The sequence below is a fragment of the Candidatus Palauibacter australiensis genome (assembly GCA_026705295.1).
GTDB classification, from domain to species: Bacteria; Gemmatimonadota; Gemmatimonadetes; order Palauibacterales; family Palauibacteraceae; genus Palauibacter; species Palauibacter australiensis.
Window position 1 is genome coordinate 1 of record JAPPBA010000146.1, and the last position, 57,671, is coordinate 57,671.

Annotated in this window: 46 protein-coding genes and 1 pseudogene (1 of these 47 running past the window's edge); 24 read left to right on the plus strand and 23 right to left on the minus strand. The window is 68.8% G+C overall.

The features are described from left to right. The coding region (locus OXN85_11920) for a hypothetical protein (GenBank protein MCY3600663.1) at window positions 1-476 on the plus strand (476 nt) is incomplete at its 5' end. A gap of 47 nt (window positions 477-523) precedes the next feature. Here OXN85_11920 and OXN85_11925 read toward each other — a convergent pair. Continuing rightward, window positions 524-1,567 (minus strand): Rieske 2Fe-2S domain-containing protein, encoded by a 1,044-nt coding sequence (locus OXN85_11925; protein ID MCY3600664.1) that lies wholly within the window; start codon window positions 1,565-1,567, stop codon window positions 524-526. Between the two features lie 50 nt (window positions 1,568-1,617). On the opposite strand from OXN85_11925, the gene OXN85_11930 reads away from it, so the two are divergent. After that, entirely contained in the window at window positions 1,618-4,224 is a 2,607-nt protein-coding gene (locus tag OXN85_11930) for a GH116 family glycosyl hydrolase (GenBank protein MCY3600665.1), read from the plus strand. 18 nt (window positions 4,225-4,242) lie between these two features. Here the strand turns inward: OXN85_11930 and OXN85_11935 are convergent, their stop codons facing one another. The 9 genes from OXN85_11935 to OXN85_11975 are packed head-to-tail and all read right to left on the minus strand — an operon-like array spanning window position 4,243 to window position 14,560. Continuing rightward, window positions 4,243-5,397: an acetylornithine/succinylornithine family transaminase gene (locus OXN85_11935; GenBank protein ID MCY3600666.1), complete on the minus strand. Its 1,155-nt coding sequence runs from the start codon at window positions 5,395-5,397 to the stop codon at window positions 4,243-4,245. Between the two features lie 4 nt (window positions 5,398-5,401). After that, on the minus strand, window positions 5,402-6,238 hold the full coding sequence (locus OXN85_11940) for a [LysW]-aminoadipate kinase (GenBank protein ID MCY3600667.1): 837 nt from the start codon (window positions 6,236-6,238) through the stop codon (window positions 5,402-5,404). A gap of 3 nt (window positions 6,239-6,241) precedes the next feature. Next, entirely contained in the window at window positions 6,242-6,913 is a 672-nt protein-coding gene (locus tag OXN85_11945) for a class II glutamine amidotransferase (protein ID MCY3600668.1), read from the minus strand. Between the two features lie 22 nt (window positions 6,914-6,935). Further along, window positions 6,936-7,958 carry an N-acetyl-gamma-glutamyl-phosphate reductase gene (argC, locus tag OXN85_11950; protein ID MCY3600669.1) on the minus strand — a complete coding sequence of 341 codons (1,023 nt, stop codon included), beginning with the start codon at window positions 7,956-7,958 and terminating at the stop codon, window positions 6,936-6,938. Further along, window positions 7,955-8,803 (minus strand): lysine biosynthesis protein LysX, encoded by an 849-nt coding sequence (gene lysX / locus OXN85_11955; protein MCY3600670.1) that lies wholly within the window; start codon window positions 8,801-8,803, stop codon window positions 7,955-7,957. The genes argC and lysX overlap by 4 nt, the downstream gene beginning before the upstream one ends. Further along, window positions 8,800-8,964 carry a lysine biosynthesis protein LysW gene (gene lysW / locus OXN85_11960; protein MCY3600671.1) on the minus strand — a complete coding sequence of 55 codons (165 nt, stop codon included), beginning with the start codon at window positions 8,962-8,964 and terminating at the stop codon, window positions 8,800-8,802. The genes lysX and lysW overlap by 4 nt, the downstream gene beginning before the upstream one ends. Window positions 8,965-9,015: 51 nt before the next feature. Continuing rightward, window positions 9,016-9,720 (minus strand): TIGR02206 family membrane protein, encoded by a 705-nt coding sequence (locus OXN85_11965; protein ID MCY3600672.1) that lies wholly within the window; start codon window positions 9,718-9,720, stop codon window positions 9,016-9,018. A 44-nt stretch (window positions 9,721-9,764) separates the two neighbouring features. Further along, window positions 9,765-11,678 carry a glucosamine-6-phosphate deaminase gene (nagB, locus tag OXN85_11970; GenBank protein MCY3600673.1) on the minus strand — a complete coding sequence of 638 codons (1,914 nt, stop codon included), beginning with the start codon at window positions 11,676-11,678 and terminating at the stop codon, window positions 9,765-9,767. A gap of 44 nt (window positions 11,679-11,722) precedes the next feature. After that, the gene (locus tag OXN85_11975) at window positions 11,723-14,560 is read right to left on the minus strand and encodes an insulinase family protein (GenBank protein ID MCY3600674.1); all 2,838 of its coding nucleotides are present in this window, start codon (window positions 14,558-14,560) and stop codon (window positions 11,723-11,725) included. Between the two features lie 134 nt (window positions 14,561-14,694). Here OXN85_11975 and OXN85_11980 point away from each other — a divergent pair, with 134 nt between their 5' ends. Further along, entirely contained in the window at window positions 14,695-15,684 is a 990-nt protein-coding gene (locus OXN85_11980; GenBank protein ID MCY3600675.1) for a DUF1460 domain-containing protein, read from the plus strand. A gap of 40 nt (window positions 15,685-15,724) precedes the next feature. Here OXN85_11980 and OXN85_11985 read toward each other — a convergent pair whose 3' ends face one another. Together OXN85_11985 and OXN85_11990 are read right to left on the minus strand one after the other, a co-directional pair. Beyond that, on the minus strand, window positions 15,725-18,964 hold the full coding sequence (locus tag OXN85_11985) for a TonB-dependent receptor (GenBank protein MCY3600676.1): 3,240 nt from the start codon (window positions 18,962-18,964) through the stop codon (window positions 15,725-15,727). After that, window positions 18,961-20,571, minus strand: coding sequence for an amidase family protein (locus OXN85_11990; protein MCY3600677.1), 1,611 nt, complete (start codon window positions 20,569-20,571; stop codon window positions 18,961-18,963). The genes OXN85_11985 and OXN85_11990 overlap by 4 nt, the downstream gene beginning before the upstream one ends. An 87-nt stretch (window positions 20,572-20,658) precedes the next feature. On the opposite strand from OXN85_11990, the gene OXN85_11995 reads away from it, so the two are divergent. Together OXN85_11995 and OXN85_12000 are read left to right on the plus strand one after the other, a co-directional pair. Further along, complete coding sequence (locus OXN85_11995) at window positions 20,659-21,873, plus strand: sulfite oxidase (protein ID MCY3600678.1); 1,215 nt, start codon at window positions 20,659-20,661, stop codon at window positions 21,871-21,873. A 39-nt stretch (window positions 21,874-21,912) separates the two neighbouring features. Then, window positions 21,913-22,293, plus strand: coding sequence for a DUF2784 domain-containing protein (locus tag OXN85_12000; GenBank protein MCY3600679.1), 381 nt, complete (start codon window positions 21,913-21,915; stop codon window positions 22,291-22,293). 65 nt (window positions 22,294-22,358) lie between these two features. On the opposite strand, the gene OXN85_12005 is transcribed toward OXN85_12000, so the two are convergent. Continuing rightward, window positions 22,359-23,519, minus strand: a complete 1,161-nt coding sequence (locus OXN85_12005; GenBank protein MCY3600680.1) for a sulfite oxidase — start codon at window positions 23,517-23,519, stop codon at window positions 22,359-22,361. A 109-nt stretch (window positions 23,520-23,628) separates the two neighbouring features. Then, window positions 23,629-25,071 (minus strand): amidohydrolase family protein, encoded by a 1,443-nt coding sequence (locus OXN85_12010; protein MCY3600681.1) that lies wholly within the window; start codon window positions 25,069-25,071, stop codon window positions 23,629-23,631. A gap of 238 nt (window positions 25,072-25,309) precedes the next feature. Here OXN85_12010 and OXN85_12015 point away from each other — a divergent pair, with 238 nt between their 5' ends. From OXN85_12015 to OXN85_12030, 4 genes are all read left to right on the plus strand, one after another. Continuing rightward, window positions 25,310-26,470 (plus strand): MFS transporter, encoded by a 1,161-nt coding sequence (locus OXN85_12015; GenBank protein ID MCY3600682.1) that lies wholly within the window; start codon window positions 25,310-25,312, stop codon window positions 26,468-26,470. A gap of 6 nt (window positions 26,471-26,476) precedes the next feature. After that, complete coding sequence (locus OXN85_12020) at window positions 26,477-28,237, plus strand: amidohydrolase (protein MCY3600683.1); 1,761 nt, start codon at window positions 26,477-26,479, stop codon at window positions 28,235-28,237. A gap of 50 nt (window positions 28,238-28,287) precedes the next feature. Then, window positions 28,288-28,821, plus strand: coding sequence for an 8-oxo-dGTP diphosphatase (locus OXN85_12025; GenBank protein ID MCY3600684.1), 534 nt, complete (start codon window positions 28,288-28,290; stop codon window positions 28,819-28,821). Between the two features lie 136 nt (window positions 28,822-28,957). Next, window positions 28,958-30,715, plus strand: coding sequence for a carboxypeptidase regulatory-like domain-containing protein (locus tag OXN85_12030; protein ID MCY3600685.1), 1,758 nt, complete (start codon window positions 28,958-28,960; stop codon window positions 30,713-30,715). Window positions 30,716-30,769: 54 nt separating this feature from the next. Here the strand turns inward: OXN85_12030 and OXN85_12035 are convergent, their stop codons facing one another. The 4 genes from OXN85_12035 to OXN85_12050 form a co-directional block, all read right to left on the minus strand. Further along, the gene (locus OXN85_12035) at window positions 30,770-31,612 is read right to left on the minus strand and encodes a zinc metalloprotease HtpX (protein MCY3600686.1); all 843 of its coding nucleotides are present in this window, start codon (window positions 31,610-31,612) and stop codon (window positions 30,770-30,772) included. An 80-nt stretch (window positions 31,613-31,692) separates the two neighbouring features. Then, on the minus strand, window positions 31,693-32,364 hold the full coding sequence (locus OXN85_12040; GenBank protein MCY3600687.1) for an adenine nucleotide alpha hydrolase: 672 nt from the start codon (window positions 32,362-32,364) through the stop codon (window positions 31,693-31,695). Between the two features lie 19 nt (window positions 32,365-32,383). Beyond that, window positions 32,384-33,955, minus strand: coding sequence for a hypothetical protein (locus OXN85_12045; protein ID MCY3600688.1), 1,572 nt, complete (start codon window positions 33,953-33,955; stop codon window positions 32,384-32,386). After that, window positions 33,952-35,172, minus strand: coding sequence for a hypothetical protein (locus OXN85_12050; GenBank protein ID MCY3600689.1), 1,221 nt, complete (start codon window positions 35,170-35,172; stop codon window positions 33,952-33,954). The genes OXN85_12045 and OXN85_12050 overlap by 4 nt, the downstream gene beginning before the upstream one ends. Window positions 35,173-35,291: 119 nt before the next feature. Between OXN85_12050 and OXN85_12055 the strand changes: the two genes are divergently transcribed. The 4 genes from OXN85_12055 to OXN85_12070 are packed head-to-tail and all read left to right on the plus strand — an operon-like array spanning window position 35,292 to window position 41,317. Then, window positions 35,292-36,800: a serine hydrolase gene (locus OXN85_12055; protein ID MCY3600690.1), complete on the plus strand. Its 1,509-nt coding sequence runs from the start codon at window positions 35,292-35,294 to the stop codon at window positions 36,798-36,800. Then, window positions 36,797-38,650 (plus strand): DUF885 family protein, encoded by a 1,854-nt coding sequence (locus OXN85_12060; protein MCY3600691.1) that lies wholly within the window; start codon window positions 36,797-36,799, stop codon window positions 38,648-38,650. Before OXN85_12055 ends, OXN85_12060 begins: the two co-directional genes overlap by 4 nt. Window positions 38,651-38,699: 49 nt before the next feature. Beyond that, window positions 38,700-40,616 (plus strand): S9 family peptidase, encoded by a 1,917-nt coding sequence (locus OXN85_12065; protein MCY3600692.1) that lies wholly within the window; start codon window positions 38,700-38,702, stop codon window positions 40,614-40,616. A 41-nt stretch (window positions 40,617-40,657) separates the two neighbouring features. Continuing rightward, window positions 40,658-41,317, plus strand: a complete 660-nt coding sequence (locus OXN85_12070) for a peptidylprolyl isomerase (GenBank protein ID MCY3600693.1) — start codon at window positions 40,658-40,660, stop codon at window positions 41,315-41,317. 1,285 nt (window positions 41,318-42,602) lie between these two features. Here the strand turns inward: OXN85_12070 and rph are convergent. After that, a pseudogene (gene rph, locus OXN85_12075) lies at window positions 42,603-43,304 on the minus strand (ribonuclease PH). Window positions 43,305-43,343: 39 nt separating this feature from the next. On the opposite strand from rph, the gene OXN85_12080 reads away from it, so the two are divergent. From OXN85_12080 to OXN85_12120, 9 genes are all read left to right on the plus strand, one after another. After that, the gene (locus OXN85_12080) at window positions 43,344-45,059 is read left to right on the plus strand and encodes an amidohydrolase family protein (GenBank protein ID MCY3600694.1); all 1,716 of its coding nucleotides are present in this window, start codon (window positions 43,344-43,346) and stop codon (window positions 45,057-45,059) included. A 67-nt stretch (window positions 45,060-45,126) separates the two neighbouring features. Then, window positions 45,127-45,405 carry a type II toxin-antitoxin system RelE/ParE family toxin gene (locus OXN85_12085; protein ID MCY3600695.1) on the plus strand — a complete coding sequence of 93 codons (279 nt, stop codon included), beginning with the start codon at window positions 45,127-45,129 and terminating at the stop codon, window positions 45,403-45,405. An 11-nt stretch (window positions 45,406-45,416) separates the two neighbouring features. Continuing rightward, the gene (locus OXN85_12090; protein ID MCY3600696.1) at window positions 45,417-45,722 is read left to right on the plus strand and encodes a HigA family addiction module antitoxin; all 306 of its coding nucleotides are present in this window, start codon (window positions 45,417-45,419) and stop codon (window positions 45,720-45,722) included. A 7-nt stretch (window positions 45,723-45,729) separates the two neighbouring features. Further along, a complete protein-coding gene (locus OXN85_12095; protein ID MCY3600697.1) occupies window positions 45,730-47,580 on the plus strand; it encodes a Xaa-Pro dipeptidyl-peptidase in 1,851 nt (616 codons plus the stop codon). 107 nt (window positions 47,581-47,687) lie between these two features. Then, on the plus strand, window positions 47,688-48,893 hold the full coding sequence (locus OXN85_12100; protein MCY3600698.1) for a hypothetical protein: 1,206 nt from the start codon (window positions 47,688-47,690) through the stop codon (window positions 48,891-48,893). Between the two features lie 10 nt (window positions 48,894-48,903). Then, window positions 48,904-49,404, plus strand: a complete 501-nt coding sequence (locus tag OXN85_12105) for a biotin transporter BioY (protein ID MCY3600699.1) — start codon at window positions 48,904-48,906, stop codon at window positions 49,402-49,404. Window positions 49,405-49,553: 149 nt separating this feature from the next. Further along, on the plus strand, window positions 49,554-50,264 hold the full coding sequence (locus OXN85_12110) for a DUF305 domain-containing protein (protein MCY3600700.1): 711 nt from the start codon (window positions 49,554-49,556) through the stop codon (window positions 50,262-50,264). 33 nt (window positions 50,265-50,297) lie between these two features. After that, a complete protein-coding gene (locus OXN85_12115) occupies window positions 50,298-52,337 on the plus strand; it encodes a hypothetical protein (GenBank protein ID MCY3600701.1) in 2,040 nt (679 codons plus the stop codon). Between the two features lie 33 nt (window positions 52,338-52,370). Beyond that, window positions 52,371-52,733 (plus strand): cupin domain-containing protein, encoded by a 363-nt coding sequence (locus OXN85_12120; GenBank protein MCY3600702.1) that lies wholly within the window; start codon window positions 52,371-52,373, stop codon window positions 52,731-52,733. Between the two features lie 18 nt (window positions 52,734-52,751). On the opposite strand, the gene OXN85_12125 is transcribed toward OXN85_12120, so the two are convergent. The 3 genes from OXN85_12125 to OXN85_12135 are packed head-to-tail and all read right to left on the minus strand — an operon-like array spanning window position 52,752 to window position 54,333. Further along, entirely contained in the window at window positions 52,752-53,069 is a 318-nt protein-coding gene (locus tag OXN85_12125) for a helix-turn-helix transcriptional regulator (GenBank protein MCY3600703.1), read from the minus strand. Further along, a complete protein-coding gene (locus OXN85_12130) occupies window positions 53,069-53,434 on the minus strand; it encodes a type II toxin-antitoxin system RelE/ParE family toxin (GenBank protein MCY3600704.1) in 366 nt (121 codons plus the stop codon). Before OXN85_12130 ends, OXN85_12125 begins: the two co-directional genes overlap by 1 nt. Window positions 53,435-53,484: 50 nt before the next feature. Next, entirely contained in the window at window positions 53,485-54,333 is an 849-nt protein-coding gene (locus OXN85_12135; protein ID MCY3600705.1) for a site-specific DNA-methyltransferase, read from the minus strand. A gap of 273 nt (window positions 54,334-54,606) precedes the next feature. Between OXN85_12135 and OXN85_12140 the strand changes: the two genes are divergently transcribed. Further along, a complete protein-coding gene (locus OXN85_12140) occupies window positions 54,607-55,869 on the plus strand; it encodes a dicarboxylate/amino acid:cation symporter (protein ID MCY3600706.1) in 1,263 nt (420 codons plus the stop codon). 51 nt (window positions 55,870-55,920) lie between these two features. Here OXN85_12140 and OXN85_12145 read toward each other — a convergent pair whose 3' ends face one another. Beyond that, complete coding sequence (locus OXN85_12145; GenBank protein MCY3600707.1) at window positions 55,921-56,403, minus strand: TonB-dependent receptor plug domain-containing protein; 483 nt, start codon at window positions 56,401-56,403, stop codon at window positions 55,921-55,923. Window positions 56,404-56,521: 118 nt separating this feature from the next. Here OXN85_12145 and OXN85_12150 point away from each other — a divergent pair, with 118 nt between their 5' ends. Then, window positions 56,522-57,671, plus strand: partial view of an amidohydrolase family protein gene (locus OXN85_12150; protein ID MCY3600708.1) — the 5' portion only. The gene runs 308 nt beyond the window's last position; 1,150 of the gene's 1,458 nt are visible here — the first part of the coding sequence; its start codon is at window positions 56,522-56,524; its stop codon lies off the right edge, out of view.

Below are 57,671 nucleotides of genomic sequence, written 5' to 3' on the forward strand. Positions count from 1 at the left end.
CTTTCGCGGAGATATTCCGCGTGCTGAAGCCGGGCGCCCTGTTCTGGGGTCAGGAAATGTGCCTGACGGACCGGTTCGATCCGCGGGACGGCCGGCACCGGACCATCAAGCGGGAACTCAGGCGCGGTATTGCGCTGCACGACATCGCCACGTTCGGGGAAGTGAATCGCGCTCTCGAAGGGGCGGGATTCCAGGTCATCGAGGGGAGCGACCGGGAGGTCCGGGAAGGACCTTCCACGCCCTGGTATCAACCCATGGAGAGTCGCCACGGGATGCTGGGGACCGCGGTCCTCAGGCTTCCGTGGGGCCGCAAGGCGTTCATCGCGGGCTCGAAGTTGGCCGAGGTGCTTCGGCTCTTTCCGCACGGCTCGGCGGAGGTGGTTCGACTCCTCGATCGAACCGCGGAGGCTTACGTCGCGGGCGGCAAGACAGGCATCTTCACGCCTCTGTACTGTTTCCTGGCCCGCAAACCCTAGCGGCCGCGGACTGCTAGCAGCCGCGGACTGCTAGCAGCCACGGGCTGCTAATCGACGTTGCGGTCCGGGTTTCGAGGCGCCATCGCCGTGTCCGGATAGAACTGTCGGCAGTGTCGGCGGTATTTCCCGATGGGGCCGTCCGTGCGGCACAGCCGGGGGGGAGACCGGTAGCGCTTCCTGTCCCATATCACGATGTCCTGCAGGACGAACCGCCTCTCCTCGCGGAGGATGAAGAAATTCAGCAGCCGGTGGCGCAGCGGCACGGGCAGGAAGCCCAAACCCGATATGAACCGCCCCGGTTTCCGGATCTCCCGAACCTGATTGACCATCGTCAACTCGACGAATTCGCCGTCGACGGGCGTCGTGAGCACCCACATGCGCGACCTTATGCCGACCGACTTCTCGTGAATCTCGACGAAGGAGTAGCCGAGTCCGTGGACGTGCGTGATGACCGAGACTTCGGAGTGAATGTCCACCAGACCCAGGGTCCGGCGAACCGCCTTGAAGTCGAAACAGCTCTTCAGGTAGGCTCCGTCGACCGAAAAGTCGGTCGGCTCCACGTCGTGGTACCCGTGCGTGTACTCCAGGTGTTCCACGTCCACCGAGTTTTCCGTGGTTTCCTGGGGGTGGCCCCGGAACCGGAGGGTCGTCGAGCGCAACCCGGTCCACTCGGCGCCGACGGGAGGTTCGTCCGGCAGGTGCCACTGAGGCGCTCGGCCGCCGCTTCCCCACCAGGCGAAGATCATGCCGAGGATCTCCCGGGTCTCGTAGAGCTTCAACCGCGCGGCCTTCGGGGGCGGGGCATTGGGCGTGGCCACGCACTGGCCGGTCGTGTCGAACTCGAACCCGTGGAAGGGACAGACGAGACAGCCGTCGCGTACCAGGCCGCCGGTGCTCGGTCCCATGTGCGAGCCGAGGTGCGGACAGAAGGCGTCCGCCACGCAGATGCGGCCCTCGTCGTCGGCCCAGGCGACGATCTCCTCGCCCATCCACGTCTTCTCGACGAGCTTCGCGCGCTCGATGGAGGCGCGGTCTCCGATGAAATACCACCCTTCGGGAAACGGCGGCAGCGCATCGCTATACGTTACCATGCGCGCGAACTTGGTTTCGGTCCGGCCCACGCGTCAACTAAACTATGGCGATGACTCTGGATTCTGCGCCGCGCGTCTCGCTTCTCATGCTCTTCACCGCGATGGCCGTCGGCCTGCCGGCGAACGGTTCCGGCCAGACCGCGGCCGGGGTGCCGCGCTTCAAGATCGAGTCCTCGCCCATCGAACTGACGGGACCCGTACGCCCCGGCGAGTACCTGGGCGTAACCGGCCCTCGATCCGCGTGGCTCGGCGTCGAGACGGGCGAAGCGGAACTCTGGGTCCATCCCCTCAAGGTCGGGAACCGGTTCCGGCTCGGCTTCTCGACCCCAACCTACGGAGCGCCGATCCCCGGCAGCGCCGTCGCGCGCACGGTGCACGTCCGGCCCGAACTCACGACGATCGTCTACAGCCACGCGGCCTTCCAGGTGCGCCAGCACATCCTCGCGCCCGCCGAACTCCCCGGTCTCCTGGTGCTGCTCGAGGTGGACAGCCCCGAACCGCTCGAGATCGTCGCCGAGTTCGAGCCCGTGCTGAACTACATGTGGCCGGGTTCGCTCGGGGGGCAGTACGCCTACTGGGACGCGGATCGACGCGCCTTCGTGCTGTCCGAGAGCCTGCAGGAGACGAACGCCGTCGTCGGGTCGCCGTGGGCCGCGAACTCCGTGGAACACCCGGCTCATCAACTGGGCGAGGCGCCGCGCTCCATGGTGATCCCCGTGGACCCGGACCGCGCGCGCCGGGAGTTCATCCCCATCGCGGTGGCGGGTGGAACGGCGCCGCGCGAGGAGGTCTTTGCCAGCTACGATCGGCTGATCACCGAGGCCCGCTCGCTGTACAGCGCGAAACGGGCGTGGGCCGACTCGGTGCTCGCCTCCACCGTCTCCATCGAGTCGCCCGATCCACGGCTCGACCTCGCCCTGGAGTGGGCGAAGATCAACCTGGAGGAGCAGCGCGTCTGCAATCCCGACCTCGGGTGCGGGTTCGTCGCGGGCTGGGGCCTGTCGCGCAACGGGACGCGTCCCGGCTTCGGCTGGTTCTTCGGCGGCGACGCGGCGCAGACCATGTTCGCCATGGAGGCGCTCGGGCAGTGGGAACTGGTGGCGGAGGAACTCGCCTTTCTCGCGAGATACCAGCGCGAGGACGGCAAGATCACGCACGAAATCTCCCAGGCGGCCGCGCGCATCCCGTGGTTCGACGTGTATCCGTACGCCTACTACCACGCGGACACCACGCCCTACTGGATGGTCGCGCTGTACGAGTACTGGCGGGCGAGCGGGGACGACGAACTGCTGCGGGAGCTGTGGCCGGCCTACCGGCGCGCGTGGGAATGGTGCCTCAGCGCCGAGACCGACGGCGACGGAATCATCGAAAACACGGTGGGCGGACTGGCCGCGGTCGAGGTTGGGGGCCTCGGGGCGGCGCTCCACCAGGACGTCTACCTGGCAGGGGTTTGGACCGCGGCCCTCGAGGGGACCGCGGCGCTGGCGGAGCGCATGGGTGATGCCGAAATCGCGAGTCGGGCCCGAGAACTCGCGCCGCGCGCGCGGGCGACCCTGAATGACGCCTACTGGCTCGAGGAGCCGGGGCACCACGCTTTCGGGATCCTCGCCGATGGCGGCACCAACGACAACCTGACCGTGTGGCCCGCTACGGCGGCCGCGTTCGGCCTGTTCGACGAGGCGCGCGGGCGATCGACCCTCGCCCGGCTCGCGAGCGACCGGATCTCGTCGGACTGGGGCGCCCACATGCTCTCGACGGAGAGCGAACTGTATCACCCGCTCCAGTACAACATGGGTACGGTGTGGCCCTTCGTGACGGGGTACGTGTCGTGGGCCCAGTACCGGTACCGGCGTCCATGGGCGGGCTTCCACCTCGTGGACGCGGTGAAGCAGATGACCTTCGACTGGAGCCTGGGACGCCATCCGGAGTTGCTGTCCGGAACGTTCTACCAGCCGCTCGACCAGACCGTCCCGCACCAGTTCTTCGCGACTTCGGCCCTGGTGACACCGTTACTGCGCGGCGTCATCGGCTGGGAGCCCGATGCTCCGCGCGGCAGGGCTCGACTCGCCCCGCAACTCCCGCCGGACTGGCCGCAGGTGGCGGTGAGGCGGCTCCGTGCCGGGGAGACGACGACCGACATCGAAATCCTGCAACGCTGGACGGCGGCGGGCGGAGGGCGGCGCACGACGCTGACGACCTCCGGACCCCCCCTGACCTTCGAGTTCGTGCCCGACGTGCCGGCGGGGGCGCGCAACATGACGGTGCGAGTGAACGGGGCCACCACGGAGTTATCGTCCGACGGAAGCGTCGAAGTGACCGTCGGGGCCGCGGCACCGGCGGGGAACCGGGCGGAGATCGTCGTGGCGTGGGAAGGCGGACTGGCCGTCGCCCCGCCCCGCATCGACCTCGAAGCCGGACAGACGAGCAGCGGCCTGCGGATTCTGGACTTCAGCGCCGAGGCGGATGCATGGAGTCTCTCGGTGGAGGGGACGGCGGGTCGCACCTATGAGGTCGCGGTCTTCGGCACCCTGGTGGTGCCTGCCGTCATGCGGGGCGCCGCCCTCGTCTCGGATCGCGGCGCCGGTGTCATCGAGATCGAGTTCGCCGAGGGAGAGGGGCGCGTCCCGGCGACCGTCCGCTTGACACCGGCCGGATAGGGGAGTCGGCCCGGAGCGTCAGTCGGCCAGTACCTCCGTCAGCGTGTCCGCCACTTCGTCGATCTGGGCTTCGGTGATCACGAGGGGCGGCAGCAGCCGGATGACCGTGGTGCCGGCCGGGAGGGCGAGGACGCCGCGCTCCGCGAGGGGTTCGAGGTAGGGGCGGCAGCGCTCGCGGAGTTCGACGCCGATCATGAGGCCGACCTGCCGCACGGCGCGCACGCGGGCCAGCCGGTGTCGGGCGAAGCGCTCGCTGAAGCGGGCGCCCAGCGCCTCGGCCCGCTCGTCGAGCCGCTCGTCCCGCATGAACCGGATCGCGGCCAGGGCGGCGGCGCAGGCGAGCGGGTTGCCGCCGAAGGTCGTGCCGTGCCGGCCGGGCGGCGGCTGCAGCCGTTCCTGCGCGAGGACCGCCCCCAGCGGCACGCCGCCCGCGATCGCCTTGGCGAGGCAGAGGACGTCCGGCGCAACGCCGTAGCGTTCGCAGGCGAACATGCGACCGGTGCGGCAGAAGCCCGTCTGGATCTCGTCGAACACCAGCACCGCACCGGCCTCGTCGCAGATGCGGCGCGCCGCCGGCAGATAGTCCGGGCTGGCCGGCCGCACCCCTCCCTCTCCCTGCACCGGCTCGACGATCACCGCGGCCGTGTCCTCGCCCACGGCCGCGCGCAGCTTCTCGACGTGGTTGAAGGGCACGAACGAGAACCCCGGCACGAGCGGCCCGAACGGCTCCCGGTACTCCTTCTTGTGCGTTGCGCTCAGCGCTCCGAGCGTTCGCCCGTGGAAGCCGCGCATCGCGGACACGACCTCCGTCCGTCCCGTCGCGAGCCGCGCGAACTTGATCGCGGCCTCCACCGCCTCCGCCCCGGAGTTGCAGAGGAAGGCGCCCGTGAGCCCGGCCGGCGCGATGGAAACGAGTTCGGCCAGCAACCGCGCCCGGACATCGTTGTAGAAGATCCCCGGACAGGACACGAGCACGCGCGCCTGCGCCGCCACCGCCTCGGCGACCGCCGGGTTGGCGTGGCCGATGCTCGCCACGCCGATTCCGCCCACGCAATCGATGTAGCGGCGACCCTCGTCGTCCCACACGCACGCGCCTTCGCCCCGCACGATGGTGAGGTCCCGCTTGGGGAAGACCTCGAGGGCGTACGCCCGTTCCAGTTCGCGCGCGTTCATCCGATCATCCGATCACCGTGCCCCGTCCGGCCAGCGCCTCCGCGACCGGCCGTTCGATGCGCCCATCCGCGATCACGACCCGCGTCGTGCCGGCTTCAATGACTCGGCGCAGGGCGAGCAGCTTCCGCTTCATGCGCCCGCGCGCTTCGCTCTCGCGACGCGCCAGTTGGGCGCCCGAGAGCCGTGCGACGACGGACGCCGGATCGTCCGGATCTTCGAGGAAACCGGGCGCCTCGATCAACTGGATCACGCAATCCGCGCCCAGTTCGGCGCTGAGCAGGGTCACGACGTCATCGTTCTCCGAGTTGATCGCCACGTTGTGTTCGTCGATGAGGGGCACGGTGACGACCGGAGTGAAGCCGCCGGCGAGGAGCAACCCCATCAGCTTGCGGTTCACTTCCGCCGGTTTCCCTGACAGGTCCCGCTTGATCAGCGTCTTGCCGCACTCTCTCACCCGGATACCCCTGTTGCGGCGGCCGCGCACGAGCCCGCCGTCGAGCCCCGTGAGCCCAACCGCGTTCACGCCGTGACCCTGCAGCAGTTCCACGATGCGCTTGTTCCGCACGCCGGCGTAGGCCATGAGCATCACGTCGATCAGGTCGCGGTCGGACTGCACGCTCTCGTGTCCGGACATCGACGTGAGGACGCGTTTTTCGACCCCGAGCCTCCGGGCCAGCGAATCGCGCAGCGCGTTCGCGCCGTGCACGATGACGAACGGACCGGACAGGCCCGCCAGGTCGCGGGCAATCCCGTCCAGATTGATCGATTCGCCGCCGCCGATCTTGACGATGAGCAGCCCGCCGGACTCGCCCGGCATCGGTTCGGGTGTCGGTCCCGGCATCGGTCAGAACGTCCCGATGGCGCCGTTCGCGACCGGCGTCCACGCCCACCGCCCGTCCGACGCCGGACAGGAATCCGGATAGGGCGCCGAGCACAGGATCCGCACGCCGTCCCGGCGGGCGGCGTGCAGCCGGAAGTAGTCCGGATCCTCGCTGAACCGGGTCGCGAAGTGGACCCGCCGCGCCGCGTCGGCGACGATCAGGTTCATCGCCCGCACGTAACGGGTGCGCTTCCGGATGGCGTCGAGTCCCCGCTCCAGCGCACGACCCATGTCTACGTTGCCATCCCCGCCGCCGAATCGCTTGACGAAGTTGAACACCTTCTCCGCGCCGATCCGCCCCCGCTCCTTGATCCGTACGCCGTGCAGCTCCCCGTTGAAGATGAAGACGCGCTCCCCGTCGAAGAACGGCATGTTGTTCTCGACCCGTATCCCTTCCCCGCGATACGCGCTCCTCGCGTGGGCGAGCAGCAGCGTCGTGCGTCCGGACGGCGCCGCGGCGTCCGCCCACACCGGCGAGATGGCGCGGTAGACACGCCACCCGTCCGCATCGATCCAGGCGCACCCCCACCCGTCGCCCTGATACTCGCGGCTCTCGCGGGCGATCTGCGCGAAGGCGGCGAGGTGCGGCGCCATGTCGAAGGGATCATCGCTCCGGACGCACAGGATGCGACACACGAGTCGGCTCCGCGCGTCGCCGTCAGGCCGGGTGCAGCCCGGGGAACTCGAGCCCCCGCGACTCCGCCAACCCGTGCATCACGTTGAGCGCCTGCACCGCCTGTCCCGCCGCCCCCTTCATGAGGTTGTCGATCGCGCTCAGGACCACGACGCGGTTCGAGAGCGGATCGCGCTCGAACCCCACGTCGCAGTAGTTCGCGCCCGCCAGGAGGTTGGGGTCGGGATAGCGGTGGATGCCGCTCCGCTCCTTGACGATGCGCACGAACGGTTCGTCGGCGTAGGCGCTCCGGTAGATCTTCCACAGCGCCTTCTCGTCAAGCTCCCGGTTCAGGAATACATGGCAGGTGGCGAGGACGCCCCGCACCATCTCGACCGCGGTGGCGGAGAAATGCACCTCGCCGCCGAGGACCGTCCGGATCTCGGCCGCGTGGCGGTGGCCGGTCGGCCGATACGACCGCATCGCGCCGCTGCGCTCCGGGTGGTGGCTGCCCTCGCTGGCGCGGTTGCCGGCCTCGCTCGAGCCCACCTTCACTTCGATCACCGCCGAATCCGCGACCCCTTCCCGGTACAGCGGCAGGAGCCCGAGGATGGAGGCCGTCGCGTTGCAGCCGGCACACGCGACCAGGTCCGCGGCCGCAAGCGCCTCGCGGTTCACTTCCGCGATCCCGTACACGAAGGACCCCAGGAGTTCCGGCCGGGGATGCGGCCGGCCGTAGAAGCGCTCATAGTCCTCGCCGTCCGGGAGCCGGAAATCGGCCCCCAGGTCGACGATCCGCCCAGCCCGGGCCCGAAACTCGTCGATGCGGCGGGACGACTCCCCGTGCGGCAGACAGATGAAGAGCACGTCGCACTCCGACAGCTCGTCGAGCGCGCAGAAGCGCAGCCGCGTGACGCCCCGCAGGTTGGGGTGGACCCGCTGCGCGAACCGTCCCGCAAAGCGCTCCGACGTGATCTGCCGCACCTCGACATCGGGATGGCCGAGCAGGAGCCTCAACAGTTCCCCGCCGGCGTAGCCCGAGCCGCCCGCGATCGACGCGCGGATCATGGGTCCGCCGCCCGGTCCGGCGAGACGACGTACGACACGATCCGCTCCGGAATGTTCACGCCGGTCGCCTCGATGCTGTTCCTGAATTCCATCGTGTAGTTCACTTCGTTCACGAGCAGTCCGGCGTCGCTCTCGAACAGGTCCACGGCCACCACACCCCCGCCCACGGCCTCCGCCGCGCGCAGGGACAGCTCCCCGATCTCGCTCGTCACGGGACAGTTCGAGGCGGTTCCGCCGCGCGCCGTATTCGTGATCCAGTGCTCGGAGGACCGGTAGATGGCCGCCACGCAGTCCTCCCCCACGACGAACGCGCGGATGTCGCGCCCACCCTTCTCCACATACTTCTGCACGAAGAAGATCGAGTGATGATAGCTGCCCAGGATCGCCTTGTGTTCGAGGACCGTCTCCGCCGCGTGCCGGTCGTTGATCCTTGACAGCAGGCGGCCCCATGAGCCGACCGCGGGTTTCAGGACGACGGGATAGCCCAGTTCCTCAATCGCTTCGAGCGCGGAGACCTCGGTGAACGCGACCCTGGCTTCGGGCTGCGGCACCCCGCATTCCCGAAGCGACGCCGCGGTGAGGATCTTGTCCCCGCAGCGGCGCGACACCTCGTAGCGATTGACGCAATCGAGCCCGCTCCCCTCGAACAGCCGCAACGCGTGCATCGCTCGCGAGTGGTTGATGCAGCGCTCGAGAACGACGTCGACGTCCGGGACCGTCCGGAAGTCGAACGCGAGCTTGCGGTCGTCCAGAAACACCAGTTCCACATCGCTGAGCTCGCGCAACTCGGCGATCAGCAGCTTCTCGTCCTTTCGGATGAGGGAATGAAGAAAGCCGACTCTCATTCGCCCCAGTCCTCCTCGGCGTCCGGCGCCTCACCGAGAGTGACGGGGTCGAGCGCGAGGATCTCAAGTTCGACGCCGCACTCCTCGCATTCGAGCAACTCGCCCTCGACGGGGTCGTCGGAGATCATCGGTTCCGCGCCGCATACAGGACATTCCGGCATGCCGTCCATCCTCCATTGGGGTTGTTGGTACAGGGAGAAACCTGGATACCGTCAATCGGCGGCCGGGTTCCGGAAGGGAAGCCGCAGCGCCAGGAAGAGCCCGACGGCCACGGGTTCGATCAGCAGAATGTACCATGGCCAGCCGGGAAAGAAATCGAGGACCGTGGGTCCGGCCGGTTTCTCGATCAGGTAGAGATAGTTCGACCCGAGAAGCCGGTTTATCGGAAAGACGACGGCCGCGTACAGGTTGAGCAGTCCGAGGGCCAGCCACGGGTCGCGCGCCGTCGGCCGGTAGCCCTCCACGACCACCGCCCACGCGCCGGCGACGACGACGGTCGCGTGCGACCCCGCCGACTCGAAGAAGGTGAAGTGTACGGCACCGAACTCGGCATCCGGGGTCAGGAGGGCCTGCACCGCCCCCGCCACTCCAAGGAAGTACATGAGACGGAGAGCCCACGGATGCCGGGTCCACAGCCCGAAGACGGTGATCCACGCCATGATGGCGCAGAGGTGCAGCGGTATGTCGTTCTGCACCGTCCACAGCCCCATCGCGGCCTTCCAGAAGTGTCTCGAAAGGAGGAGGACGAGAATCGTGAGACCCAGCGCCAGGCGGAGGCGGCGACGACCCCGCTCATCGGCCGCCAGACCGGCGCGAATCAGCCAGATGCCGACCGCCGCCAGGGCGCCGATCGTCGCAAGATGGACCGGGCCGAAGAGATCGAACGGCACCCGTTCCGTCCCGAAGAACCCGCCCATGTCAGCCAGTCGCGCCGCGCCGTCCGACCGGGTACGTCACGGGTTTATGCATCCGCGTCCGCGAGCGAGGAGGTGGAGATCTCCGGACCCTCGACACGCCGCCCATCCCGCAGTGTCACGTACGCCTCCATGGCGTAGTACGCCGGCAGCCCGAGGGCGGCCAGCCGGTCGGCGGTATCCCGGTTTCGCTCGACGACGCGCTGCCAGAACTCGCGCGGGTCCGGTCCCGGGAAGGGGGCCGAGTCCTTTTGCGACTCGTGTCGGAAGATCGCCTGGACCTTGCCGTGCAGTTCGCGTTCGGAGAGCGGCACGAGGACCGTCGCTTCGTCCAGGTCCCACTCCTGCCACGCGCCGCGATAGAGCCAGAGCCACGGCGGGTCGCCGTGGTAACCGGCGAGCGCCGCCTCGACCGTCTCGAGGCACATGCGGTGCGTGCCGTGCGGATCGGACAGGTCCCCGGCGGCGAACACGATGGTCGGTCGCACCTCCTCCAGCAGCCGCGCGACGATCTCTACGTCCTCCGACGTGATCGGGTTCTTTCTCACCGCTCCCGTCTGATAGAACGGCTGGTTCAGAAAGCGGGCGCGGTCGGCGGAGAGCCCCAGCGATTCGATCGCGGCCGTGGCCTCCGTCTCGCGGATGATCCGCTTGAGCTGCTGAACCACGTCGGGATCGATGTCCCCCGGCTCTTTACCGGCGAGCCGATCCTCGAGAGACCGCAGCACTCCCTCGAGGTTCGCGGCGTCGCCGAGGTCGATGATGCCTGCCGCGCGCCGCAGGAAGTCGAGGTAACGACGCACCTCGTGGTCGAAGACGGCGATGTTCCCGGATGTCTGATACGCCACCGTGATGCGGTTGCCGTTCTCGACCAGCTTGCGCAGCAGTCCGCCCATCGAGATCACATCGTCGTCCGGGTGAGGCGAGAAGACGATGATGTCCTGGTCGCGCGGCAGTCTGCTCTTCCCGCGGATCCTGGAGATGAGCGCGTTGAAGACCTGTCCGTTGATCGGCCCGGCCGACCCGTGGCGGGAGGTGAGCGGGGCGAGGTGGTTCGCGCGGTAGTCGTCGGTCGCGAGGTGAAGGATCGACTTGTCGGTGCGTTCGCTCAACCAGATGACGGCCGCGGTCTCGCGCTCCGCCGTCCACTCGACATCGCCCACGAGCCACGGCGTGCGGACGCGGGTGAGATCGGAAGCGGCGGCCGGATCAAGATAAACCGTCGCGGCGGCGTGTTGCTGGAGAAAGGTCGCGGCGACGTCCGCGTGGATCTCCCCTTCGACGGCTCGACGCACGATCCCCGCCTTGTGTTCTCCCGTGGCGAGCAGCACGACCTCCCGCGCTTCGAGAATCGTGGCCACGCCCATGGTGATCGCCTGTGGCGGCACGTTCTCCTCGCCGAAGAAATCCGACGCGGCATCGCCGCGGGTGACGGTGTCCAGGTAAAGCCGCCGGGTCCGCGAGTCGCGCTCCGACCCCGGTTCGTTGAAGCCGATGTGACCGCTGCGCCCGATCCCGAGGATCTGGAAGTCGATCCCGCCCGCCTTCCGGATGCGGCGTTCGTACTCGACGCAGTGCGCCTCGACCTCCGCTTCCGGCACATCACCGCGGGGGATGTGACAGTGCTCCGGAGCGATGTTCACGTGGTCGAACAGGTGCTCCCGCATGTAGCGGTGATAGCTGTGGAGGCTGCCCGGCCGCATCGGGAAGTACTCATCGAGGTTGAAGGCGACCGCATTGGAGAAGTCGAGTCCTTCGTGCCGATGCAGGCGGATGAGTTCCCGATAGACGCCGACGGGCGTGGCGCCGGTCGCGAGGCCGAGAACGGCAGGGCGCCCGTTCTCGGCCCTCCCACGCAGGAGCGCCGCGATCCGGCCGGCGACCTCGGCGGCGATGCTGTCGTGGTCCGGCATGACCCGGACGGGCACGCGCTCTCTGCGCGCGTGCGCGGCGGCGCTCATCCGATCAGCCGCCGGCCGCGGCGTCTCCACGCGACACCGCGACACTAGGGGACCTTCTGCTCCGGGAGCAGCACGAACCGGGCGTACTGGTCTGTGCGGAGGTAACGGACGGCGGCCTCCCGCACCTGCTCCGCGGTCCAGCTTTCGATCCCCTCGAAGCTCGGGATCTCGTTCAGATCCCAGCCTCCGCGCTCGAAACTCGCCAACTGGTTCAGCCAGTACCGGTTCTCGCGCAGGCTCGTCTCCAGCCCCCGCCGCTGCGTCTCGCGGACCTTCCCCACGGTCTCCGCGTCCGGCCCCTCGGTCCTGAGCCGCTCGATCTCCTCAAAGACCACGGAGGAGAGTTCCTCGGCGCGCTCGGGAGCGGACCCGAACCCGATGGTCACGCTGTATTCCTCGTCGGGCCGGTACGTGAGCCGGCCGTTCACGCCCACGCTGTAGGTCCCGCCCAGGTCTTCGCGCAGCAACTCACGCAGCCGGATCTGGAGAACCTCCGCCATGGCGTAGATGGCACCCGCCTCTTCGCGCGAGTACTGGGCGTCTCCGGCGAAGATGATCTGCGTGCGGCTCTGCGGCTCCAGCCCCTTGTACACAACCGTCTCGATCACGCCCGCGGGCGGGTCGATGCCGTGATCCACCCAGTTCTCCACCCGCCCCAGATTGGGGAGCGCACCGAGATACCGCTCCACGAGGGGACGCATCATCGCGAGGTCGAAGGCGCCCGTGAAGTAGAAGGTGAAGTCGCTGGCGTCCGCGAAGCGCTCCCGGAAGATCTCGTAGCCCGCGTCGAGGTCGGCCTGCAGGAGGTCATCCATGAGCTGGCTCACCCGCTGGACCCGCGGATGTCCCTGGGACATGATGGCCGAAACGGTGTCGGAAAACACGAAGTTGGGATTAGCCCCGACGTTCGCGAGCACTGCCGTCTGCTGTGCCTTGAGCGCCTCGAACATCGTCTCATCCCTGCGGGGCGCCGAGAAGTACAAGTAGATGAGTTGAAACGCCGTCTCGACATCCTGCGGGGACGACGACCCTCCGATCCCTTCCGAAAGCGACCCCAGCAACGGCGAGACCCGAACGGCCTTGCCGGTGAGCTTCTTCCCAAGTTCGGTCTGATCGAACTCCCCGACTCCCGATTGGGCGATGACGTTGAGGGCGAACGACGTCTTCCGCATCAGATCGTCGGGAAGCAGCGATGTGCCCCCGGGGCTCGTCGCGGAGAAGAGAATCTCGTCGTCCTTGAAGTCGGTGGGCTTGAGGACGACGCGCACGCCGTTCTCCAGAGTCCAGATGGAGACGCCCACCTCGTCGAGCGTCTCCTCGGCCACGACCGGCGCGCCCTCGGGGACGACGGGAAGGAGAGGAGCATCGGCCGCCGCGTCCTCGTACGCTTCGATCTCCGCGCCCGACACCGACGCGAAGACGCCGACCAGGTCCGCCTCCGCAGGGGTCTCGAGACCTTCCTTCTCGGGCGCGTTGACCAGGATGATGCGCCCTTCCTCCGCCAGCCACGCCTGGGCGACGGCGTTGGTCTCGGCGAGCGTGACCCCGGGCAGCAGGGCGTCCACGAGCGCCATCTGCGTCTCGATCGAAGGGTACGGACTTCCCTGAAGGAACGCCTGCAGGTAGCGGTTCGCGAGCACGATCGACTCCTGGTTCTCTCGCTCCGCGAGCCGCCGCTCATAGGCACGTCTCAGGTCCGTCTTCTGCCGCTCCAGTTCCGTCTCCGTGAAGCCGTGCCGCACGACGCGCTCCGCCTCCGTGAGCAGCGCCTCGAGGCCGCGCTCGATTCCGCCATCCCCGACCAGCGCCACGAGCTGGTAGGCGTCGACCCCCCGCGCGAACTGGCCCTGCCCCGTGAACCCGACCAGGAACGGCGCGTCGGCCTGCAGCCGGAGTTCATCGAGGCGGGCGTTCAGCATGCCCGAGTACAGGCCTTCGACGAGGCCGCGGCGAAAGTCGGCGACGGTGCCGCGCGGGGCCGGCGGCTGCTTGTACAGCACGCCGACCTGGCTCTGCATGGCTTCCGTGTCCGTCGCGATTGCGACGCGGGGCGGGTGGTCGACGGGGATGTCGGCGTAGACCCGCGGACGGGGCTCCTCGGGCGAGGTCAGCCCGGCGAACTGCTCCCGGATCGTCGACTCGATCTCCCGACCATCGAAGTCGCCGACGGCGATGATCGCCATCAGGTCCGGCCGGTACCAGTCCTCGTAGAAGCTGCGCAGCCGCTCGACGGGCGCGGTCTCCAGAATCTCCGTCTTCCCGATCGGGAGACGCTCCGCGTAGAGCGACCCCTCGAACATGACCGGGAACTGCTGGTCCTGCATCCGCGCCTGGGCGCCTCGCCGCCCGCGCCATTCCTCGATCACGACGCCGCGCTCCTTGTCGACCTCCTCCGGGTCGAAGCGCACGCCCTGGGCCCAGTCCTCGAGGATCCGGAACGCGGTGGCCAGCACCTCCGGGTCGTCCATCGGCACCTGGAGCATGTAGACCGTCTCATCGAAGCTCGTATACGCGTTGACGTCGGGGCCGAACTGCATCCCGATCGACTCCAGATAGTCGACGAGCGCCTGCTTCTCGAAGTTTTCCGTGCCGTTGAACGCCATGTGCTCGACGAAATGCGCCAGCCCGAGCTGGTCCTCGTCCTCGAGGATGGAGCCCGCGTTCACGACGAGGCGCAGCTCCGCCCGGTTCTCCGGCTGGTCGTTCTCGCGCACGAAGTAGCGCAGGCCGTTGTCCAGGGTCCCGGTGATGACCGCCGGGTCCGGCGGAATCGGATCCGTCGGGGCCGGGGTCTGGCCGGCCGCTCCGGACGCGGAGAGGGAGGAGCAAAGGACGATGGCGGTCGAAACGAAGGCGACGCCGGACAAGTGGGACATCCTCATCGACAACTCTCGGCAGAGGGAGCGGACTCCAGTGTGGAAGCCGCCAAGATAGCCGACCTTCCCCGGCGACGCATATAGTAGACGCATATAGTACGGAAAGGGGAGGAACGCGTGGTCCTGAACCTCGGTTCGACATGAGATGGCGCAGCGTCTTCACGCTGGCGAAGGTCGTCGCCTGTATCCTTGCGACCGTCGCCGTCATCGCGGCGCTCGCCTGGTCGCAGGCCCAGCCCTCCACCTCGACCGTGGTTGACGAGACGACGGGCGTCGGCACGGCATCGTCCGCACCTGCGGGCAGATCCGCCTGGGCTCCGGAGGATTGGGCGATCTTCGAGGAGAAAGTGCGCTTGGCCGCGGAGCGCGGGCTCGCGGAGATGGACCTGGGCGACGCCATCGTGCAGCTGGCCGAGACCTTCGTCGGGACGACGTACGAGCCCGGCACGCTCGAGGTCTCCGGACCCGAGCGCCTCGTCATCAACTTCCGCGAACTCGACTGCGTGACCCTCGTCGAGACCGTCCTCGCCCTGACGCGGTTCGTCCGGGAGCAGGGCGTCGAGGCCCTTGCGGACCCCCCCGGCGCGCAGGCCGGCTACGAAGCCCATCTGACGGCGCTCCGATACCGCGGGGGCCGGCTCGACGGATACCCGAGCCGTCTCCACTACTTCTCGGAGTGGCTCGCGGACAACGAAGCCCGGGGGATCGTGCGCATCACGACCGGGGAACTGGATCCCGCCCTCGATCCGGAGCCGGTGAACTTCATGTCCCGGCACCCGGAAGCGTATCGGCAACTCGCCGAGCCCGGCGTGCTCCGGGACATCGCGGCCACGGAGGCGCGGCTCGACGAAGGACCCGGCCGGGAATACGTGCCGCAGGACCGGATCGCGCGGGTGGCGGGCCGGATCCGCAACGGCGACGTGATCGCGGCTACGTCGACCGTCGAGGGGCTGGACGTCGCCCACACCGGATTCGCCGTGTGGCGCGACGGGGCGCTTCACCTCCTCCACGCCCCCCTGGTCGGCAGGTCCGTGGAAATCTCGGAACGTCCGCTCGCGGAGCGGATCCTCTCCATCGACTCGCAGGACGGGATCATGGTCGCGCGCCCCGCCGAACCCCCGCGCGAGTAGCCCGCGCGGCCCCGCCGTCATGGCCGGGGCCGCGCTCTTGCTAGTTGATCGTGTAGGTCATCCCGGCCTTGATGCGCCGTCCCTTCGGGTCGTGCGTGAGGCCGTCGTACGATCCCTCCTGATTGACGAGCGGCGGTGCCGAATCGAACAGGTTGAAGCCCGTCACGAAGGCATCGATGCTGTCCGTCAGCCTCATCATCAGCGTCGCATCGAAGGTGCCGAAGGCGTCGACGACGCGGTGCGCGTACGTCGGATCCCCCGCGTTGAGGTCGTCCTCGTAGGAGGAGATGTAGTTGATGTTCGCGATGGCCGAGTACCGCTCGCGATGGTATCCGACCGATGCCGACCACTTCCACTGCGGCAGCGGCCAGGCGAGCGGATTGAAGCGGTTGAGCTTGCCGGCGCCCTCCGTCGCGCCCACCAGTTCCACATTGTTGAGCTGGAGCGCCTTGATGTCGTAGGTGCGCGTGTAGGTGCCGTCGATGCCGACGGAAAGCTCGCCGTTGCCGAGCGTGCGGCGGGTGTACAGGCTCCAGTCGAAGCCCGAGGTCTGCATGCCCGGCCAGTTGATCAGGTCGATGCGGATGCGCTCGATGAGGGCCGAGTCGCATGTCCCCGTGTTCCACCCGTCCGGGCACTTGACGAACTCCTGCACGGCGGCCCGGCTCGCCCCGCCCTCGTGATAGAGGCGCGTGATGCTCGAGTGGGGAATCACGTTGATCACGTCCCTGAAGTCGTACGTCCAGTAGTCGAACGTCGCCTGCAGGCGGCTCGGGAAGTGGAAGAAGATGAGCCCGGCGTTACCGGTCAGGGCCCGTTCCGGCGCAAGGTCGGTGTTTCCGAACGTGTCCACCGCCTTGTAGACGTCGACTTCCTGCACGTACTCGAGCGCCGTGATCTGATCCGTGTTCACGTCGTCCACCGACGGCACGCGGAAGGTGGACTGAAGCGACCCACGCAGGGACAGTTGGTGGTCGGCCGATTCGCTCAGTTTCAGCCGAAGCGACAGCTTCGGGTCGAAGCTGCTCGCGACATCGTGGAATTCGTAGTTCGCGGCCACCTGCACATCGAGCCGGTCCCCGAAGCTGAGCGGGATCTCGCCGTAGATGCGGTGCACGGTCTGCCCGTCTTCATAGGGGAAAAACCCGGTCGTGAAGGTGAACGGCCCCGCCTGCTCGAGGCAGGTCCGGTCCCCGGGCACCTGGCAGGGGTTGATCGCCTGGTTGCCGGGATCGTTCGGGCTCCCCGTCACGTCGAAACGGCGGAACTGGTATCCGAGCGCGTAACCGAGCGCCTCCGTGAACTGACCCGTGAACGTGGCCTCCGCGACGAACAGGTCGGCGGTGTTGAAGAGATCGACTTCCTCGTTGATCCAGTCGATGAGTTCGGCGGAGTTGGCCCCGCCGGCCACGTAGCCCGGGTTGTCGGTGCCGGTGTAACGCGTCCCCGGCTGCTCGGCGCGCTGGATCGCGTTACTGAACGGGTTGTAGAACATGCAGTCGCCCTGCCCGGCCACGGCGCCGCCCGTGGGGCCGAGCGACATGCCGGAGGGCGATGTCGGGTCCACGACGACGTCGACGCCGCAGTTCGGGCCCCCGAAACCTCGGAAGGCGAGGTGTTTTCGGTAGGCGTACTCGGCGGGCTGGTTCACGTTGCCCGTCGCCCGCGAGTAGCTGACCGAGATGTCGAGATGGCCGTCGGTCGCCTCGAAGTACCGGTCCAGCGAGGCCGCGATCCTCTGGGTGCGGGACGATCGGTGCAGCGTGCGTCCGGGGCCGCTGTTCCCCACCAGTCGGCCGTAGAAGTACCAGTCGTTTTCAAGGCAGTCGGCGGCCGAAGCGAATCCGGCGTGGGCCGCATTGGCGGCGCAGAACGCCTGGCGGCCCGGGTTCGCCGACGGCACGATCTGGTTACCGTCGTACAGCGAAATCGGAGGGAACGAGGGCGTCGTGCGCCAGTTGGGGATCGTGGCCTCGGCCCACAGGCCCTCGAGATGAAGCGTTGTGCCCGTGCCCAGTTCGGTATTGAGTTCGCCGAAGGCCCGCACGTGGGTCTGGGCATCGACCAGGTTGTCGTACGGCTGGTAGCGGAAGCGGCAGGTGACGCCTTCGTCCACGCCGCCGAAGTTCTCGCACTCCGGGTCGACGAACAGGCTCGGGTTGGCGCCGAACTGCGAATTGATGAGCGTGCTCACGAACTCGCCGGGAGTCTCGTTCCCGGTCAAGCTCGGCATGAGGAAGGCGCCCGGGTTCCCGTAGTAGGACCAGCCGCCCCCGCCGGGTCCCGGGTAGGGCCGCAGCCCCCAGTCACGCTCCTGCGGCATGAGTTCCCGCCGCGCCGCCCACTCGGCGGAGAGGACCACGTTGGTGGATCCGCCCAGATTGCCACCCCAGATCGCGGCTGCGTTCGAGTCTCCGGCCCCGCTGAAGTAATCGTGCGCCGCGGTGACCTCGAACCCTTCGAAGTCCCGCCGCGTGACGAAGTTCGCCACGCCGGCCACCGCGTCGGAGCCGTAGATCGCGGAGGCTCCCTCCTTCAGCACTTCGATGCGGTCCAGCGCGATTGACGGGAAGGCGTTCACATCCACGAACCGCCCGCCAGGCAGCCGCGACGGTGTGTACACCTGCCTCCGTCCGTTCAGCAGCACCAGCGTTCGCGAAGCCCCGAGGCCCCGCAGGTTGACGCTGGCCACGCTCTCGGGAATGAGCGCCCCGCTGCGGTTATACCAGCTGTTGCGTTCCCCGAGGGAACCGTGGTTCGCCCCGAGCCGCTTGAAGAAATCGACCACCAGCGGCGAGCCCTCTTCCTGCAGCGTTTCGCGGCTCGTGACATCGACCGCATACGGAAGGTTGATGGGGGGCGCCTCGAAGTTCGTGCCCGTCACCACCGCCGTCAGTTCCGCGAGCGTTACGGTCCGCAGGGAGACGAGTTCCACGTCGACCACGATCCGTTCACCCGCCGTCACCTCGACGCCCGTCCGCGTCTCGATCGTGAAACCGGGATAGACGAACCGCAGCGAATAGCTCCCCGCCGGGAGTCCCGTCACGGCGTAGACCCCCTCCTCGGAGCTGAGCGCCGTGCGCGTCTCGCCGCCGAGCGCCGGTCCGGTCGCCGTCACGCTCACGGTGGGCAGGGCGAGGCCGTTCTCGTCGGTAACGGTCCCGCCGATGGCTCCTTCCTGCGCGGCCGCGGCTGACGGCCACGCGATCGCGAGCGCCGCGACGGCGCTCGTTCCGAGTGTTCTGAACATGGACTTGCCCTTGGCTATTGGTTCGATCATCGGATCTCCGGGAAGCCGTCCGGGGGACGGCGGTGTCGTGTCGCCTGCTCGTATCCGTACGCGAGCCGAAAGAGACGCCCCTCGTCGTACGGGCGCGCGAGAATCTGAAGTCCCGCCGGGAGTCTATCGTACATGAACCCCATCGGGACCGTGATCGCCGGCATTCCGGTGGCGGGAGCCACGCGCTGGCTGTTGTCGCCGCAGTACTCCTCGTCCCCCCTGTCGATATGGGCGGGCACGCAGAGCCAGGAGGGATAAACTACCGCATCCAGGCCGCCGTCATCCATTGCCGCGACGAGGTTGGCCAGGTAGGCCTGCCGGCCGTCGTTCTCCGCGTAGTCCGGACAGGGTTCGTCCCAGTCGGACGGGTGTGCGTCGAGCGGCGCCCCCTCGTTCCGCCGCAGCGAAGCCTGCGCATAATCCGAGTACCGTCCGTCCTCCAATACCTCGAGGACGTCGGTCATTGGCGCCGCCGGGCCCAGCGATTGCAGGTAGACCCACATGTCATAGCGGAAGCGGCGGCAGAACATCCCCTCTCGTCCCAGCTCCGCGGCGACGTCGAAGTCGAAGGGGTCGATCACCTCCGCTCCGAGCGCCCGCAGATCGTCGATGGCCGCGTCGAAGAGCGCGAGAATCTCCCCGTCGGTCTCCTCGGGATCCGCCAGCGCGCGCAGGACGCCGATCCTCGCCCCGCGCGCCCCGTCGGCGTCCAGGAAGGCCGTGTAGTCCTCTTCCTCGCGGCCACGCCCCGCTTCCGTGTACGGATCCGCGGGATCGTAGCCGGCCACGACGTTGAATACGCGTGCGACATCCTCAACGGTCCGGCCCATCGGACCCGCGATATCGCGGTCAAAGGAGAGGGGGATGACCCCGTCGCGGCTCGTGAGGCCGATGGTCGAACGGATCCCGACCAGGGCGAGGTGGGAGCTGGGTCCGCGGATCGAGTTGCCGGTGTCGCTCCCCAGCCCGATGACGCCGAACGATGCGGCGACGCCGGAGGCCGTTCCGCCGCTGGATCCGGCCGGGACGCGGTCGAGCGCGTAGGCGTTGCGCGTCGTGTCGAAGGAGGAACTGACGGACTGGCGCGGACTGAACGCCCATTCCGCCATGTTCGTCTTGGCGATCACGATCGCGCCGGCCTCGCGGATCTGCCGCACCATGAAGGCGTCGTCGGGCGGCAGGTTGTCCGCGAGGGCGATGGACCCTCCGGTCGTGACCATGTCGTGCGTGTCGAAGTTGTCCTTGACCAGCATCGGGACGCAGAACAGCGGTCCCGTCGTCTCGCCGGCGGCCAGCGCCGCGTCGAGCCGGTCCGCGCGCTCGAGAGCCAGCGGGTTGAGCACGGTGATCGCATTGATCGCGTCCTCGTACGCCGCGATCCGGGCGAGATGCCGCTCCACGACCTCGCGACAGGTCGTCGTCCCATCGCGGATCGCCGCCTGCACATCGCCGATCATGGCTTCCACGACCGGGAAGGCCGCGGCGGACCCGGCATCCGGTCCGGGATTGCACGCGGCCCCGGCTATCGCGAGCGTAGCGGAGAGCAACACCGGAATCGCGTGGCGCTTCCGGTGGAGGCCGTCGGTGATCCCGGGACGCCGGCGCATCCCGGGTGCGTTGCTCCTCGGTCGCATGCATCCAAACTTGCCAAACCGGGCCGATATGCCAAGCGCCATGACTGCGAGGTGTCGCCGATGAAGCGCACAATCGAGACCGCCCTCTTCACCCGTCGAGATTTCGTTCGTGCCGCCAGCGTGGGACCCGCCGCAGCCTGGCTCGCCGCCTGCGACCGCGCGGGAGACGCCGGGTCGTCGGCGGACGCGGCCGCGGCGGCCGCCCCCGGAGAGGAGCGGGAGCAGCCGCCGAGGTGGGTGAAGGACCCATCGCCCTTCATCCAGCGCGTCACGAACCTGGAGACGCGGCTTGAGCTCATCGACGGGTTCATCACGCCGAACGAACTGTTCTTCGTCCGAAACCACTCACCCACTCCGACGATCGACCCTGCGGACTACTCGCTTCGAGTAGAGGGAGACGGCGCCGAGACCGAGTTGCGGCTCGACCTGTCCACCCTCGAATCGCTGCCGCAGCACACGATCACCGCCTACCTGGAGTGCGCCGGAAACTGGCGCGGCCTGTACCCGGAACTCACAGGCACGCGCGCGAGCGGCGGCCAGTGGACGACGGGAGCCGTGGGGTGCGCGGAGTGGTCGGGTCCGTCGCTCGCCACGGTGCTCGACCTGGCCGGCGTGCGGCCGGAAACGGTTGACATAAACCTCGTCGGGCTGGACGGCTCCGGCTTCGAGCGCGCCATGCCGCTCGCCAAGGCGCGGGACCCCGACACGATCATCGCCCTGCGCATGAACGGCGAGCCGCTCCCCGCCGATCACGGCTTTCCCGCGCGGTCCGTCGTTCCCGGCTGGTCAGGGTCCAGCAGCATCAAGTGGCTCGGGTCCGTTCAGCTCTCCACCGAGCGGGTGTGGAACCGCAACAACACGTCGTCCTACGTCCTCATCGGCGACCAGTGGCCGGAGGCGGACTACGCGCCCGCCCAGGGCCCGGTGATCACGGAACTCGTCGTGAAGAGCGCGCTGGCCCTTCCGCGGCCCGCGCGGCTGGAGCCGGGATCCCACGTCCTGCACGGGTTCGCGCACGCCCCGGCGGGACCGGTGTCCGCCGTCGAATGGAGTCCGGACGGCGGAGCGACCTGGCTGGAGGCCGAGATCGTGGATCCGGTGCTGCCCCTGGCCTGGCAACGCTTCGAGTTCGAGTGGGACGCGACCCCCGGGGCGCACACGCTGGCCACGCGCGCCACGGATGCGGCGGGGAATACGCAGCCGGACGAGCCCCTGATGAACGACAAGGGCTACCTGCTGAACGTCCCGCTCCCGCACGCCGTGCAGGTGGGATGAGCCGGCGCCGGCCGAGTTCCTGACGCGCGCCGGATCGCCTTGCTGTACCGGGTGCTCGCGGATCTCGTCCTCGTCGTCCACTTCCTCTTCATCGCCTTCGTCGTCGCCGGCGGGTTCGCCGCGGTCCGCTGGCCGCGTCTGGCGTGGGCGCACATCCCGTGCTTCGCGTGGGGGGCGTTGATCGAGTTCGCCGGCTGGATCTGCCCGCTCACGCCGCTGGAGAACGATCTGCGGGTCGCGAGCGGCCAGGCGGGCTACTCCGGGGGGTTCATCGAGCACTACCTGTTGCCGGTGATCTACCCCGGCGCGCTGACCCGGGAGATCCAGGTCTGGCTCGGCCTGTCCGTGCTCGCGCTGAACGCGGTGGCGTACGCGTGGCTCCTGCGCCGACTACGCCGGCGCGTCCGAAGCGGTCGCTGAGCCGCCACCGCCGAAGCGGTCGCTGAGCCGCTACCGCCGCTCGCGGGCCGGGGGGGAAGGGGCTGTCAGTCGATCACGATGTCCCGGGTGAGCTGGCCGTTGCTCTCCCAGTACGTCCGCTTGTTCACGAGCAGCGGGTCGTCCGCCGCCGGCTGTACGTTGCCGTCCGCGTCGATCGCCCTCGAGACGATCGCATGCCGCCCCGGAGAGGCGTTCCAGTCCTTGCGCCAGAACGTCCACGTGTGCGGGTCGCCCTGGCCTTCGCCCAGCGTCGCCGCCTCCCACGGCCCCTCGTCCACGCGGACCTCGACGGCGGCAATGTCGGCGCCCCACGCCGCCCCGTGGATCGCGTGCGCGTCACCGCTGCGCGTGACCTTCGCGGGGACGGAGTTGATGTTCACCCGCCCCACCGAGGTCTCCGTCCACACGGTCTCGCCGTCGCGCTCCTCCGCCCGGAGCGTCACGTAGTCGCGGGCCATGAACTTGCCCATGAAGCGCCGGTCGCGGAGTTCGATCCGCGTCAGCCACTTCACGTTCGCGATCCCGTACCAGCCGGGGGCGATGACGCGCAGCGGGAAGCCGTGCGCGTTCGGCAGCGGCTCGCCGTTCACCTCGTACGCAAGGATGATGCCGGGGTCCATCGCGTCCTCGAGCGACAGGCTGCGCGCGAAGTTCTGCGTCACCGTGTTGCCCCGGATCTCCTCCTCGCCCTCGTCCGCGCCGAAGAACACGACCTCGATCCCCGCCTCCTGGACGCCGGCTTCCGCGAGGACATCGGCGAGCCGGGCCCCCGCCCAGCGCGCGTTGTGCACGCCGCCGATGAACGAGGGACGGCCGCGGTTCCCGGAGCACTCCAGCGTGAACACGACCTCCTGACGGGGTCGCTCCCTGAGTTCGGCGAGATCGAAGGTGCGCGGCCGGTCGACAAGTCCCCCGATCTCGAGGCTCCAGTCGCTCTCCGCGATCACCGGCAATCCGTAGTGCCCCACGCGGAACATCTGGCTGACCGGCGTGATCCAGGAATCCAGCTCTTCCCAGTTCAGGATGTTCATCCGCTCCGTGAGCCCCGGGTGCGGGCGCTGAACCCACGGGATCACCGCCTCCTGATCGAATCCGGCGAGCCAGCCGCGGAAGATGTCCGTCGGCAGGACCGCGAGACCGGCGGCCGCCGCCCCGCCCCGGATCAGCACCTGTCGTCGTGGAATCGCGTTTCGCTCGCTCATCATGTCAGACCTCGCCTCGGGTGTGCCGCGTATCTCGTCGTCTTCTCTCTCGTCCACGCAAGCTCGGGTCCGATTAGCTGTCGGAGCAAGGCATCCGCCGTGGCGGCGCCGCTCAGCGACCGGGTCTCCAGGCGGATTCTTCGGAAGCATCCGCCGGGCCGATCCTGCCTTCGGCCAGCGCGAGCAGTTCGTCGGGCGAATGGGGGCGTCCCCGCGCGAAGACGAACCAGACGTCGCGGGCAACCCGGACATCCTCCAGCGGGTTCCCTCTCACGATCACGAGATCCGCGAGCTTGCCTTCCTCGATGCTGCCGAGTTCGTCGTCCACGCCCATCGCTCGCGCGCCGTTGATCGTCGCGATGCGGAACACGTCCGCGGGCGGGACCCCGGCGCGCGCGAACGCGAGGAGTTCGCGGTGAACGGCGAACGGCGACCAATAGTCTCCCCAGCTCGGGTGATCCGTGCCGAGCGTGATCAGGTCGCGTCCGCCGCCGTCGTAGAACGCCTTCAGCGTGCGGCGCTTGATCGGCGACATCTTCGCGAACGACTCGTTCACGGGGCGGGGCGGCCGCGCCTCGACGATCTCCCGCATGTACGGCGTCAGGAAGCGGTGTTCGTCCGTCCAGTACTCCGTCATCTCCGGGTCGTGCGGTCCCCAGTACCCGTAAATGGAGAGCGTGGGGTCGAAGTACACGCCGCGGTCGACGTAGAGGTCGATGATGTCGCGGAGCGCGTCTCCCTCGAAGTCGTCGAACTCCTGCAGCGAGGCGTAGGCCGTGCGGTCGGCCGGCATCATGTCGCCGCCCAGGAAGTGCTCGACGCGGTCGATGCCCATGAGGATCGCGTCGCGGGGATTCACCGTGTTCCCAAACCCGGAATCGAGATGGCCGGTCACCGTGAGTCCGTGCTCGTGCGCCTGTTCGATGAGCACGGCGAGGTGATCGGGCCGGATCCCCTTGGCCTTGAAGCCGGCCGCGCCAAGCGACGCCCAGTGATCCACCTCGTGACGGATCGAGTCGGGCGTCATGGCGTCGTCGTCCCAGCCCCGGCGCCACGAGCCGAAGTAGGGGCCGGAGTTGAGGAGCCGGGGACCCCTGCGCTCGCCGCGCCCGATGGCGAGCCGCAGCTCTCGCATGCGCATCGGGTTCAGCTCGCCGGCCGGGAAGGTCGTCGTCACGCCGTTGGCGAGGAAGAGTTCGGGATAGGCGGCCGTCTCATCGACGCGGCCATCGCCGAACAGGTCCACGGCGTAATGGGCGTGAAGGTCGAAGAACCCCGGGAGGATCGTCGCCTCCCGCTCGAGGTTGATCGTGATCGTGACGCCGGCGGTATCCGGCGACTCGCCGATCGAGATGATCCTTCCGTCGCGGATCGTGATTCCGTCGTTCTCGACGAGCGTCCCGGCATGCACGTCGAGCCACCGTCCGCCCTCGATCACGTAGGTCGCGTTCTCATCGACGAGATCGACGAAGTCCAACACGAGTCCCTCGCACCCGGTAAGGGTCACGGCCGCGCCGCCCAATCCGAGGGTGAGAAGCATCCATCTGCGCCGCATCTTTCTTCTCCGAACCATCGATGGCACCTCTCGCTCGGTACGTGTCGCCTTCGAGCCGCCCGAATCGCGGTCGACCGGTCAACATACGATGCGCGCGGGGTTCTCCACGACGGAGTCGATCCTGTTACTGTGAGCCGTCATCACGCGGCTGCCATCCGAACCGGATCGGAGTTCGACACTGCACGAACCGAGCGCGACGCTCGCCAATCCCCCGTCCGGCCTCACGGGACGCACGTCGATGCGCCCCGCGGCGGTCGTGGCGCTCATCGTCGTCTCGCACACGACGATCGATGCGTATACCGCGTTCCTGCCGCCGCTGCTGCCGCGGATCATGGACAACCTCGGTCTCTCGATCACGCTGGCCGCGACGCTGTCGACCGTGCTCTCCATCTCGACCGCGCTCCCGCAACCGGCCTTCGGCTACCTCGCCGACCGGTTCGGGAGGCGCGCCTTCCTCGCCGCCGGGCCGATCGTGGGGGGTGTGTTCATCTCGCTGCTGGGGATGGCGCCCAGCTACTTCGTCCTCCTCCTCCTCCTCACCGTGGGGGGACTGGGATCGGCCGCCTTTCACCCACCGGGGGCGTCGCTCGTCGCGCGCGCCGGGGACGGCCGGGGAAGCGGAGTGCGCATGTCCGTCTTCTCCTTCGGGGGGGCGGTGGGCTTCGCCCTGGGGCCGATCAGCGCCGTCGCCATCGTGGGCTGGTTGGGCCTCGCCGGTCTCTGGGTCGCGATGATTCCGGGAGTCCTGCTCGGGACCGCCCTCTGGTTCGGTGCGAAGGGTCGGACCCGGGTGGGGACGGGGACTCCGCCGCCTCCCCCAATGGAGGTGCTCCGCAAACTCAAGGGGCCGCTCGGTCTCGTGTTCGGGATCTCCGTCGTCGGATCCTTCGCGCAGAAGGCGGTCCTCACCTTCATCCCGATCATCGCCCACCGCGCGGGCGAGAGCGAGACGGCGGGCGCCGTGGTGCTGAGCATTTATCTGGGCGCCCAGGGCCTGGGGACGCTCGCCTCCGGCTTCCTCACCGACCGGCTCAACCGGCAGCACCTCCTGGCTGCGATCAGCGTGCTCGCGGTGCCCACGCACATCCTCGCGTTCACGCTGGCGCCGGCGAGCCCCGCCGCGATCGTGATGGCCGTGTGCGCGGGCTTCCTGAACATGGCGCTGCTGCCTCCGATCGTCGTCGTGGCGCAGGAGATCCTGCCCTCGGGGACGGCCGTGAGTTCGGGCATCGTCATGGGGCTGGCGTGGGCGGTGGGGACGCTGGCGATTCCCGTCGTGGGCGGGTTCGCGGACGCGTTCGGGCCCGTCGCCGCGACGGCATGGTCGATGCCGCTTCTGCTGCTCGGCGCACTCTTCGCCATGCAGCCGTCGCTTCGTCCCTACTGTAGAGCCCAATAGAGCCCAATGATGGCCCGATCGAACCCACTTGGCGTCGTGTTGGCGGGCATCGTGCTTGCCGCGTGCGGACAGTCGCCGTCGGCCGACCCGGCCGACCTGATCCTCGTGGACGGACTCGTGATCACGCTCGACGCGGAGAGCCGCGTCGCCGAAGCCGTCGCGGTTCGGGGCGAACGCGTGATCGCTGTCGGGTCTACGGTGGCGGTCGAGGCGCTCGCGGGCCCGGAGACCCGCCGCATCGACCTCGCCGGGCGCGCGATGACGCCGGGGCTCATGGACGCGCACGTCCACTTCGCGAACGGCGGCGCGAACCGCCTGTACCGCCTCGACCTCAGCTATCCGAACGTGGAGAACATCGCGGACGTACAGGGCCTGGTCGCGGAGCGGGCCGGCCGGCTGTTCGAGGGCGAGTGGGTGCGCGGCGGCGGTTGGGACGAGGGGAAGCTCGAGGAGTTGCGCTACATCTACGCCTCCGACCTCGACGCCGTCGCCGCGGGGCAGCCCGTGTGGCTGGCGCACACCATGGGCCACTACGGCGTGGCCAACTCCCTCGCCCTCGACATGGCCGGCATCACGGCGGACACCCCCGATCCGCCCGGCGGCACGATCGACCGCGATGCCGCCGGGCAGCCGACCGGCGTCCTGAAGGAATCCGCCATGGGGCTCGTGACCCGGCTCATCCCGCCGCTCGGACCCGGGGAGCAGCGCGAAGGGATCCGCGCGCTCGCCGACGCCTTCAACGCCGAGTGCATGACGGGCGGCAAGGAGCCGGGAATCGGCCGCCGCGGGTGGGAGGCCTACCGCGATGTGCTGGCCGATGGCGACCTCACGGTCCGCATCTTCGTCCTGTGGTCCGGCCGCGACGGGACGCTGGACGAGGTCCGCGCCTACGCCGACAGCCTCGCGACCTTCACTCGGCCCTGGGAGTCGACGGGGGATGACCGGCTCATCCCCGGCGGCGTCAAGCTGTACAGCGACGGCAGCGGCGGCGCCCGCACCGCGTGGCTGTACCAGGACTGGAACCGGGACCGCACGGAGACCGACGCGGGCAACCGCGGCTATCCGACGATGGACCCCGACGAACTGCGCCGCCGCTTCCGGGCCTATCACGACGCCGGGCTCCACGTCTCGATCCACTCCATCGGCGACCGCGCGATCGACTGGACCGTCGACGGCTTCATCGAAGCGCTCGAGGCCACCCCCACCCGCGGACTCCGGCACGGCATCATCCACTCCAACATCCCCACGGACCGGGCCCTGGACGCGATGGCCGAACTCCAGCGGGAATGGCAGGCCGGCTACCCGGAGCCGTCCCCCACCTTCACGTGGTGGATCGGCGACACCTACGCCGGGAACTTCGGGCCGGAGCGAACCCTGCGGCTGAACCCGTTCCGCTCCTACCGGGACCGGGGCATGATCTGGGCGAGCGGCTCCGACTTCTTCGTCACCCCCTACCCGGCGCGCTACGGCGTGTGGGCCTCCGTCGCCCGCCAGCCGCTGCTCGGCGTCTACGGGAGCGATCCTTACGGCGCCGCCGAGTCCGTCGACGTCGAGACGGCGCTGCGCTCGTTCACGACCTGGGCCGCGCACCAGATGTTCCTGGAGGAGAAAGTCGGGACGATCGAACCCGGCAAGTACGCGGATCTTGCGATCTGGGACCGCGACCCGCTCACCGTCCCGACGCCCGAACTGCGCGACATGTCGTGCGAGATGACCGTCTTCAACGGCGAAGTCGTCTTCGACCGCGCCGCCCTCCGCGCACCGTGACGCGCGCTCCAGGCGGTGCGGCGGCGGTCCCGCCGTGGAAAGGACAACGAATGCGACCTCGACCACTCGCGATGGAAAGCCCCATCCCGGAGGGTTGGCGGCCGGACCTTCACGCGACGCTCCTCTTCATCGTGCGGGGAGGTGAAATCCTCCTCATCCACAAGAAGCGCGGACTCGGCGCCGGCAAGCTGAACGGGGCCGGAGGCAAGGTCGACCCCGGCGAGAGCACGCTGGAGGCGGCGATGCGGGAGTTTCAGGAGGAACTGCGCGCGCGGCCCGTGGCGCCCCGGAAGGTCGGCGAGGTGGCGTTCGAGGTGCTCAGCGGCATGTCGATCCTGATCCACGTGTTCCGGGCGGACGCCCTCGAAGGAGAGCCGGTCGAGACCAGCGAAGCGATCCCCATGTGGACGTCCGTCGACGATATCCCGTACGACCGGATGTGGGAGGACGACCGCCACTGGCTGCCCTACGTCATCGAGGACCGCCCCTTCGAGGCCTACGCGCGTTTCCAGGGCGACGACATGGTGCACTGCCGCGTAGTCCTCTTCTCCGACCCCGAGCGCCTACCCTGGGAGTCCCGCTGAAGCACGCGCTGTGACCCCGCGCCGGGATACCGAGTCTTCACAGGAGATGAATCCGACCCCGACTGTTTCACGTCGCCCGGCCGTTGGCGCGCTCGCCGCGCTCGCGCTGGCGGCATTGGCTCTCCCTCGGAGCGCCGTGGCGCAGCAGCCGGTAGAGATCGCGGGACGCCTCCTGGACGCCGGCACCGGAGCCCCCATCTCGACGGCGCTCGTCTCCATCCCCGCGCTGGGCATCTCGACGCTCACCACCACGGACGGAGCGTTCCATCTCGTCGTCCCCGCCGGCTTGCACACGTTCGAGATCCGGCACATCGGCTACGGTACGCGGACGACCGAGGTCGAGGCGCCCGACGGCACGCTCTCGCTGGAGATCCGCATCGAACCAGCCGCGATCGAAGTCGCCCCGCTCGAGGTCAACGTCGAGTGGAGGCCATCGTACCTGGAGCAGGTCGGTTTCTACGAGCGCCGGGCGCATGGCCTCGGCAGATTCTACGATCCCGAGGACATCCGCCGCGGGGGTGACCCTCTGATCGTCGGCTGGCGAAACATGAGCGAGCGCATTTTCGCCATGAACCGGGTCAACGTCTTGGGGTGCGCTCCACAGATCATCATCGATGGCCGCCGGGACCGCGTTGGCCTCATGACCGGGCTCGCCCATCACCGACTGGGAGGCGTCGAGGTCCACGGCGAGCCGCACAAGGTGCCAGGCCTCGAGCCACTGATACGCGCGGCGGGCGAGAATCCGTTCTGCCCCACGGTCATCGTCTGGACGCGACAGTGGCTGACCGCGGCCGAGCTTGAAGAGCGGCGGATCGTTCTCTGCGAGCCCGGCCCCACAACGGAACGGACGCCGCTCGTGGTGGAGGGGACGGTCACGGATGCGCTGACCGGCATTCTCCTGCCCCGCGCGACCGTGACGGCCTGGATCACGGAACCGGGCGGCCGGCGGCGCGAGAAGGAGACGACCGCCGACGACAATGGCCGCTTCCGCTTCTGCGACCTCGATCCGCGGATGAACGTGAGCATCTGGGCCAGGTTCGCCGGCCTCAGCGGCGAACTGGCGCCGGTGGCGGGCGAGACCGCCCCCGTGACGGCCGATACGGCCGCCGTGACGCGGGATCTGGTGGTCCCCATCGCTCGTCACGGCCATGTTGCCGGCCGCGTCTTCGATCTCCAGCGAGGCGAACCCGTGCCGGGGGCCGAGATCAGGCTTGCGACGGCTGACGCCGCGCCGGCCCCCGGCGACCGTGCCCCGCCCGCGGAGGCCGGGTATCCGACAACGAGCGACGAGCACGGCCTCTTCGCGATCCCGGACCTGGTCCCCGGGGACTACCGGCTCGTCGTATCCCACCCCGACGCCGGTGTCGCCGCGGACACGATCCCGGTCCACTCCGGTTCGACGGTGGATGTCCGCGTCGAACTCGACCCCGCGCCACCTCCCGCACCCGACTCCGTCTCGCCCGTGGCGGGGCGGCGGATCGTGGCCGAGCGGCGGCACCCGCTTCTCATGGAGGTCGGTTTCTATGAGCGCAGGCGGGAGAGCGCGACGCGCGGCCGCGGACACTTCTTCACACCGGAGCGGATTCGGGCCCTCGCCCCCACCCGCCTCACGGACCTCCTCACCGAGGTGGACGGCCTGCGCGAACTCTGCCCGCGACAGACCTGCCGCCCCGTCTCGCGACGGGCGCGGAGATGTGCCCACATGTCCGTCTACCTGAACGGCGCCCTGGTCATGGATGGCCGCGCCTGGGACTTCGAGCGGGGCGGCGTGGACGATTTGGCGGCTCCGCACGAGGTCGCCGCCATCGAGGTCTACCTAAGGTCCGTCTCCCTGCCCGGCGAGTTCACCGCTCCAGCCGACCGCTGCGGCGCGATCGTCATCTGGAGCGGATAGCCCCGACCGCGACCCGGGACGGTTGGCGCCGTTCAACGCGGATGCCCGGATCGCCTACGGTCTATCCGTAGCTTGAGCCCGCAGGGCGGCGACCCGCTCATCGGTGGGGGGGTGGGTGGTGAACAGGGAGGTGAGGCCGCGCCGGCGTCCGGCGAAGGGGTTCACGATCGCGAGCGAGGCGCCGGCCGGGTTCACGTCCATCGGGATACGTCGGGCGCCGGACTCCAGGCGTTTCAGCGCGCCGGCCAGACCCATGGGGTCGCCCGTGATCTCGCCCCCGGTGCGGTCGGCCTGAAACTCGTTGCGGCGGCTGATCGCCATCTGGATGATGACAGCGGCCAGCGGGGCGACGATGGCCATGACGAGCATGCCGAGCGGGTTGTCGCCGTCGTCGCGGCCCCCGCCGAAGATGAAGCCCCAGCGGGCGATCGAGGCGATCATGGCGATGGCGCCCGCCATCGTGGCCGCCACCGTGCCGACGAGCATGTGCCGGTGCTTGATGTGGGCGAGTTCGTGCGCGATCACGCCGTCCAGTTCCCGGGGCGGGAGCGCCCGCAGGATCCCCTGAGTGAAGCAGACCACGGCGTGCTCCGGGTTACGGCCCGTGGCGAATGCGTTCGGCTGCGGCTGCGGCGAGACAGCCACGACGGGCGCCGGCAGGCCCGCCCGCTTCCGCAAACGCTCTACCCGGTCGTAGAGGTCCGGCGCCTGCGACCGGTCGACGACCTGCGCCCGGTACATGCGCAGGACCACCCGGTCGCTGAACCAGTACATCCCGAAGTTCATGGCCCCGGACAGCACCAGGAAAAGGACGGCGCCCTGCTGCCCGAACAGCATCTGGCCGGCGAACACCAGGAGAACCGTCAGGCCCACCATGAGGCCGAAAACTCTAAACATCCGTGAACCCTCTCTATCTCACGTTCCGGACCGACTCATCCGTCGCTCGCCGTACTGCTACACCTCAAGCTCCGGGTGGGTCACGCTGCCGCCGCGATCAGGTCGCAGAAGACGAAACCATCCCGTTCCACGACCTCGCCGCGCACGACCGGGATCGGCCGGGGCAGGATCGGGCCGTCCCAGACGAACGTATGGAACTCTCCGTTCTCCCCGCATGGGTCTACCCCCTCCGGAAGATCGGCGATGAACGACGCGTCGAAGGCGCGGCCCGCGAAGGAGGCGTCCAGCACCGCCGGGTTGATGCACACCGCAACGGCCTCGAACCCATCCCGGATGAAGGAACGCGCGAGCGCGGCGGTAGGTTGCTTCCAGATCGGGAACAGACATTCCATCCCGGCGTCGGCGAGCTGCCGTTCGCGATACTCGCGTAGATCCTCCAGGAAGATGTCTCCGAAGGCCACGCGACGGATGCCGTCCTCGTGGAGTCGACCGAAGGCCTCGCCCATGGCGCGTTCGTAGATCTCGTTGGAGGACTGCGGGGGGACGACGACCTCCACCAGCGGGATGCCGATGGCCGCTGCCTGATCCCGCACGAGCGCCCGCCGCACGCCGTGCATGCTCACCCGGTCGTAGGCGTCGGTCACGGTCGTGATCAGGGACTCGACCCGACAGGTGCCGGACTGCTGGAGCGCGTGCAGGGCCAGGGCGCTGTCCTTGCCGCCGCTGAAGCACATCGCGATGCGTTCCCTCACCCGACGCTTACTCCAGCGGTCACTCCAGGACCGTCGCCCGGAACGCCCCGGTCAGGACGCGGCCCTCGCGTTTCACCTGAACCCAGACCGTGTACTCGCCGGGCTGCGGGAACGCGAACGGAAACTCGACGACGCCGGTGGGAGAATCCGTCCCGCCACCCGCCATCGGCGATCCGGCGGGCGCGAGCACCGAGAGCGACCCCATCGAGATGGTGCCTGCGGGGTGCAGGTGGACGAACACCGCGCCGTCGTCCCGCGTGAGCGCGGCGTGGCTGAGCATCCCCATGTAGGGCTCCAGTTCGGCCGGCTTCTCGTCGGGATCCCAGAGCCTGAATGCGAGGACCGTCTCCTCGTCGACGCGAAGTTCCTGGTTCCCCTGCCATTCGAGGATCGAACCGTCGTCGAGCCGTGTCTCCGAACCCGGCCCGGAGAGGGCGACCGGAACGCCCGTCCACGCCGAGTCGTCCGGGTCGCGCGACAGGCTCGTCGGCGCCCCTGACCGCAAGTCCTGTGCTTCGGGGGCGGCGGGGGCGGCAACGGCCTCCCCGGGGACCACGTCTCCCTCCGAAACCGCCAGCGCGGCCGCGTCGACCGTGATCGTGTCGACGACCGTCTGCGCGAAGCCGGACTCCTGGACGATGTCGCCGTAGATCCGGTACTCGCCCGGCGGCAGATCCGGCCACGGGACGCGGAAGGTGGATGAGTCCACGGGGACGGGGTGCACGTGCGCGAACGCGTCCATGCCCGGCGCGCCGACCACGAACAGGTGCATCAGCTTGCCGTGGTCCGGCACGAGCGGGCTCCAGTTCCGGCCCCCCCAGGCGGGATCCGTGATCGTGATCTCCAGCGCGGCCGTCCCGCCGTCGCGCACGATCGCGCCCTCCACCTCAAGGCGTTCGAAGATCCCGCTGCGCACGTCCCGGTCGACCGCCTCCCACCACGCGTTCCCCAGGTAGAGGAGGCCCGCCATCCCAACGGCAGTCAGGGCCATGGCGATCCGGGCGTGACGCCGCTGCCGGGAGCCCGCCGTCTCCCCCGCCGGCATCTGGCTCTCGCGCACCGCGGCCCCCGTGATCGAGACGACGCCGGCGACGAGGAGAAGCCCCAGCGCGGCGAGGATCCACCCGAGCCCCGGCGGGAGGTCGCGCACGCCGAGCATGACGGACGTCACCGGCACCGAGACCTCGCCGCTCCCGCGGCTTCCCTCCACCGCGACCTCCACCCGGTAGGCACCCACCGTCATGAGCCACAGTTCGGCGGCGTACAGTTCGGGGTCCCCCGCCACGGGCACGGCCTCGTCGGGCGGTGGCGCACCGCCTTCCGGGGCCGCGTCCCAGCGAACGGGGCGCACGGTCACGCGGCCCGCCCCGCCACCCGACACGCGGACGGAGATCTCCGCCAGCCCCGGGATGACCTCGGGGGGACGGATGACGACGGAGACGGGGTAGGGACCCGCCTCGCCGGAGAAGAACACGTTGTTGCTCCCGACATGCCCCGTCGCCACGACGTAGAGCCCGACCACGAACGCCGCCGCGCGCGTCAGCCGGGCGGCCCCTCCGCGCGTCGGTCGGACGGCCCGGCCGCGTCTCACCGGCGGACGCGCAGCCACCAGTTCCCCAGCCACAGGCCCGAGCGGGCCGAGACGAACGCGATCGGCAGCGCCCACCACGCCACGGACAGGAAGCGCGAGGCCGAGAACTCGCCCCCGAGGAACGGGCCTCCGTGCCAGAACACGTTCTCCCAGTTCCCGGGCGCAGCCGTGTAGCCCCACGTGTTCCCCTGGAAGAAATAGTTCCGCGCCCCGTCGGAGAGCATGAAGTCGGCGAACACCCACTGGATCGCGCCCAGGATCGCCACGAAGGCGACGCCGCCTACGGCCGCGATCCGCCAGTCCGCCGAGGCCCGCTCGGGCGCCTCGCCCGGGGCCGAATGCCGCAGCAGCAGCAGGTCGATCACGATCGCGGGCGCGAACAGGAGGAGCGGGAACTCGGGTGCCACCATGTGGGTGACCGGGCGCAGGATCGGCGCCAGCATCGGCTCCGCCGGGAAGAGCGGCAGCACCCACATCATCGCCAGCGAGACGCCCGTGTAGAGCAGCGTCGCGCACGTCGCGGGCCAGCGCATCTGCCCGGCGCGGCCGATGGCGAAGAGGAGGAGGGGGAAGAGCGCGGCCATGATGAGGTGGAACGTCGCCCCGTGCATCTGGTTCGGGAACGTGTACTCCATGAGCAGCACGGAGAGCGACAGGATCAGCATCGCGGCGCTGAACACGTACGCCCACGCGAGCTTGCGCCGACCCGTCTCCGAGGCGCGGTTGTGCCATGACAGCGCCATCAGGAGGGCGCCCACCTGGATCGCGTAGATCCCCAGCGCCAGGACCACGTGGGGCGGACTCAGGATCTCGACGTCGAGCCCGTACGCGTTGTGCCACCAGTCGTCGAGCGGCGCGGACGCGAGCATGGCGATCGCGCCCCAGATCGCCACCCAGGCCCCGAGCGGCGCCCGGAACCCCCACAACCGCACGGAACGCCCGACTTCCCGATCCGTCCCGGAAAACGTCGTCTTCAGCGCGAGCCACCCGCACGACAGCCCCGCCGCCAGCCCGCCCGCGTACACCAGCAGGTGCGCGGGCGTGAAGAGCGTGTCCCGCCCGACGGTCCGGTGCCAGGAGATGTCCCACGTGATGCCCACGATCACGGCCGCCGACGCGAACAGGACCGCGCTCAGATACCACGGGATGCTGTCGGCCGACTCCGCCGCCGCCTCGCGCTCCGTGAAGACCGAGGCCGGTGCTACCGTCGATTCCATCGCGTTCCCCCGAATTCCTTCCTCCCGCAGCGGGCTGCTTGCCGAGCCGCGGGCTATCGACACATCCGATCCGCCGCCCGAAGATAGGTCTGGTTCAACCGAGATGCAGGAGATTCAACGTGAGATCACGCAGATTGTGCCGCGTGCGCCCGGGCTTTCCCGGAAGCGGCCTTCGCGTCGCGGTCCCGGCCGCCGCGATCGCGCTCATCGCGGCCCTCTCGCTCGGGGTCGCCGGCTGCGCCGCGCCGGACGCGGCGTCGGACCCCGCCGCGTCCGATGCCTCCCCTGCCTCCCTTGCGCCGGACCAGATCGACGCGATCCACGCCATCGCCACGGCCCCCATCGAGGCCGGTCGGACTGCCGGCATGTCGATCGCGGTCGTACGCGGGACGGACACGCTCCTGATCGAGGAGTTCGGTCACGCCGACCTCGAACTCGGCGTGCTCACGCCGCCGGACGCCGTTTACGAGGTCGGATCCGTGACCAAGCAGTTCACGGCGGCGGCCGTTCTCCTCCTGCAGGAGGAAGGGAAGCTCTCCCTCGACGACCCGCTCACGCGGTGGCTCCCCGACTACCCCATCGGGGACCGTACCGTCACCGTCCGGCGACTCCTCGACCACACCTCGGGCATCAAGGGCTACACCGAGATGGAGCATCTCTGGGTCGAACTCGCTCCCCTCGACCTGCCGCGGGACACGCTCGTCACGCTCTTCGCCGCCGAGCCGTTCGAGTTCGAGCCCGGCACGGCGATGACGTACAACAACTCGGCGTACTTCCTCGCCGGACTCGTCATCGAGGCGGCGAGCGGCATGAGCTACGAGGACTTCGTCGAGGAGCGTCTCTTCGCTGCGGCCGGGATGGAACACTCCCGCTACTGCCACAAGGACGAACTCACGCCCAACCGCGCGAAGGGGTACGAGCCGCGCGACGACGGGCTGCACCCGGCCCCGTACCTGGACCACCAGTGGCCCTACGCCGCGGGATCGCTCTGCTCCACGGTGCGCGATCTCGTCGCCTGGAATCAGGCCCTCCACGGAGACGGCGGGGGCGGCGAGATCCTGAGTCCCGAGAGCTACCGGCTGATGATCACGCCGGAGCCCCTGCTCGACGGCACGAACCTGCGCTACGCGAAGGGTCTCGCGGTCACGGACCGGGACGGGACCCCGCGGATCGGGCACGGCGGCGGGATCTTCGGCTACGTGTCCGACCTCCGCTACGTGCCGTCCGAAGACCTGTCCATCGCCGTGCTCATCAACACGGCCGGAGGCGCCTCGTCGGGCGGGATCGCGGGCCAGGTCGAGAACGTGGTGCTGGGCGAACCGGCGGAGCCCGCCGTGGCGCCCTTCGAGGGCGATCCCGCACCGTACGCGGGCCGCTACGAAGGCCCGGCCCGAGGCCAGCGCATCACCGCGACAGTGGCCGCCGAGGACGGGCAACTGACGGTAAACACGGGAGGCGGCCCGGCCACCCTCTCGTGGCTGGGCGGCGACGAGTTCGCCGATGGGCGGACCCGCTACCGCTTCATCCGCGGAGAGAGTTCCGAAGGCGCCGGAGCCGGAGCCTCCTTCAATGAACTTCGGATGGACGTCGTCTCGGGACACTTCGTCCTGCGGAGGGTGGGCCCATGAACGCGCATCGAACTGTCGCCCGCCGCGCTCGCGGCACTCTCGTCGCTTTCGTCGCCGGGCCGATCCTCGTCCTCACCGGGCTCGTCACGGCGCCCGCCCGCCCGGCCGCGGCACAGGATCTGGCACCGCTCATCGGCGCGCAGACGAGCGAACTCGCGGCGGTCGTGGAGCGCTACAGCACTGACCGGACCGCGCTCGGCCGGCGCTGGAACGTCCCCTACTCCCCCGAGCGCAACGCGCGCTTCCGCGACTTCTTCTCGGACTGGCGGCGGCGGGTCGAGGCGCTCGACTTCGAGTCTCTCTCCCTCGAGGGGCGGGTGGACTACGTCCTCCTCCTCAACGAACTGCGCTATCGGCTCAACCTCCTGACGCGCGAGGCGGGGCTCGCCACCGAGATGGACGGGTTCATCTCCTTCACCTCGCTCATCGTGGAACTGGAGGAGCGCCGACGGCGTCGCGAGCCGGTGGAGTCGGAGGCTGCCGCGGCGCGTCTCGCGGAACTGCCGTCCGAGATTGAAGCCGCCCGCGCCGAGGTCGAGGCCCGGCTTGAGAGCGGGGAAGACGTGTCCCGGATCGTCGCGCTCCGGGCGGTCACGGCGCTCGCCGAGCGCACGCGGCTGCTCGAGGACTGGTACGAGCACTACGCCGGCTACGACCCCGTCTTCACCTGGTGGAACGAGGACCCGTACGCCCGCGCGAAGACCGCGCTGGACGGTTACGCGACCTTCCTGCGCGAGTCGGTGATCGGCTACCGGGCGGGCGAGGACGAACCCATCGTCGGCGACCCGATCGGGGCGGAGGGTCTCGCCGCGGACCTGCGCCACGAGATGATCCCCTACACGCCCGAGGAGCTCATCGCGATCGCGGAGCGGGAATATGCCTGGTGCGAGGCGCGGATGATCGAGGCCTCGCGCGAACTCGGCTACGGGGACGACTGGCGGGCGGCGCTGGAGTACGTGAAGACGCTGCACCGCGCCCCCGGCGACCAGCCGCAGATGATCCGGGAACTCGCCGACGAGGCGCTCGCCTTCGTCACCGAGCGCGACCTCCTCACCGTCCCGCCGCTCGCCGACGAGATCTGGCGCATCGAGATGATGTCCCCGGAGCGCCAGAAGGTGTCGCCCTTCTTCCTCGGCGGGGAGGTGATCCAGGTCTCCTTCCCCACCGACGGGATGGAGCACGAGTACAAGCTCATGAGCATGCGGGGGAACAACGAACACTTCTCCCGCGCGACCGTGCATCACGAACTCATCCCCGGACACCACCTGCAGGGGTTCATGACGAGCCGCTTCAACTCGCACCGCGGTGCGTTCTCGACCCCGTTCTGGGGCGAGGGGTGGGCGCTCTACTGGGAGATGCTGCTCTGGGACCTCGGCTTCCCGACGACCCCCGAGGACCGCATCGGCATGCTGTTCTGGCGCATGCATCGCACGGCCCGGATCATCTTCTCCCTCTCCTTCCACCTTGAGCGTATGACCCCGCAGGAGGCGATCGACTTCCTCGTCGACCGGGTGGGGCACGAGCGCGCGAACGCCGAGGCGGAGGTGCGCCGCAGCTTCAACGGCTCCTACTCGCCGCTTTACCAGGTCGCTTACATGATCGGCGGGCTGCAGTTCCGGTCCCTCCACGAACAACTCGTACAGTCGGGGGAGATGACGAACCGCGCCTTCCACGACGCGATCCTCCGGGGCGGCCGGATGCCGGTCGAGATGGTGCGCGCGCGCCTGCTCGACGAGGCGCCGCCGAAGGACTTCGAGTCGGAGTGGCGCTTCGAGGGCGACCCGCTCCGCCGCATAACGTCGGAGGAGTCGGCCTCGCCCGGCCCGACCTCGCGGCGCCAGACCCCGTAGCGGCTGAACTCGCAGGAGACCGCGTACCGACGCGCTGAAAGGACGACACATGGCTCGCGACCCGCATATGACGCCGATTCCCGGCATCCTCCTCGCTCTGAGCGCCGCGGTCGGCGGCGGGGGCGAGCTTCAGGCGCAGCATGGTGGCGACGGCGGCGCGCTCTCGATCGACCAGCTCCTGTCCATCGAGTCCGTCGTCGGGGGCGCGCCCGCCTGGTCGCCGGACGGCTCGGCGATCCTGTTCGAGTCGGGGCTGACCGGCGGGCTCATGACCCTGTCGCCCGAAGGCGGCTTCCCCACCCGGGTGCCGGTGGACATGGGCGGCTCCGGCCACTTCCTCAGCTCGCAGATGCCGGCCTGGTCGCCAGCCGGAACGTGGATCTCCTATGTGTCGGACAAGAGCGGTGCGCCGGAGATATGGCTCTGGTCGGCGCGCGACGGTGCGGACGTCCAACTCACCGATCTCGGGGCGCGGATCAACTCGATGAGCTGGTCCCCCGACGAGCGCTCGATCGTCTTCGCCGGCGACCGCTTCGGCAACTACGACATCTGGAAGGTGGACGTCGCGACCCGGCGCGTGGACCGCATCACCGAGGACAAGCGCTACGAGGTCTTCCCCACCTGGACGCCGGATTCACGCCACATCCTCTACGTCCGCCTCGATGACGCGTGGGAGGACCACGACGTGATCGAGGTCGACGCCATGGGCGGCGACCCGCGCACGGTGATCGAGGATCGCGATTTCTTCGACTACGGCGCCGGAGCGACCTTCGGCTACCCGAGCGTCTCCCCGGACGGAGGCTCGATCCTCTTTCGCTCTCACCGGAGCGGCTGGATCAACTACTGGCTCGCGCCGCGGGATGGGGGAGACCCGCGCCCGGTCGCGCCGGCCGAGGCCGACCAGAGCGCGGCCGCGTGGTCCCCCGACGGGCGCTGGATCGCCTACACGGAGAACCACAACGGACACCACGACCTGCGCGTGGTGTCGGCGGACGGGGGCGAGCCGCGGGTGCTCGTGTCGCCGAAGGCCGGCGTCGCGTCGAGCCCCTCGTGGTCTCCCGATGGCCAGGCGATCGCGTACCTCCAGGAGGACCTGCTGAGCCCGCGCGACCTGTACGTCGTGTCGCTCGAGGACGGGAGCAGCCGGCAACTCACCTCGTCCATGCCCGCCGGCAACTACGGCGCCCGGCTCGTCGCGCCGGAGAAGATCCGCTACGAGAGCACGGACGGATACTCGATCCCGGCCTATCTCTACCGGCCGCCGGGCGCCGCGGCCGGGGACGGCCTTCCCGGCGTGATGTGGATCCACGGGGGACCCACGTCGCAGTTCCACGACACCTTCCAGCAGCATGTGCAGTTCTTCGTCCAGCGCGGGTACGTCGTGCTCCTGCCCAACATCCGCGGGAGCTCCGGTTACGGGAAGGCGTTCGCCGATGCGAACAACGGCTGCTGGGGGCACTGCGACCTGGAGGACGTCGTCGCGGGCGCCGACCACCTGCGGGCGCTCCCGGAGGTCGACCCGGAGCGGATCGGGATCACGGGGACGAGCTACGGCGGGGTGATGAGCATGTACGCCGTGGCCTTCGCGCCGGACGCCTTCCGCGCCGCGATCCCGGGCTCCGGCTACACGGATTGGGTCCACTTCTACCACGGGGAGAACGAGCTCCGGCACATCAAGCTGCTGGACCACGAACTGGGGCCCTTCGAGACGAGCGAGGAGGTGTGGAGCCACAGTTCGTCGATCTCGAACGTGGCTGACGTCTCCACGCCCATCCTCCTCATCCACGGGGTGGGCCGCTATCCCGGTTCCGACCAGTCCGAGATCTTCGCGCGGGCGCTGGAGAACTACTACAAGCCGTTCCAGTACAAGACGTATCCCAACGAGAACTACTACGTGTACGGGAAGGCGAACCGCCGCCAGATGCTCCTCGACATGCGCGACTTCTTCGAGCAGTTCCTGAGGTGACGAATGACGACGCCCCCTGTCGGAGCGGACGGTAGCCGGGCGTGAGGCCCCGCGCCCGCGCCACGCAGCTCCTTGCCTCGACGATCCTCGTGTCGGGCTGCGAGCGCGTCGAGCCCGTCCCGTCCACCGACGTCGGGGCCGATGCCATCGCTGCCCGAGCCGCGACCGAGGCCGGCCCGCTCGAAGTGGTTGTCGAGACGAGCCAGGGCGAGTTCGTCATCGCCGTGCACCGCGAGTGGGCGCCGCTGGGAGCCGAGCGGTTCCTCACCCTCGTCGAATCCGGCTACTACGACGACGCCCGCTTCCACCGAGTCGTCCCCGACTTCATCGTCCAGTGGGGGCTGGCCGGCGACCCCGCCATCACCGCCCAGTGGATGAACGCCTACATTCCCGACGACCCCGTCGTCGCCTCCAACACCCGCGGCCGCATCGCCTTCGCCTTCACCGACCCCGGAACTCGCGCCACCCAGGTGTATATCAACCTTGTGGACAACGTGCGCCTCGACTCGACGGGCTTCGCGCCCTTTGGCGAGGTCATCAGCGGGATGGAGGTCGTGGATGCGCTCTACTCCGGCTACGGAGAGAACTCCGGCGGCGGCCTGCGCCGAGGCGACCAGAGCCGCATCGTCGCCGAAGGCAACACCTACCTCGACCGCGAATACCCCCTCCTCGACCGGCTGCTCCGAGCTCTTCGGCGTTAGGCGAGTCGTTCGGAGGGTGCCCGGCTCCTTGCGATTCCGAGCCGTGGCCGCGGCGATCATCGCCGCTTGTACGTCTCTTGCGGGGTGTGAACTGGTGGACACGGTGGCCCCTTTCCTGGTCCCCAACCGAGCCCCGGTCGCACTGGGTAAAATTCCCCCAGCATACAGAAACTGGCGCTATGCACCGTCACCGGACGTAGCTGTCTGGCCGTATTTCGACGATCCCGATGGGGATTCTCTTACGTTCACTGCCACACCGGGCGATCCCGAAATACTGCGCGTGAGGGTTGTCGATGGTTTTGTGGAAGTGCGGGCACTGAGATGGCGTACCGCAGCTGTGACCGTCACGGCCACCGACCCGAGCGGCTTGACGGCGCAGCACACGTTCGACTCCGGAGAAACGGGGAGTCTCCCGGGACTAGTCCCGCCAGGCTACCCTGTGCCGCCGCGATCGACCGCTGCGATCCCTTCTTTACAGGTTCTGCGTGGCCAGAGTGCGGCGGTGCATTTGGGCGCCCACTTTGAGGCGTATCCGTTCCAGGCAAGGTTCGTGGCCACTTCGTCCTCGCCCGGTAGCGTGGAGGTTTCGGTCTCGGGGGATACGCTTGCCATTGACGGCGTAGATCTGGGCTCGGCGCTCGTCAACGTGAGCGCGATCACCGAGGCCGGCTTGGCAACGCAGGAGTTCACGGTCGTGGTGGATCCACCCGCCGCTCGTCTCAATTCGGCTCCTGCGTTTCAAGGGTTGTCGTCTCGGAAAGTCATCCCCTAGGGCATTGGGTTTGCCCTCGATGTTTCGCCGTATTTCCTGGATCCAGAGGGAGATGCGCTGGCGTACGCCGCCAGGCGGGGCGGTCCCGTCCTGATCGCAAGTTTCAGAGGGGGTACACCCGCGCCAATCGGTGAAGTCGCTGTCTCCGTCGCCTCCGCGAGCAGGATCGACGTACGGGGTACCCGAACCGGCTTCGCACGGATCACGATCACCGCGACAGATCCGGGCGGATTGCCGGTGCATGGTGATCTGATCGTAGAGGTAACGCCGCCTGTGCGCCGCTGACGGAGAGAACGGCGTCGCACCCCGGCGTGCGGGCCGCAAGGAAACGCACGGCTACTCCGCCTCGTGCGACGTATCGCGCCGACGTCCCTTTTCGGCTTCCGTCCTCGATCCGTCACGGTCGTACAGCTCCTCGCGAGTCAGGTTTTCCGACATTCGCAGATCCACGCCGCGGGCATCGAAGTCCTCGAATACCTCGTTCAGGTGCCGGCGCCGGCCGAACTGAACAGCGGCTTTCTGTTGCATCCGAAGCAACGCCGCGGCTCCCGCGGCGCCCAGGCGGAGGAGGTCGTCGAGTTCGGCGCGGGTGAAGGGGGCTCCTTCCGCCGTTCCCTGCACCTCGACGAGGCGGCCGTCCTCGAGGTGGACGAAGTTGAAGTCGACGTCGGCGGCCGCGTCCTCCACGTATTCCAGGTCGAGCCTCGCCTCGCCGTCCACCATGCCGGCGCTGATCGCGGCGACCCACTGGCGGAGCGGGCTGGCTTCGATCGCGCCTTCGGCGACCAGGTGCTGGAAGGCCATCTCGAGCGCCACGCACGCTCCCGTGATCGAGGCGGTGCGGGTGCCGCCGTCGGCGACGAGGACGTCGCAGTCCACGGTCACGGTCCGCTCGCCGAGCGCCGCGAGATCGACGGCCGCCCGCAGCGAACGTCCGATGAGGCGCTGGATCTCCTGCGTGCGACCCCGGGCTCCCCGGCGCTCGCGGCGGGTTCGTTCGGTCGTGGCCCGGGGCAGCATGGCGTACTCGCCGGTGACCCAGCCGCCCCGGCCCTCACGCCACGGCGGGACGCTCTCCTCGACCGAGGCCGTGCAAAGCACGCGCGTCATCCCCATCGTGATCGTGCACGATCCCTCGGCGAAGGGGGCGGTTCCCGTCTCCAGGGTCGTGGGTCGCAGGGCGTCCAGCGCCCGCCCGTGTGGACGTGCCGGCATGGGGCAGCCTCGGTCGAAGGGTCGAAAAGGGGAGAACCGATGAACGGCGAACGCGTTGAGAGTATGCCGGCCGCGACCCCGCTGCGATGGCGGATCCCCGCGCTGCGCTCGGTGGCGCGTCGCCGAGTGCCGACCCGCCCCGCGATCACGTGTCTCGCACTCGCGGGTGCCATCCTCGCCTGCGCGCCCGACGATGCGCCGGAAGCGGAGGTGGAGATCGTCCTGACGAGCGTGCTGTTCACCGGGGCGACCGTCATCGACGGATCCGGCGAGCCATCGTTCGTGGCCGACGTGGCGGTGGAGGGCGACCGGATCACCTTCGTCGGCGATGCCTCGGCGGCGGGTCTCGCTGTGCGCGACACGATCGCGCTGGACGGCCTGCTGCTCACGCCCGGCTTCATCGACATGCACAGCCATATCACGATCATCACCGTCGGAGAACCGTACGGGCTCGCCGCTACCGAGTTCCTCACGCAGGGGATCACGACCGGCATCATCGGCGTCGACGGCGCGAGCAGCACCGACCTCGCCGCGCTCTACGGCGACCTCGAAGCATCCGGCGTCGGGAAGAACATCATCTCCTACATCGGGCACGGTTCCGTTCGGGAGGCGGTGATGGGGATGGACGACCGCGCCCCCAGCGCGGGGGAACTCGAAGAGATGAAGGTCCTCGTCCGACAGGGAATGGAGGACGGCGCCTTCGGGCTCTCCAGCGGTCTCTTCTATACGCCCGGCTACTACGCGGAGGCCGACGAGGTCATCGAACTCGGCCGCGTCGCGGCGGAATACCCGATCGGCGGGGAGCACGCCCCGGTCTACGACACGCACGACCGGGATCTCGGCGCGGCGTACCAGGGCATCGGCTACCACGATTCGATTCGCGAGGCGATCCACATCGGGGCGGAGTCCGGCCTCCGCACCATCTTCAGCCACTTCAACGCGCAGGGAGCGGCGTTGTACGGACGGGCCTCGGAAGGCGCCGCGATCATCGATTCGGCGCGCGCGGAGGGCCTCGAAGTGGCGGGCGCGCAGCACGTATACACGTCCACGATGTCGAGCCTGCGCGCCTACACGATCCCGCGCTGGGCGCAGGCCGGCGGTCCGGAGCAGATGGTGCGCCGCTTCCAGCATCCCGACACGGCACGGGTCCTCGACGTGCAGACGATGGAGATGCTCGAGATCCGCGGCGGCCCGGAGCAGATCGTGTTCGCCGACGCGAGGCCCGAGTTCAACGGCAAGACGCTGGCCGACGTGGCGGCCGAACGAGGGCTGCCCGTCCCCGAGGCGGTGCGCGAGATCATGTCCGGGTCGAACCCGTGGGTGATGAACCGCGACCTCTACGACGTCGAGAACACGCGCTATCTCGCGACGATGCCGTGGATGATGACGTGCACGGACGGCGCCACGCCCGCACCGGGCGCGGAGATCGTGCATCCTCGCGTGTACGGGGGTTTCCCGAAGAAGATCAAGGACTTCGTGGACCGGGACGGTGCGATCGGACTCCCGTTCGCGATCCGGAGCATGTCGGGCCTCGCCGCGGACTTCCTGAGGCTGGACGATCGCGGCTACATCCGCGAAGGTCTGGTCGCGGACATCGCCGTCATCGACCTCGACCGGTTCACGGACCGGGCGACGTATGACGACCCGCACCAGCTATCGGAGGGCGTCGTGCACCTGCTCGTGAACGGCCGCTTCGCGATCCGCGACGATGAGGTGACCGGCGAACTCGCCGGCCGCCCCCTGCGCCGCCCCTGACGCGGCTGGACGTTCGGCGCCGGCAAGCCTTTACGGAATACGTAAAGGCGCTTACGATTCCGCGCACATGATACGAAGCTTCAGGGATCGGAGAACGCGACGTTTCTTCGAAGGGCAGCGCGTTGCGGCGTTTCAAGGTTTTTTGGATCAGGCCGTGCGCCGACTCATCATGCTGGACAGCGCGGAAACGCTCGGCGACCTGGCCGCACTGCCCAGCAACCGGCTGGAAGCGCTGCGAGGCGACCGCGCCGGTCAACACAGCATCCGGATCAACGCGCAGTGGCGGATTTGCTTCCGCTGGGCCGACGACGGGCCGTACGAGGTGGAGATTGTCGATTATCACTGAGGGCGTATGACATGAGTGCGAAGAACCGCATGAGGCCAGTGCATCCCGGCGAAATCCTGCGCCAGGAGCTCGACGAGCTGGGGCTATCGGCAAACGCTCTGTCGAAAGCGCTCGGCGTGCCCGTAAATCGGGTGACAATGATCCTTAACGGCCAGCGGGGTGTGAGCGCGGACACGGCACTCCGGCTGGCGCGGTACTTCGGGACGACGGCGCAGTTCTGGCTGAACCTGCAGAAGACCTGGGAGCTTCGGCGGGCGGAGATCGAGGCTGGCCGTGAGATCGCCAAGCAAGTGACGCCCCGGCATGCGGTTGTTTAGAGGAGGCGTGGCCCGCCCCGAAGCCTCCGCGGCGGCTGTTTTCGCACTCGCCCTGTTTCCGGCGGCGGTCGCCGCGCAGGCCGGGCTCGTCATCGAGGACGGCCAGGCGCAGATCGTCCCCGCCTTCGCGGATTCATCCGCCTGGATCCGGCATGAGCTGTGGGTCGAGACCGAGTTCGACTCCGACGGCGACGGCCGGCCGGACCGGGTGCACCTGGATGTGACGCGTCCGGCGCAGACCGACGGCCAGGGCCTGAGGGTGCCGGTCATCTACGAGACGAGCCCCTACTACTCGGGCGTCGCCGGTATCGACTTCGCGCACTTCTGGGACCTCCGCCAGGAGGTGGGCGGCGACGCCCCGCCGCGCGACCCGTTCCCGGCCACGATCCAGCACATCCCGAACCAGCCCCGGATCTCGAACTCGCACGTCGCGACCTGGGTGCCGCGAGGGTTCGCGGTGGTCCACTCGCAGTCGCCCGGGACGGGCCAGTCGCAAGGCTGCCCGACCGTCGGCGGCGCCAACGAATCGCTGGCGCCCAAGGCGGTCATCGACTGGCTCAACGGCCGGGCGCCGGGCTTCACGAGCGTGGACGGGGACGAGGAAGTCGAGGCCTACTGGGCGACCGGAAGGGTCGGGATGACGGGCACCTCCTACAACGGCACGCTCCCCCTGGCTGCCGCCACGACGGGCGTGGAGGGGCTGGAGGCGATCATCCCCATCGCGCCGAACACCTCCTACTACCACTACTACCGCTCCAACGGGCTGGTGCGGTCGCCGGGCGGCTATCCCGGGGAGGACGTCGACGTCCTGTTCGACTTCATCTTCAGCGGCTTCCCGGAGGTCCGCGACTACTGCCTCGCGAACGTGCGCGACGAGATGACGGCGCGGCTGGACCGCGTCACGGGCGACTACAACGACTTCTGGGCGGGCCGCGACTACCTGAACCATGTGGACGGCGTGCGGGCGGCCACCCTCATGAGCCACGCCTTCAACGACTGGAACGTCATGCCCGAGCACAGCCACCGCATCTCGATGGCGCTCGGGGAGCGGGGCGTGCCGCTGCAGATCTACTACCACCAGGGCGGGCACGGCGGGGCGCCCCCGCTCGAACTCATGAACCGGTGGTTCACCCGCTACGTGGTCGGCGTCGAGAACGGCGTGGAGGAAGACCCGGCGGCATGGATCGTGCGGGAGGGAGACGACCGCGCGGAGCCCACGCCCTACGCGAGCTATCCCCACCCCGAAGCCGACGCCGTGACTCTCCGCCCGGATGGCGACGGACACTGGACCGGCACGCTTTCCCTCGACGAGGCGAGCACCGGGACCGGTGCGATCGTCGACAACTTCGCCTTTACCGGCGACCAACTCGCCGCGACCGAGTGGTCGAGCCACCGTCTGTTGTACGCGACGCCGGAACTGCGCGAGGACGTCCACCTGTCGGGCGTGGCGACGGTCCGCGTGCGGATGTCGGCGGACGCGCCCGCGGCCAACCTGTCCGTGTGGCTGGTGTCGCTGCCGTGGACCGAGAGCGGGGAAATCAACGACAACATCATCACGAAGGGTTGGGCCGACCCCGCCAACGCGGGCGCCGAGGACATCGCCTCCCCCCGCACCGGATCACCGCTCGCACCGGGGGAGTTCGTCGACCTGGAGTTCGCGCTCCAGCCCGACGACCAGGTGATCCCGGCCGGAGCCCGCATCGGCCTCATGATCTTCTCCAGCGACAAGTTCTTCACGCTGCACCCCGACCCCGGCACGACCCTGACCGTCGACCTGGGCGAGACCCGTCTCGCGTTACCCGTCGTCGGAGGGAGCGCGGCTCTGCGCCGCGCCCTGGGCGTCCCCGCCTCCGATTAGCGCCCGGCGGATACAACCCTCTGTAGAAACGGCGCCTCTTACAGAACGAGGCCGCCACGCCGCGGACAGCGGTCGACATCCACGATGTTTCAGCCGGGACCGGAACCATGCGCGTTTGCGGGAGCTTCCTTGCCGCCGGAGTCCTCAGTTGCGCTGCCATCGCCTGCGGCGGCGCTCACCCCGAGCCGGAAGATCAACCCCCGAACGCGGTCCTGGTCTCCGATTCAGCGGGCGTCACGAACATCGCCCTGGGCCGGGTGGAGGAGCTGTCGGTACCCCTCCTGGAGGCGGACCTCCTTTTCTCCACCCGCGAACTCGGAGTCGAACTGTTCTGGGTCGGTGACGCGCTTCTGCTCGGGAACGGCGGCCTTGCGCTCGCCAACACCGGTTCGGGCGAGGTGCTGCTCTTCTCCGCCGACGGTTCGCTCACGGCCCGGATCGGGGGGCAGGGCGAGGGACCGGGCGAGTTCAGCGATGTCACGACGCTCCTCGGGACGGACGGGGGGTTCCTGGCCTACGACGCCAGACTGGCCCGTCTCAACGAGTTCCTGGAGAGTGGGGAATTCCTTGCGTCGTCGCCTCTCTCCGCCCAGAGCGCCATCGTGAGCCTGAAGCCGCTGGCGAGAGACGCCGCAGGGAACATGCTCGCCGTCCTGGGAGAACAGCGGTACTTCCTGCCCGAGGGGATGAAGAGGGACACGACCCCCCTGCTGGCGTTCAAGGATCTTGAGACCGACCCGGACACGCTGGGCGTGTTGCCCGCCACGGAGTGGAGCTATGGCGGCATTCCCGGTGGCGGGTTCACCCGCACCGAACCCGCGTTCGGGCGGGACATCATCGCCCGCGGATTCAGGGACCGGGCCCTGATCGGCGACACCGACGTGCTGAGCCTCTCCGTGCACGCGGCGGACGGGAGTCTGACCCGTCGGATCCGTGGCTCGGCTGGCGGCCGGGCGGTCACGGCCGAAGAAATCGGGACGTGGAGAGCGGAGCGGCTCGCCCGCAGGGGTCCGGACGCCCCCGACTGGTTCATGGAGTTTGTCGAGAACGCCCCCTACCGGGAGACGCACCCCGCCTTCCACTCGGCCGTGCTGGGTCCCGATGAGATGGTCTGGATCGGGCTTGTGACCCGCCCCGGCGAGGAGACCCGCCGCTGGCTCATCCTCGGCCCCGACGGACAGCCGCGGGGATGGCTGGATCTTCCCGCGGAAGCGAGCGTGCTGGCCGTCGATGCCGACCGCTTCGTGCTCCTCCAGCGCAACGCGCTCGACGAAGAGGACGTGAGGCTCTACGATCTGCGCCTCCTACCGTAAGTCGCTCGCCGTGGGGCTGTTCGCGCTGCTCACCGCGCTCGGTGCGCATGTGGCGGTTCCGCTCGGAATCACCCCGGTGCCGATGACGCTGCAGACCCTGTTCGTGCTGCTCGCCGGTGCCCTGCTGGGCCCGGTGGCGGGGGCAAGCTCCCAACTGCTCTACCTGGGTCTCGGCGTCGCCGGGGTTCCTGTCTTCGCGATGGGTGCGGCGGGCCTGCCCTGGATCTTCGGTCCGACCGGCGGCTACCTGATGGCCTTCCCGGTTGCTGCGGCGTTGGTGGGGTGGATCTCGGGCTCCGAGGGACGCGCCCTGCGCACCGCGATTGCGCTGGTCGTCGGCTCCTCGGTCATCTTCGTCATGGGCGTGGGCTGGCTCTCGGTCGTCACCGATCTCGGCCCCGGCGCCCTCTTCGCTGTCGGCGTGCAGCCGTTCCTGGTCGGCGCCGTCGTGAAGGCGGCCATCTGTTTCGCGGCAACCCGCCGGATCGTGGCGAGGCGTCGTCGGCGCTGATTCGCGTCCCGCCACCCATCGAGACAATGCGCCTGGCGGGTGACGCGAAACCGTTCAGGATTGTATTCGTACGCCTGATTCGGTATGCCTGTTCGGCAGATTTCATGCAGGACAGCTCCTCGGTAACGGATGTCACCACGCGGCGAAGCATGAGGACCCACCACACATCGCACGTCACGCGCGCCATGCGCGTTGCACTCTTCGGTTTGCTCGCGGTCGTGCAGGCGTGTGCCAGCGCGGGGTCCGGCGGCCGTCCATCCGAGTCGCCGCCCCGCCCGGACGCGGTCCGTCCGGATGCCGCGCGCGTGGCCGAACTCGAGGCGATCTACCGGGCGCGCGCGGAAGCTGCCCTTGAGGGCGCGCACGAGGCGGACATCCGATTCATGACGCACATGATCCCGCATCACGCGCAGGCTCTGGTCATGGCAGGCTTCGCTCCGGGTGCCGGCGCGAGTCCCTCGATCCGGACGCTGTGCGGGAGGATCATCAACGCGCAGACCGATGAGATCGCCGTCATGAGCCGCTGGCTCTCGGAGCGCGGGCTGCCCGTGCCGGACACCGGCGACATGCGGGGTCACGGAGAAGGGGCCATGCTCATGGCCGGGATGCTGACCCCGGAACAACTCGCGGAACTCGAAGCCGCGCGCGGCCCCGAATTCGACCGCCTCTTCCTCCGGTACATGATCCAGCACCACAAGGGCGCCGTCACGATGGTTCGGGAGTTGTTCGCCACCGACGGCGCGGCGCAGGATGACTTCATCTTCAAACTGGCCTCCGACATCCACGTCGATCAGGCCACGGAAATCGTCCGCATGGAGCTCATGCTCGAGGCGCTCGCCGCGCCGGAGCCGGGCGGCTGATTCATGCAGTTCACTCCAATCGAAGGATCCGACATGTCCGCTGTGACGAAGGAACGCGACGACACCCGATTCACCCCGCGCCTCGCGACGCTGCTCGCCGGCGCGATCGTCCTCGGGGGGCTGACCGCCTGCTCCTCCTACCGGTCGACGTCGGCCGGCATGGCGGCCGCACCCGCCGCCCCGGCCGCTGCGCCCACGGGGCTTCAGGTCAATCCGCCGACGCCGGACCCGCGTGTCGGGCTCGCGCCGGGCATGTTCGATGCGGGTGAGGCGATCTGGAACCTCAACCTCGTCTCCGCCACGCCGCCGCCGGACCCGTTCGTGGGCGCGACGAACTCCGACCTCGCCTTCTCCGGTCGCTACGCGATCCAGGGGAACTACGACGGCATCCAGATCTGGGACATCTCCGATCCCGCCAATCCGCAGACGGTCGTGACCTACGTCTGCCCCGCCTCGCAGAGCGATGTCTCGGTGTACGAGAACCTGCTCTTCGTCTCGGGTGAGGGGTTCGGTGGGCGACTGGACTGCGGTGACCAGGGCGTCGAGGAAGCCGTGAGCCACGACCGGCTGCGCGGCATCCGCATCTTCGACATCTCCGACATTACGGCGCCGGAATACGTCGCGAACGTCCAGACCTGCCGCGGCTCGCACACGCACACGCTGCTCGAGCATCCCGGAGATAACGAGAACGTCTACGTCTACGTGTCCGGCTCCGCCCCGGTGCGTCCGGCGGAGGAACTCGCCGGCTGTTCCGGCGCGCCCCCGGCCGACGACCCGAACACCGCCCTCTTCCGCATCGAAGTCATCCGCGTGCCGCTGGCGGATCCGGCGAGCGCGGAGATCGTGAGTTCGCCGCGCATCTTCGAGGACCTGATCGCGCCTCCACGACACGGTCCGGCCCCCGACGACATCGCGGCGCTCGAGGCGGCCCGGGAGCGCGGCGCCTTCATCATCGAGGTGATGGGGGAGGAGATGGTGCTGCCTGAACCGGCCGCCCAGGGAATGCTCGGGCAGATCGTGGCCCAGCGTGGAGGCGAGGGCCCGCCCACCGCGGCCGACAGTGCGGCGCTGCGGGAGGCGCTGCCCATGATCGTCGCGCAGATGATGGGGCAGCAGGGAGAAGGGGACGGCCCTGAACCCGGCCCCACGCAGTGCCACGACATCACGGTGTATCCGGCCATCGGTCTGGCCGGCGGGGCGTGCGAGGGGTACGGCATGCTCCTCGACATCAGCGACCCGGAGAACCCGAGACGGCTCTCCGCCGTGTCGGACTCCAACTTCTCCTACTGGCACTCCGCCACGTTCAACAACGACGGGACCGCCATCCTGTTCACGGACGAGTGGGGCGGCGGCGGCCAGCCGAAGTGCCGGGCCTCCGACCCGATGGAGTGGGGCGCGAACGCGATCTTCACCATCGAAGGCACGGAGATGGAGTTCCAGAGCTACTTCAAGCTCCCCGCTCCGCAGACGCCCGAGGAGAACTGCGTGGCCCACAACGGATCGCTGATCCCGATCCCGGGACGCGACATCATGATCCAGGGCTGGTACCAGGGCGGGATCTCGCTCATCGACTGGACCGATCCGACCAACCCGGTCGAGATCGCCTACTTCGACCGGGGCCCGATCGACGGCAACGTGATGGAGATGGGCGGCAGCTGGTCCGTCTATTGGTACAACGGCGTCATCGTCAACTCCGAGATCAAGCGAGGGCTCGACATCCTCGAGCTGGCGCCGAGCGAGGCGCTCACGCAGAACGAGATCGACGCCGGGAACTCCGTGCAGTTGACGCACCTGAACTCCCAGGGTCAGCCGATCTTCGAGTGGCCCGCGACGTTCGCGCTGGCCAGGGCCTACCTGGACCAGTTGGAGCGGCACGGGGGTCTCGCCGCCGCGAGGATCGACCGTCTCCGGAGCGGACTGGCCGAGGCCGAGGAGATGACGGGATCGGCCCGCGCCGACGCGCTCCGGTCGCTGGCCGACGCCCTATCCCGTGGCGCCGCCCGGGCAGGAGACGCCGGGAAGGTCCGCATGCTGGCCGATGCCGTCCGGTCCCTCGCGGGAGCGGGGATGTAGGGACTCCGGGGTCGTCCGCAGCCCGTCCCGGGGATGCCCACGCTGATCGAAGCCCCGGCCGTCATTGAGGCGGCCGGGAACCAATCCAAGCGGATCGAGGAGTACGCCGGCCGCGTCCGGACGGGACACGACCGCGTCAGCGCGGCGCGCATGGTCGCGCCGGCCGGCTGGGTCGAACCCGGTCAGCGCCCCGAGTTCGAGGAGATCACCGTCGTGCTGAGGGGATCACTGCGCGTAGAGCACGAGGACGGCGTCATCGACGTGAATGCCGGCCAGGCCGTCGTCACCCACCCCGGCGAATGGGTCCGCTACAGCACACCGGGCCCCGAGGGAGCCGAGTACATCGCCGTCTGCCTCCCCGCCTTCTCCCCCGACACCGTCCACCGCGACCCTTAGACTGAGAGCCGGCGTTTTCTATTCCGGATCGGCGATGCCGGACAACTCGACGGGCGGTCGGTCGGGGAAGCTCGCGACCAGCGCGAGCGTGCCTCCCATGGCCTCGACGGTTCTGCGCAGAGTCGAGAGGAGGAGGTCGCTACGCTGTTCCATGCGCGATATGCCTTCCTGGCCGATACCGAGTTCGCGCGCCAAACTGACCTGAGTGAGCCGCCGGGCCTCGCGCAGCTCGCGCAGCGTCATCTCCTCCGCGATGAGTTCAGCGGCGCGCGCCTCCACCCGTTGCCGCCGCTGCGTATCGAGTCCCTCGATGACGTCGTTCACGTTCAATGCCATCATGATCCTCCTTCCATCGCGAGCCGCGCCAAGTGCCGCTCGAAGCGCTGATCCGCCTTGCGGATGAGCGCCCGGTAAAACGCCTTGGAACTGCCGCCCGCCTTGTCGGCGGCAACGAGTAGGACCGCCGTGCGCTTGGGATCGAAGGCGAACGCGACCCGCCACTGCCCGTCAGCCGCGCTGAATCTCAACTCCTTCATATTCGCGTAGCGTGACCCGTTGAGCGTGTCCACCCGTGGCCGTCCCAAGTGCGGGCCGAAGTGTTGCAATAGGCGGGACACGGCCAGGATTGCGTCCTGCACCTCCACCTGCAGCGCTCGGAACTCCGGCGCGAATTCATCGGCGATTTCGACCGTCCAGTCCACCAAGCAACATGTCATCCACGACATATGTACCGCAAGTCATGGCACGCGGCTCACGTTCCAAGCCCCTCCCAGCGGACATTGGGTACGGACTCGAATCGTTTCGCCATCACCTCGAGGGCCTCGGGGTTGTCGTCCACGAGGATGAAATCTCGGCCCAGTTCGTGGGCGGCCATGCCGGTTGTGCCGCTGCCGGCGAAGAAGTCGAGCACGAGGTCGCCGGGGTTCGAGGAGGCCGTGATGATGCGGCGGAGGATGCCGAGCGGTTTCTGGGTCGGGTAGCCTGTCCGTTCGGCGCCGCTCGTGGGGACGATCGTGTGCCACCAGGTGTCGGTGGGCAGCTTGCCGCGCGCGGCCTTCTCGGGTCCCACCAGCCCCGGCGCCATGTACGGGATGCGCTCGATCTCGTCCACGTTGAAGACGTAGTTCGACAGATCCTTCACGTAGAACAGGATGTTGTCGTGCTTCGCCGGCCACCGCGTCTTCGGTCGCGCCCCGTAGTCGTACGCCCAGATGATCTCGTTCAGGAGATTCTCCGGGCCGAACAGGTCGTCCAGGAAGAGGCGGCAGTGGTGCACTTCCCGGTAGTCGACGTGGAGGTAGAACGACCCGTGCGGAGCGAGAACGCGGTACGCCTCAACGAGCCGGGGCCCGAGGAACGCGAGGTAGTCGTCGAACTGGTCCGCGAAATGCCGACTGCCGACGACGGTCGTCTCGTAGCGCTCGCCCTGGAAGCCCGTCCGGTCGCCTTCTCCGCCCGGTGCCGGGCGTCGGGTGCGGATCCGCGTGCGCCGCTGCGTGCGGCCGGTGTTGAAGGGTGGGTCGACGTAGATGAGATCCGCCTGTCCATCAGGCAGCCCCCGGAGCACGTCGAGGTTGTCCGCAAGGATAATCCTGGGCATCGCATCTCCCGTCGCGGTGAAGCCCATTCGCGGCGGCGAGGGTCAGGGCTCCCGAAGCTAGTGTAGTGTCGCAGAATTCTGCGAGTCACCGAGAGTGCCGTGACACCGTCCCAACGCGGCGAACGAAGTGACGCCCATTGCCGGCTCGCCGTCTGGATACCACGATCAACCCCCGTTGGATCGTTCGCTCGAATTGCGGCCTGACCGCCCCTGGGCCGCGTCGCTGACAACGTTGGATACGCGCCTCGACACGGCGCCGCACCGGAGACGCCAATGGAATACGATCCCACCCTCCCCTGGTACCGACGCCTCCACTGGCAGGTGCTGTCGGCCATGATTCTGGGCCTCGCCACGGGCTGGGCCTTCGGGCTGCCCGCGGCGAACGCGATCGGCTGGATCGGCGAGCTGTTCATGAAACTGCTCCGGATGATCATCGTGCCGCTCGTGCTCACGTCGATCGTGTCCGGGGTCGCCTCCGTGGGTGGGGGGAGGGCGATCGGCCGCCTGTTCAGCAAGACGATGGGCTACTACGTGCTGTCGAGCATGCTGGCAGCGCTGACCGGCCTGCTGATGGTGAACCTCATCCGACCGGGCCAGAACGCGGACATGGGCGCCGCGGCCCAACAGGAAGTGCCCGAACTCAGCACGCCGGACTCTGCGGTCGATCTCATCCTCGACATCGTGCCGAACAACTTCTTCGCCGCCGCCTCCGCGGGCGACATGCTGGCGATCATCTTCTTCTGCATCGTGTTCGGCGCGGCCATCACGGGACTGCCGGAGAAGCCCCGCGTGGTCGTCACGGACATCTTCAACGCCTTCTTCCAGGCCATGATGGCGCTCACGTCGGGGATCATAAAGTTCCTCCCCATCGGGGTCTTCGCGCTCATCACCCGGATGGTGGGGGAGACCGGCTTCGACCGCTTCGCCGCGCTCGCGAAGTACTTCGCGACGATCGGATCGGGGCTCACGATCCACCTCTTCATCACAATGCCGCTCCTGCTCATCGTGCTGGGCCGCATCAAGCCACTGGTCCACTTCGCGAACCTGCGCGAGCCGCTCCTGACGGCGTTCTCGACGAGCTCGTCGGGCGCCACCCTCCCGGTCACGATCAAGACGCTGCGCGAGAAGGTCGGCGTCTCGAACAAGGTCTCGTCGTTCGTGCTCCCGATGGGCGCGACGGTGAACATGGACGGCACGGCGATCTTCGAGTGCGCCGGCGCGCTCTTCATCGCGCAGGTGCTCGGGGTCGATCTCACAATCGGGCAGCAGGCGATCGTCGTCGTCACGGCGCTCCTCGCCTCGATCGGCGCGGCCGCGGTGCCGTCGGCCGGCGTGGTCGTGATCTTCATCGTCCTCAACGCGATCGGCCTCGGCGACAACCCGGAGGCGATCACGATCGTGGGTGCGATGCTCGCCATCGACCGGCCGCTCGACATGTACCGCACCGCGGTCAACGTGTTCAGCGACTCGTGCGGCGCCGCGATCATCGCCCGTTCCGAAGGGGAGGAGGGCGTAGACACCGAAGTCCGCCACTGACGGCGGTGCGGGCCTGACGCGGGGGCCGGGAGAACGCCGGCCCCCGCGTGATCACCTTGGTTTCGGCCCGCTCGGAACGGTGGCCTGCGTCCCGCGCTTCGTCTGGATGTCGATCGCGCCGCCCCGGGCGCGCGGCCCGTACAGCAGGATCGCGACGCGCCCCTTCACGACCTCCACGTGATCGATGTCCAGGGCCTCGACGTCGGAGAGGGGGAAGTCCTCCGGTTGCTCGACCCCGTCGATCACGACCAGCGGCGGGATCGAGCGACAATCCGTGCTGATCGACGTCGGTTCGGCCGCGGGCGATTCTTCCGAAAGCTGTTCCACCGAAGTCTGTTCGGCGGGGACGGACAGCCGGGAGGGCTCTTCGACCCCGAAGTCCGGCGCGAATGGCGACTCCGCGCGGTCGCACCCGACGCTCGCCAGAACGCTCGCCATCATCAGGGCGGTAGCCGCCGGGTTCCCGCGTTCGAATCTGCTCTGACCGAAGAGCATGAGCGCTTCCTCCTGTGCGCCGTTCTTCCGAAGTCCCACGTGCTAAACGTCCGGTCTCCCCGCTCTGCGACAGTTCGACGGGCTCCGCAGGCCGCGATTCGGCTTGCGCGCCGCCGATCCGGGATCGAACGTGACCACCTGCAAGGAGGTTCGGCGAATGCCCGATCGCAGGGAGTTTCTGAGTCTGGCCGGCATCGGCGGCGGCGGTGCGCTGCTCGGGGCCTGCGCCGGCGGCGAAGCGGGGTTCGCGTCCGCCCGTGCCGGGAGCGAGGGGTTGGACGCGACGGCTCGCGCGTTGCTGGACGAGTTGCGCGAGATTCCCATCGACGACACGCACTGCCACCCGATCACCTTCGACGACGCGCAGACGGATCCCGACGCGTTCATCGAGCGGCTGGCGCTCTCCGCCTTCCCGATGGACCGCTACTTCCCGGCCGGCGTCTATGGGCGCTGGCAGGCCGGCGATGCCTCGGAACGCGCCACCCTCGACGCCGAGTTCGATGTCGCCGCCACGCGGGCCCGCGTCCTCGAGCAGGCCGGCGAAACCGTCTTCCTCCGCTATCTCGTGAAGGAACTCGCCGGTTTCCTCGACTGCGAGGCGACCTTCGAGGCGGTGATCGAGGCCCGGAACGAGAGAGGCCGGGACTACGCGAGCTATCTCGGCGCCCTGTTCGCCGACGCGAACATCGAGAACGCGATGGTCGACACGGGCTACCGGGAGGGGATGGACCAAGCGGGCATCGAGCGTTTCAAGGACGCGATCGCCCCCGCCCGCGGACGCCACATCCTGCGCGTGGACACGATCCTCCGCGGCCTCATGGGCGACGACCTCGATCTCGGGATCGACGAGATCGAGACCGGGATGATGGCCGAGATCGAGGCGGGACTCGACGGCGACGGCAACCTCGGCGCCCCGTCGTACGGGATGAAGTCGTACCTGCTCCCGCGCCTGGGGCTGCTCAAGCCGCACTTCGATCGAGAGGCGGCCCGCCGCTCATGGGACGCGTTCCGGGCGCGGCGCGCGCGTGGCGAGGTCCCGGCGGCGGACACCCGGGATCGCGACGAGTATTGGCAGTTGCAGGGCGAAGCGCTGATTTACCTCCACTCGCTCGCCCTCGAGGCGTGTCTGGAGCGCGACATGCCGATGCAGTTCCACGCCGGCGACGGCGAGGCCCCGCGCGGGATCATGCGGAACCAGGACCCGTTTCTCATGGAGGAGATGGTCCGCTTCGAGCGCGGCGGCGTGATGCGGATGCCGCAGGTCATCCTCATCCACGCGGGCTACCCGCTGATCGGGCAGGCCGCAT

Excerpts from the sequence above, each read along its gene's own strand:
- OXN85_12080 (MCY3600694.1), top strand. The coding sequence starts at position 43,344 with ATGAACGGCGAACGCGTTGAGAGTATGCCGGCCGCGACCCCGCTGCGA.
- OXN85_11925 (MCY3600664.1), bottom strand. The coding sequence starts at position 1,567 with ATGGTAACGTATAGCGATGCGCTGCCGCCGTTTCCCGAAGGGTGGTAT.
- OXN85_11930 (MCY3600665.1), top strand. The coding sequence starts at position 1,618 with ATGACTCTGGATTCTGCGCCGCGCGTCTCGCTTCTCATGCTCTTCACC.
- OXN85_12020 (MCY3600683.1), top strand. The coding sequence starts at position 26,477 with ATGATGGCCCGATCGAACCCACTTGGCGTCGTGTTGGCGGGCATCGTG.
- argC (MCY3600669.1), bottom strand. The coding sequence starts at position 7,958 with ATGATCCGCGCGTCGATCGCGGGCGGCTCGGGCTACGCCGGCGGGGAA.
- OXN85_12115 (MCY3600701.1), top strand. The coding sequence starts at position 50,298 with ATGTCCGCTGTGACGAAGGAACGCGACGACACCCGATTCACCCCGCGC.
- OXN85_11980 (MCY3600675.1), top strand. The coding sequence starts at position 14,695 with ATGAGATGGCGCAGCGTCTTCACGCTGGCGAAGGTCGTCGCCTGTATC.
- OXN85_12085 (MCY3600695.1), top strand. The coding sequence starts at position 45,127 with ATGATACGAAGCTTCAGGGATCGGAGAACGCGACGTTTCTTCGAAGGG.
- OXN85_11940 (MCY3600667.1), bottom strand. The coding sequence starts at position 6,238 with ATGCCGGGACCGACACCCGAACCGATGCCGGGCGAGTCCGGCGGGCTG.
- OXN85_12025 (MCY3600684.1), top strand. The coding sequence starts at position 28,288 with ATGCGACCTCGACCACTCGCGATGGAAAGCCCCATCCCGGAGGGTTGG.
- OXN85_12005 (MCY3600680.1), bottom strand. The coding sequence starts at position 23,519 with ATGATGAGCGAGCGAAACGCGATTCCACGACGACAGGTGCTGATCCGG.
- OXN85_12100 (MCY3600698.1), top strand. The coding sequence starts at position 47,688 with ATGCGCGTTTGCGGGAGCTTCCTTGCCGCCGGAGTCCTCAGTTGCGCT.
- OXN85_12035 (MCY3600686.1), bottom strand. The coding sequence starts at position 31,612 with ATGTTTAGAGTTTTCGGCCTCATGGTGGGCCTGACGGTTCTCCTGGTG.
- nagB (MCY3600673.1), bottom strand. The coding sequence starts at position 11,678 with ATGAGCGCCGCCGCGCACGCGCGCAGAGAGCGCGTGCCCGTCCGGGTC.
- OXN85_12135 (MCY3600705.1), bottom strand. The coding sequence starts at position 54,333 with ATGCCCAGGATTATCCTTGCGGACAACCTCGACGTGCTCCGGGGGCTG.
- OXN85_11990 (MCY3600677.1), bottom strand. The coding sequence starts at position 20,571 with ATGCGCCGGCGTCCCGGGATCACCGACGGCCTCCACCGGAAGCGCCAC.
- lysW (MCY3600671.1), bottom strand. The coding sequence starts at position 8,964 with ATGCCGGAATGTCCTGTATGCGGCGCGGAACCGATGATCTCCGACGAC.
- OXN85_11995 (MCY3600678.1), top strand. The coding sequence starts at position 20,659 with ATGAAGCGCACAATCGAGACCGCCCTCTTCACCCGTCGAGATTTCGTT.
- OXN85_11985 (MCY3600676.1), bottom strand. The coding sequence starts at position 18,964 with ATGATCGAACCAATAGCCAAGGGCAAGTCCATGTTCAGAACACTCGGA.
- OXN85_12120 (MCY3600702.1), top strand. The coding sequence starts at position 52,371 with ATGCCCACGCTGATCGAAGCCCCGGCCGTCATTGAGGCGGCCGGGAAC.
- OXN85_12010 (MCY3600681.1), bottom strand. The coding sequence starts at position 25,071 with ATGCGGCGCAGATGGATGCTTCTCACCCTCGGATTGGGCGGCGCGGCC.
- OXN85_11935 (MCY3600666.1), bottom strand. The coding sequence starts at position 5,397 with ATGAACGCGCGCGAACTGGAACGGGCGTACGCCCTCGAGGTCTTCCCC.
- OXN85_12140 (MCY3600706.1), top strand. The coding sequence starts at position 54,607 with ATGGAATACGATCCCACCCTCCCCTGGTACCGACGCCTCCACTGGCAG.
- OXN85_12125 (MCY3600703.1), bottom strand. The coding sequence starts at position 53,069 with ATGGCATTGAACGTGAACGACGTCATCGAGGGACTCGATACGCAGCGG.
- OXN85_12060 (MCY3600691.1), top strand. The coding sequence starts at position 36,797 with ATGAACGCGCATCGAACTGTCGCCCGCCGCGCTCGCGGCACTCTCGTC.
- OXN85_11975 (MCY3600674.1), bottom strand. The coding sequence starts at position 14,560 with ATGAGGATGTCCCACTTGTCCGGCGTCGCCTTCGTTTCGACCGCCATC.
- OXN85_12110 (MCY3600700.1), top strand. The coding sequence starts at position 49,554 with ATGAGGACCCACCACACATCGCACGTCACGCGCGCCATGCGCGTTGCA.
- lysX (MCY3600670.1), bottom strand. The coding sequence starts at position 8,803 with ATGAGAGTCGGCTTTCTTCATTCCCTCATCCGAAAGGACGAGAAGCTG.
- OXN85_12015 (MCY3600682.1), top strand. The coding sequence starts at position 25,310 with ATGCGCCCCGCGGCGGTCGTGGCGCTCATCGTCGTCTCGCACACGACG.
- OXN85_12090 (MCY3600696.1), top strand. The coding sequence starts at position 45,417 with ATGAGTGCGAAGAACCGCATGAGGCCAGTGCATCCCGGCGAAATCCTG.
- OXN85_12050 (MCY3600689.1), bottom strand. The coding sequence starts at position 35,172 with ATGGAATCGACGGTAGCACCGGCCTCGGTCTTCACGGAGCGCGAGGCG.
- OXN85_11965 (MCY3600672.1), bottom strand. The coding sequence starts at position 9,720 with ATGGGCGGGTTCTTCGGGACGGAACGGGTGCCGTTCGATCTCTTCGGC.
- OXN85_12065 (MCY3600692.1), top strand. The coding sequence starts at position 38,700 with ATGGCTCGCGACCCGCATATGACGCCGATTCCCGGCATCCTCCTCGCT.